This window comes from Citrobacter sp. Cpo030 (assembly GCF_030333005.1).
GTDB lineage: Bacteria > Pseudomonadota > Gammaproteobacteria > Enterobacterales > Enterobacteriaceae > Citrobacter > Citrobacter portucalensis.
Genome location: NZ_JAOWGT010000049.1, coordinates 1 through 56,841, shown reverse-complemented (window position 1 = coordinate 56,841; position 56,841 = coordinate 1). Strand labels below are relative to the sequence as shown.

Below are 56,841 nucleotides of genomic sequence, written 5' to 3'. Positions count from 1 at the left end.
TGGTGGACAGGCACGGTACCTGGTGTACCCAGTGGGATTACGTTGCCGACCGTTTTGGTTCAGCCGACCTGCTGCCGTTCACCATCTCCGATATGGATTTTGCCACCGCACCTTGCATTCTGGAGGCGCTGACTCAGCGCCTGTCACATGGCGTGCTGGGTTACAGCCGCTGGAAAAATGATGAATTTCTGGCGGCAATTAGTCATTGGTTTCTTACGCGTCATAATACCCAAATCGACCCTCAGTCGCTGGTTTATGGCCCCTCGGTCATCTATATGGTGTCGGAGCTGATCCGCCAGTGGTCTTCTGCGGGTGATGCGGTGGTAATTCATACACCGGCGTACGACGCGTTTTACAAAGCGATTGAAGGTAATCAGCGCCAGGTATGCGCTGTCGGACTTGAAAAGCGCGCTGACGGCTGGGTTTGCGACATGGTTGCGCTGGAAAAAGCGCTCTCCCGGCCTGAAAGTAAAATTCTTCTGCTTTGCAGTCCGCACAACCCAACCGGTAAGGTGTGGACGCGCGATGAACTGGAAACCATGGCGGAACTGTGTCAGCGCCACGGTGTAAAAGTCATCTCTGATGAGATCCATATGGATATGGTATGGGCAGACCAGCCGCACATCCCGTGGAGTAACGTCGCGCGCGACAGTTGGGCGCTGTTCACCTCCGGTTCAAAGAGCTTCAATATTCCGGCGTTAACCGGGGCTTACGGGATTATTGAGGATGAGCAGAGTCGCAACGATTACCTCAGTGCGTTAAAGGGTCGGGATGGTCTTTCCTCACCTGCAGTGCTCGCGCTTAGCGCACATATCGCAGCCTACCAACAGGGCGCTAGCTGGCTTGATGCGCTGCGGGATTACCTTGTCAGTAACCTGCATTACATCGCGCATGAGCTGAATAACGCATTCCCCGAACTGAACTGGCAGGTTCCGCAATCCACCTATCTGGCATGGATTGACTTGCGTCCACTCAACCTTGATGACCATGCACTGCAGGAAGCACTCATCTATCAGCAGAAAGTCGCCATCATGCCCGGATACACATACGGAGAAGAAGGACGAGGTTTTGTGCGCCTCAATGCCGGATGTCCACGTTCCAAACTTGAAAAAGGCGTTCAGGGGTTGATTAACGCCATCCGCACAATACGTTAAATAGTCTTGCGCAATGAAGAACTCATTGCGCAACTCCTTATATAAAAAAACAAATCTGTTTTCTATCGTTTTTTTAATACCAATTCCTCCCTGACTTTTCCTGCCAGTAAAAATCAACAGCAATAAAAATCAAAAAGACAAAATACAAAGCTGAGAAGATAGCCGAAATATAGCGCTGTTTTATATACATAAAAATCATGAATACAACACAAATAAACATTCACAAAAAGAATTTAACTTTTTTTTTACTCCTGTCCCTAACGACATCCATTTTTCTTTGGTATATCCCTTTTAGTAATCAGCGTTATAGCCTCTCTTTTTATCCGGTTATTGCAACCTTTGCTGGTGTATTGCACATTCAGACGGGGTGCTTTATGACGATGAATTACATGAGTTATCGGCGCAAAAAATATCTTTTACCCCTGGCCTGCGCGTTTTATTTCTCGGGGGTTTTCTTATTTCTTGCGCTCTATATTTATTTTTATAAAAACGGCCTTCCTGGTGTCATCTACAATGACATTGCTGTTTTATACTTTATGAGGAACATGTTAATTACGGGGCTGTTTTTTGCAACATACTATTTATATACGTTTAAGAATAAAAAAGAAAAGCATGGTAAAACAGTTATTTACGCCACTTATTTATGGTGCATGTTGCATCTGGTAATGGCTATCCTCTACTCCATCCGTATTACGCCAATATCGTTTCAGTTGGTTGATACAGAAACGTTTGAATGGCTTAGACCCTGGCGTGGTAGCTTTATTTATGTCCTCATTATCTTGTGGACCTGTATCGTTTTATTAGGGGCAAAATTAACCCAGCTAAAAACACAGTTTTGGGTAAGTATGTCACTGGTTGCCCTGAGCAATCTGTTAAGTGTCATCATTATGCTGAAGTACACGCATATAGACTCCGCTGGATGGTATCTCGCCAGAGGCCTGGAGTGCCTTAGCGCAATGGCCGTGATGATCGTGCTCATGTCTGATATTTTCAAGCGCTACAAAGCCTCACGTCAGGCCTATGAATTATCCTATGAAAATTCAGTCCGCGACCCGATGACCCGACTTTTCAACCGTGGCTATTTTCATAACGCACTCAGCAATGAGATTAAAATGACAGCAACCCATAAACCCCTGAGCATTGTCTTTTGCGACATTGATTTCTTTAAGTCGGTCAATGACACCTGGGGACATTTGCAGGGTGACAGAGTGATAATTAAACTGTCAGAAATTATGCAGCGACTGAGTCGGCGTAACGACATCGTGGCGCGTATTGGCGGAGAAGAGTTTGCTATTTTGCTACCTGAAACTAACGCTGATGCAGCATTTAACATCGCAGAGCGAATCAGAAAACACGTAGAACAACAAACTCAGACCACGACTAAAGGTGATTTTCCACGCATCATCACCATCAGCCTGGGTATCGTAACCTCAGTTGATAACCGTTCAGCCCCTGAACAACTTGCTGATTGCGCAGACCGCGCCCTGTATATGGCAAAAAACCGAGGCCGTAATTGCGTTGTGGCCTATTCTGGTGAAGAAGTTTAATAGCAAAGGAAAAGATCACCACCAGGGCGATCTTTTCCTCATGATCAGTTGGTAATTTTCATGTGCAGCTGGAATGCGTTGGTTTTTCCCTCATCCTTCGCCGCGCCTTTTTGATATATTCTGATGGTATACTTACCGCTGGCAGGCAGTGTATTTTTATAAGTGTCACCACTCATCATGCCATCAAAAATGAATTGTTCGCCCGGCGCAATAATACTCATGAAAGGATGAGGCCAGGCGCTTTTCAAAACTGCCTGCATGGTCTGCCCTTTTTTGGCGACAAACGTATAATCTTTTGTTTTATCGCCCGTAATTGTCCCCTTGATATCTGCGCCACTGGTACCTTTCTTAAACTGGATTACATGCGTTTCATCCGCTTTATACGCCGCATGCGTAGGCACAGTTGCCAGCAGCAAACTTCCACAGAACATTGTACTGACAATTAGCTTTACACTTTTCACTTTATTAATACCCTCAGTCGTTATTGTATTTTTATAACATACTTCGCTGCACATTCATAAACTGGAAAGTGTCCATTTTTCGCTATTAGCAATGTTACTCAATAAATATCTGAATAAAATAACACTGACAGGCAGTAATTATATAAAAACGAGGTAAATAATCTTAAAATAAAATCCCTTCATTACACACATGCTGCAGGAAATGCGTTATTGCTTACTTTACGCCCATCTTGCCACCGCAAGGCAAAAGCAGCGTGATACGGTCTCAAGGATCAGGCCGTCGGAACACCACTCTGTTGGAGCGCTAACAGCATGGTCAGCAATTTGGCGATACTTGCTTCCCCATAACCCCGAACTCTGCACTGCTTTTTTTAAAGTTTTTAGAGGAACATTTTTCTGTTGTATAATGGCCTGCACTTTACCTAAATACACGAGTGCGACCATGATTGATACTTCCCTCCCCCTGACCGACGTCCATCGCCACCTTGATGGTAACATCCGTGCACAAACGATCCTGGATCTGGGTCGTCAGTTCAACTTAACGCTTCCGGCACAAACGTTGGAAACGCTGATCCCTCATGTGCAAGTCACATCAACTGAGCCAGATTTAGTAAGCTTTTTATCCAAGCTCGACTGGGGCGTGAAGGTACTGGCCTCGCTGGATGCCTGTCGTCGCGTGGCATTTGAGAATATTGAAGATGCAGCACGTAACGGTCTGCACTATGTAGAATTACGTTTTTCTCCAGGCTATATGGCGATGGCGCATCAGCTCCCGGTTGCAGGTGTGGTTGAAGCCGTCATCGCCGGCGTACGCGAGGGCTGCAAGACCTTTGGCGTCGAAGCACGCTTAATTGGCATTATGAGCCGTACTTTTGGCGAAGCCGCCTGCTTGCAGGAACTGGATGCACTGTTAGCCCACCGTGACCATATTACGGCACTGGACCTGGCCGGTGACGAACTGGGGTTCCCGGGCAGTCTGTTCCTGTCCCATTTCAACCAGGCACGCGACGCCGGCTGGCGTATTACCGTACATGCGGGCGAAGCCGCGGGACCAGAAAGCATCTGGCAGGCCATTAAAGAGCTGGGCGCTGAGCGTATTGGTCACGGCGTTAAAGCCGTTGAAGATCGTGCGTTGATGGATTACCTCGCCGAGCACCGTATCGGCATCGAATCCTGCCTGACATCAAATATTCAGACCAGCACCGTTGCCTCACTAGCGAACCATCCGCTGAAAACGTTCCTTGAGCATGGCGTTATCGCCAGTTTGAACACGGACGACCCGGCTGTTCAGGGCGTGGATATCATTCACGAGTACACCATTGCCGCACCAGCGGCGGGCCTAACGCGCGAACAAATCCGCCAGGCGCAAATCAACGGTCTGGAAATGGCATTCCTGAGTAACGAAGAGAAACGTACACTGCGCGAAAAAGTCGCCGCAGCGTAACAGGTAAAGTGCCGGATGGCGCTAACGCTTATCCGGCCTGCGTTGGTTTTCATTGTAGGCCGGATAAAATGCCTGAGCATCTCCATCCGGCATTAGCCCAATCAAGCAAGGCACAGCGTCGAACGATGTTTCGCGGATTCGATACCCAGCTCAATCAGCTCCATAATTTGGATAGCCTGTCTCGCTGGTACTGGGTTTTCACCGTTACCGTTTAGCGCATCACGAATACCAGCATAGTACGCCGGATAGTTGCCCGGTACGGTAAGCCAGGTTTCTTCAACCTGCTCTTCGCCTTCTACTCGCGTCAATACGCCATCACGCATATCATAACCCCAGTCTTCCTGTGGCAGTCGCTCGCCATTTTTCAGACGCTCTTCCTGCGGGTCAAGACCATACTTCACATAGCTGCCACGCGATCCGTGCACAATATAACGGGCCGATTCTGCGGCAGCGAGCATGGTGCCATGCAGGATCACACGACGTTGCGGATACGTCAGGATGGCATGGAAGTAATCCGTCGCCTGCGCGCCCGGGCGCAGCTGGGCAAGGTCTACCGTCAGGCTGACGGGCAAACCAAACAGGTTAATCGCCTGATCCAAAAGATGCGGTGCTAAATCGTACCAGATGCCGCTTCCCGGACCGCCCTGTTCACGCCAACGATCACGAACCTGCGGGCGGAAACGATCGAAATGGGATTCGAAATACGCCACCTCTCCCAAAACACCATCCGCCAGCAGAGCTTTCAGCGTCAGAAAATCACTGTCCCAGCGACGGTTATGGAACACAGACAGCACGCGCCCGAGGCTGCGCGCCAGCGCATCCAGCTCACGAGCTTGTGACAGTGTCACGGTAAAAGGTTTATCAACAACCACGTGTTTGCCCGCTTCCAGCGCAGCTTTCGCTAACGGAAAGTGCGTGTCGTTAGGCGTGGGGATCACAATCAGGTCGATATTTGGATCGTTAAAAAGATGCTTAGGCTCAGCAACAACCGCCACCGTAGGCCAGTCTGCCTTCACTTTTGCTTCATCACTACTGGAAACCGCAGCCAGTTCCAGGCCCGGCGTGCCCACAATCAGGGGGGCATGGAAGGTTTTGCTGGCATAACCATAGCCAATTAACCCAACGCGGATGTTGTCACTCATATTATTGCCTCTCAATTCAGGACTGACCTATTTCACACCATACCTTGCAACGTCTCAATAGTTTAATAACCTTTGCGCTACAAAGGTTGTTTTTTAACTTAAGTCAAACATATGCCACTTATGCTTAACTTGCAGCGAAAAAGAGGTAGAAATCGTTCCCAATCATCTTGCTGTATTAATGAGAGATTAGTAACATTTGCAGCCTGTGTTTATGGATAAATCAAAGCAAATGTCATCAGTAATGAATCGTCTTATTGAATTAACAGGTTGGATTGTTCTCGCCGTCTCCGTGATCCTGCTGGGTGTTGCCAATCATATTGACAATTACCAGCCGCCAGAGCCCGTTGCCGCAGTGCAGAAAAAATAAGCATCCGCAGCCTTTTATTGCCCGGCAATTAACATTGGTAGTTGCAGGGCTTGCCGGGAAAAGATCGCTTTCTGTCAAAAAAAGGGAATTATGCCGCATCCCGCTCCGCTGCATATTGCCAGCGATCGCTAAGCGCGTTACCCTTGCCAAAGACGCGCATAGCGCCTGCTTTTCACAGGTATGAACACTCTTCTTAAATTTGCACGTAAATCCGCTTTTACCTGTGCACGTTGTTTATTTTTATATTTTCTACTCCGTTGGTATTATTTTATTAATATGGATCTGCATTTATGACTGTTCAGGATTACTTATTAAAATTCCGCAAAATCAGTTCACTCGAAAGTCTGGAAAAGCTGTTCGACCATCTAAACTACACGCTCACCGACGATAGCGACATCATCAATATGTACCGTGCCGCAGACCATCGCCGTGCGGAGCTTATATCCGGAGGCCGTCTGTTTGATGTTGGTCAGGTACCTAAATCAGTCTGGCATTACGTGCAATAAAGAAGAAAGTAGCGCTCAACGTTAAAAGCTTTATAATAATTGCCCCAAAATGAATGGCATGATTGATTGCGCGCGTAAACCTGGAGAAGAGATGACTACCACACCGGCACAACGTATCGGAGGCTGGCTACTTGGGCCACTGGCCTGGCTGTTAGTCGCGTTGTTGAGCGCTTCGCTGGCGTTATTACTTTATGTCACTGCGCTGGCTACACCGCAAACCTTCAAAACGCTGGGTGAGCAAAGTACGGCAAACTTGCTGTTATGGGGCGTCTCTTTTGTTACCGCGATCGCCATGTGGTATTACACACTGTGGCTGACGATTGCGTTTTTCAAACGCCGAGCCTGTGTGCCTAAGCATTACATTCTGTGGCTGCTGATCTCCGTGTTGCTGGCGATTAAAGCGTTTGCGTTTTCACCCGTTCCAGACGCTTTTGCCGTGCGCCAACTGCTGTTCCCATTACTGGCCGCAGCACTGTTGGTGCCCTACTTCAAACGATCGCAGCGCGTTAAATCGACGTTTGTGAACCCGTAATAACCCTACAGTTAACCTGTTGTCGCCTGTTGTAGATTGTCAGATAATAGGCGGCTTTTTTATTTCAGGCCGAAAAATGACTGATTACCTGCTGCTGTTTGTCGGAACTGTACTGGTCAATAACTTTGTACTGGTCAAGTTTCTGGGCCTCTGCCCGTTTATGGGTGTTTCCAAAAAACTGGAAACCGCAATGGGTATGGGCCTTGCCACGACGTTTGTCATGACGCTGGCCTCCATTTGCGCATGGCTGATTGATACCTGGATCCTAATCCCTCTCAATCTCATCTATCTGCGCACGCTGGCTTTTATTCTGGTTATCGCCGTCGTCGTGCAGTTTACCGAAATGGTTGTGCGTAAAACCAGCCCTGCGCTGTACCGCCTGCTGGGGATCTTCCTACCGCTGATCACCACTAACTGCGCAGTGTTAGGTGTGGCGCTACTGAACATCAACCTCGGCCATAACTTTTTACAGTCGGCACTATACGGTTTTTCCGCCGCCGTCGGCTTCTCGCTGGTGATGGTACTGTTCGCTGCGATCCGCGAACGCCTCGCCGTAGCGGACGTCCCAGCGCCGTTTCGCGGCAATGCGATTGCGCTGATTACTGCTGGTTTAATGTCATTGGCCTTTATGGGCTTTAGTGGTTTGGTGAAGTTGTAATGAATGCTATCTGGATTGCCGTTGCCGCAGTGAGTCTACTGGGTCTGGCGTTCGGCGCTATTTTGGGGTACGCCTCGCGACGTTTTGCCGTTGAAGATGATCCGGTCGTGGAGAAAATTGATGAAATTCTCCCGCAAAGCCAGTGTGGACAGTGCGGCTATCCGGGCTGTCATCCTTACGCTGAAGCGATAGGCTCTCAGGGTGAAAAAATTAACCGTTGCGCCCCCGGTGGCGAAGCGGTGATGTTAAAAATTGCCGCTCTGCTGAACGTCGACCCGCAACCTATTGATGGCGATGAACAAGACGTTACGCCGGTGCGAATGCTGGCGGTCATTGATGAAAATAACTGTATTGGGTGCACTAAGTGTATTCAGGCCTGCCCGGTCGATGCGATCGTGGGCGCGACCCGCTCCATGCACACGGTAATGAGCGATCTCTGCACCGGGTGCAACCTGTGCGTTGACCCGTGCCCGACGCAATGTATTGAATTACGCCCGGTAGCCGAGACACCCGATAGTTGGAAATGGGATTTAAACACCATCCCTGTGCGCATCATTCCCGTGGAACAACATGTTTAAGTTATTCTCTGCATTCAGAAAAAATAAAATCTGGGACTTTGATGGCGGCATTCATCCACCAGAAATGAAAACCCAGTCAAACGGAACGCCGTTGCGACAGGTTCCGCTGGCGCCGCGTTTCGTTATTCCGCTGAAACAACATATTGGTGCGGAGGGTGAACTGTGCGTAAACGTGGGTGACACCGTGCTGCGTGGTCAGGCCTTAACCCGCGGGCGTGGCAAAATGCTTCCAGTCCATGCGCCAACATCAGGCACCGTGGTTGCTATTGCGCCGCATTCCACCGCACATCCTTCGGCACTCGCTGAGCTGAGCGTCATCATAGACGCCGATGGCGAAGACCGCTGGATTGAGCGAGACGGCTGGACCGACTACCGCTCCCACAGCCGGGAAGAGCTGATTGCGCGTATTCATCAGTACGGCGTCGCCGGACTGGGTGGCGCGGGTTTTCCCACCGGCGTTAAACTGCAGGGCGGTGGAGATAAAATTGAAACCCTGATCATTAACGCCGCCGAATGCGAGCCGTACATTACGGCAGATGACCGCCTGATGCAGGACTGTGCCGCTCAGGTCGTCGAAGGTATCCGCATCCTGGCGCACATTCTTCAGCCACGCGAGATCCTCCTTGGTATCGAAGATAACAAACCGCAGGCAATATCTATGCTGCGCGCGGTGCTGGCTGATTCACACGACATTAGCCTACGCGTGATCCCCACCAAGTACCCGTCCGGCGGGGCCAAGCAGTTAACACAAATCCTGACCGGCAAGCAGGTTCCCCACGGCGGACGCTCCTCTGATATCGGCGTATTGATGCAAAACGTCGGAACCGCCTATGCAATTAAACGGGCAGTAATTGACGGAGAGCCGATCACCGAACGTGTCGTGACGCTTACCGGTGAAGCCGTCAGCCGTCCGGGCAACGTCTGGGCGCGTTTAGGCACGCCGGTTCGTCATCTGCTCAACGATGCGGGCTTCTGCCCTTCCGCCGACCAGATGGTGATTATGGGCGGGCCGCTGATGGGTTTTACGCTGCCGTGGCTGGATGTCCCGGTGGTGAAGATAACCAACTGTCTTCTGGCACCCTCTGCCAGTGAAATGGGTGAAACACCGGAAGAGAAAGGCTGCATTCGCTGTAGCGCATGCGCCGATGCCTGTCCGGCGGATCTCCTGCCGCAACAACTTTATTGGTTCAGTAAAGGGCAGCAGCACGACAAGGCAACGGCCCATAATATCGCCGACTGCATTGAGTGCGGTGCCTGCGCCTGGGTATGCCCAAGCAATATTCCGCTGGTGCAATATTTCCGTCAGGAAAAAGCCGAGATTTACGCCATTAGCCAGGAAGAAAAACGCGCCGCTGAAGCGAAAGCTCGGTTTGAAGCCCGCCAGGCGCGCCTTGAACGTGAAAAAGCAGCGCGTCTTGAACGCCATAAGAGCGCTGCTGCTCAGCCGGCGGCCAAAGATCATGATGCCATTGCTGCCGCGCTGGCTCGTGTAAAAGAAAAGCAGGCTCAGGCGCTACAGCCAGTGGTCATTCAGGCAGGCGTAAAACCTGACAATAGTGCCGTGATTGCCGCACGCGAGGCGCGTAAGGCGCAAGCTCGTGCCTCCCGTAAGGAAAATCCGCCGCAAAGTGATGGCAGCAGCACGGGTACAGACCCGCGTAAAGCCGCCGTGGAAGCGGCAATTGCCCGTGCCAAAGCCCGCAAACTTGAACAAGAACAGGTAACGGAAACGGCCGAACCGGCTGATCCGCGTAAAGCCGCCGTGGAAGCGGCAATTGCCCGCGCCAAAGCCCGCAAACTTGAACAAGAACAGGTAACGGAAACGGCCGAACCGGCTGATCCGCGTAAAGCCGCCGTCGAAGCGGCAATCGCCCGCGCCAAAGCCCGCAAACTTGAGCAAGAAGCGGTAACGGAAACGGCCGAACCGGTTGATCCGCGTAAAGCCGCCGTGGAAGCAGCAATCGCCCGCGCCAAGGCCCGCAAGCTCGAGCAGCAGGCGGTAGCTGAAACAGCCGAGCCGGTTGATCCACGTAAAGCCGCCGTCGCGGCCGCTATCGCACGCGCTCAGGCTAAGAAAGCCGCACAGCAGCAGGTTGTAAACGAGGAATAAATGGTATTCAGAATAGCAAGCTCCCCTTATACCCATAACCAGCGCCAGACATCGCGTATCATGATGCTGGTATTACTTGCTGCATTGCCGGGGATCGCCGCTCAGCTGTGGTTCTTTGGCTGGGGCACGTTGTTTCAGATAGTTCTCGCATCCATCAGCGCTATTGCTGCCGAAGCGGGTGTGCTTAAACTGCGTAAACAACCCATTGTGCCGATTTTAAAAGACAACTCTGCGTTACTCACCGGGTTGCTTTTGGCCGTCAGTATTCCGCCCCTCGCGCCATGGTGGATGGTGGTATTAGGCACGGTATTTGCGGTTATCATTGCGAAACAGCTGTATGGCGGGCTCGGGCAGAACCCGTTTAACCCTGCCATGATTGGTTATGTCGTGCTGCTCATCTCATTTCCGGTACAGATGACCAGTTGGCTGCCGCCGCATGAAATTGCGGCCACGGTGCCTGGTTTTTTTGACGCACTGAACGTTATCTTTAACGGACATACCGCCAGCGGTGGGGATATGAATTCGCTGCGTATGGGCATCGATGGTATCAGTCAGGCAACGCCTCTTGATACCTTTAAGACATCCCTGCATGCAGGACGTACCGTTGAGCAGGTGATGCAATACCCGATCTACAGCGGCATGCTGGCAGGCGCTGGCTGGCAGTGGGTGAACCTTGCCTGGCTGGTGGGCGGTATCGTGCTGTTATGGCAAAAAGCGATTCGCTGGCATATCCCGGTTAGCTTCCTGCTGTCACTCGCCGTTTGTGCCACTTTGGGCTGGATATTTTCGCCAGAATCGCTGGCCTCGCCTCAGTTGCACCTCCTTTCCGGCGCGACAATGTTAGGTGCGTTCTTTATTCTTACCGATCCCGTTACGGCATCAACAACCAACCGCGGTCGCCTGATTTTTGGCGCACTTGCTGGCCTGTTAGTATGGTTGATTCGCAGTTTTGGCGGTTATCCTGATGGCGTGGCTTTTGCCGTATTGCTGGCGAATATCACGGTTCCCCTGATTGATTATTACACTCGCCCTCGCGTGTACGGACATCGCTAAGGAGTCCCTATGCTGAAAACGATTCGTAAACACGGTATTACGCTGGCGCTGTTTGCCGCAGGCTCGACGGGGTTAACTGCAGCAATCAATCAATTAACCAAGTCAACCATTGATGAACAGGCCGCGATACAGCAAAAAACGCTGTTCGATCAGGTTCTGCCTGGGGATCGCTACAATAATAACTTGTCTGAAAGTTGCTATCTGGTCGATGCACCGGCGTTGGGCAAAGGTACGCATCGCGTATATATTGCCCGCCAGGACGATCGCCCCGTTGCAGCAATTCTTGAAGCTACGGCGCCAGATGGTTATTCCGGAGCGATTCAACTACTGGTGGGTGTCGATTTCACGGGTACCGTGTTGGGTACGCGGGTTACCGAACACCATGAAACGCCGGGGCTGGGCGACAAAATCGAACTGCGACTGTCCGACTGGATCACCCATTTTAGCGGTAAAACAATCGCGGCGGGTAATGACTCTCACTGGGCAGTGAAAAAAGATGGCGGCGACTTTGACCAGTTTACTGGCGCAACCATTACACCCCGTGCGGTAGTTAACGCGGTTAAACGTGCCGGCCTGTATGCGCAGACACTGCCTGCGCAACTCCCTCAACTTAGCGCCTGTGGAGAATAACCATGAGCGAAATTAAAGACGTTATTGTCCAGGGGTTATGGAAAAATAACTCCGCGCTTGTGCAGCTACTCGGGATGTGTCCGCTGTTGGCCGTCACTTCTACCGCCACTAACGCGCTGGGTCTGGGACTCGCGACTACGCTCGTCCTGACGCTGACCAACCTGACGATTTCAGCCCTTCGTCGCTGGACACCGCCTGAAATCCGTATCCCGATTTATGTCATGATTATCGCCTCCGTGGTGAGTGCGGTACAGATGTTGATCAATGCCTACGCCTTCGGCCTGTATCAGTCTCTGGGCATCTTCATCCCGCTGATTGTAACCAACTGCATTGTTGTTGGCCGTGCTGAAGCCTTCGCCGCCAAAAAGGGCCCTGCGTTATCCGCACTCGATGGTTTCTCCATCGGCATGGGCGCAACCGGTGCCATGTTTGTTCTGGGTTCGCTGCGTGAAATAATTGGTAACGGTACACTGTTTGATGGCGCAGACGGTTTGTTGGGTAGCTGGGCCAAAGTCTTGCGCGTTGAGATCTTCCATACTGATACGCCGTTTCTGCTGGCCATGCTGCCACCGGGCGCGTTTATTGGCCTGGGTCTGATGCTGGCGGTGAAGTATCTGATTGATGAGAAAATGAAGAAACGTCGTGCCGAGGCAGCTGTCGTGGACAGTCCCGCGGGTGAAACAGGGAATGCGTAATGAACAAAGCAAAACGTCTGGAAATACTGACGCGCCTGCGGGATAACAACCCGCATCCGACAACCGAGCTTAATTTTACATCGCCGTTTGAACTGTTGATTTCGGTCTTACTCTCCGCACAAGCGACCGATGTCAGCGTCAATAAAGCGACGGCTAAGCTATACCCCGTCGCCAATACGCCTGCTGCGATGCTGGGGCTCGGCGTTGAAGGTGTTAAGTCCTACATCAAGACAATCGGTTTGTTTAACAGCAAAGCGGAAAACGTAATTAAAACCTGCCGCATTCTGCTGGAACAACATAATGGTGAAGTGCCTGAAGACCGTGCGGCGTTAGAAGCTCTCCCCGGAGTTGGGCGAAAGACAGCTAATGTGGTGTTAAATACCGCCTTTGGCTGGCCCACTATCGCTGTAGATACCCACATTTTTCGCGTCTGTAATCGCACGCAATTCGCCCCGGGTAAAAACGTCGAGCAGGTTGAAGAGAAGCTGCTGAAAGTCGTACCCAGTGAATTTAAAGTCGATTGCCATCACTGGTTAATTCTTCACGGCCGCTACACCTGCATCGCCAGAAAGCCGCGCTGTGGTTCCTGTATTATTGAAGATCTCTGCGAATTCAAAGAGAAAGTCGATATCTAATGCTGCCGGGGCATCCTCCTAGCCCCTTACATACATAACGATTAGTTATGCACTCCCTAGCGTTTATTTTCCCGACAATGATGCCATTCAATTGCTCATATCTAATGCAATATTCTTGTTAATTAACACCTGAGCAGGTTAATCGTTTTTTTAGCAAAAGAAATTTCTATCTATACGTGATCCAGATCATCCAGCTAACACAATGTTAATAAATTTTTATTTTTTAGTTAAGGTGACAATTAGATGACCTAACTGCACAGTTTCTAAACAAAACATTACACTGCCTATTTTTCAGATAATGGCCTATATCACTGGATTCAACCTTAAATAGCAGAACATATCGCCACATTGCGGTTCTGGCGGTGATTAAACAGTGTAAAAATCTGCCATTTTAGAAATGAAGAAATTTAACGCTAGATAACATTTCACGGTCCCGACGATTTCACCAGTCATGATATATGTAACAGATTATTACAAACCACTTGTCTGAATGGTCAAGATAGTGAACATTACTTGCCGTTTCCCCTCCCACTATAACAATCGGACGGATGAACTTGACTCATCACGTACCTGAACACCCCCGTTGATATGGGATGTAAAAAAAGAGGTAAAAGTGTCTACTGCAAACAATAAACCAACAGAAAGCGTAAGTTTAAACGCCTTCAAACAACCAAAAGCGTTCTATCTCATTTTCTCTATTGAGCTGTGGGAACGTTTTGGTTATTACGGCCTGCAAGGGATTATGGCCGTCTACCTGGTTAAACAGCTGGGTATGTCAGAAGCGGATTCCATCACCCTTTTCTCGTCCTTTAGCGCCCTGGTGTACGGTCTGGTTGCCATTGGCGGCTGGTTAGGTGATAAAGTTCTGGGAACAAAACGTGTCATTATGCTGGGCGCCGTTGTGCTGGCCATCGGTTATGCGTTGGTAGCATGGTCCGGTCACGATGCGGGTATCGTTTATATGGGCATGGCGGCCATCGCGGTCGGTAACGGCCTGTTTAAAGCAAACCCATCCTCCCTGCTCTCTACCTGCTATGCCAAAGATGACCCGCGTCTTGATGGTGCATTTACCATGTACTACATGTCCGTCAACATCGGTTCATTCTTCTCTATGCTGGCAACGCCATGGTTGGCTGCGCGTTACGGCTGGAGCACCGCGTTCGCTCTGAGCGTCGTGGGTATGCTGATTACCGTTGTTAACTTCGCATTCTGTCAGCGCTGGGTTAAACAGTACGGTTCTAAACCTGACTTTGAACCGATCAACTTCCGTAACCTGCTGCTGACCATTGCTGGCGTTGTGGTACTGATCGCGATTGCAACCTGGTTGCTGCACAACCAGCAGATCGCACGTATGGTTCTGGGCGTCATTGCGCTGGGTATCGTGTTCATCTTCGGTAAAGAAGCCTTCACCATGCACGGTGCTGCGCGTCGTAAAATGATCGTCGCCTTCATCCTGATGCTGGAAGCGATTATCTTCTTCGTGCTGTACAGCCAGATGCCGACCTCACTGAACTTCTTTGCGATTCGTAACGTTGAGCACTCTATTCTTGGCATTGCTTTCGAACCTGAACAGTACCAGGCACTGAACCCGTTCTGGATCATCATTGGTAGCCCAATCCTCGCTGCTATCTATAACAAGATGGGCGATACCCTGCCGATGCCGACCAAGTTTGCGATTGGTATGGTGCTGTGTTCCGGTGCATTCCTGATCCTGCCGCTGGGCGCGAAATTCGCTACCGATGCAGGCATCGTTTCCGTTAACTGGCTGATTATCTGCTACGGTCTGCAAAGTATCGGTGAGCTGATGATCTCCGGTCTGGGTCTGGCAATGGTGGCACAGTTGGTTCCGCAACGCCTGATGGGCTTCATCATGGGTAGCTGGTTCCTGACCACTGCCGGTGCAAACATCATCGGTGGCTACGTCGCTAACATGATGGCTGTACCAGAGAACGTGACTGACCCGCTGATGTCCCTTGAAGTCTACGGTCGTGTGTTCCTGCAGATTGGTGTCGCAACGGCTGTTATCGCTGTTCTGATGCTGCTGACGGCTCCGAAACTGAACCGTATGACTCAGGACGATGACGTCAATGAGAAAGCCTCTAAGGCCGCGACAGCGTAATTCTCAGGGAAACTCATTTTCGGCCGCTAACTGTTGTTAGCGGCTTTTTTTTTGCCTGAGGTAGCACTACCATACGATATACCTCAGCCAAAAGGAGTTACCGATGAAACTGTTCTACAAACCGGGCGCATGTTCTCTCGCTTCCCACATCACACTTCGTGAGAGCGGTAAAGATTTCACGCTGGATGGTGTTGATCTGATGAAGAAACGTCTGGAAAATGGCGATGATTTTTTCGCGGTAAACCCAAAAGGGCAAGTTCCCGCACTGTTGCTGGATGACGGTACGCTACTTACCGAAGGTGTCGCCATCATGCAATACCTGGCGGACAGCGTGCCAGACCGCCAGCTCCTTGCCCCTACCAGCAGCCTCTCCCGTTACAAAACTATCGAATGGCTTAACTACATTGCGACAGAACTGCATAAAGGCTTTACGCCACTGTTCCGTCCCGATACGCCGGAAGACTTCAAGCCAACCGTTCGCGCGCTACTGGAGAAAAAAATGCAGTATGTGAACGACTCGCTGAAAGATAACCAATGGATCTGCGGCCCGCGCTTCAGCATCGCCGATGCATATCTGTTTACCGTACTGCGTTGGGCCTATGCGGTTAAGCTGAATATGGCAGGATTAAGTAATATTGACGCCTATATGGCGCGAATGGCTGAACGCCCGGCGGTTGCTGCTGCGCTGAAAGCAGAAGGCTTAAATTAATTGTTGTTGCCGGGTGGCACTTGCACATACCCGGCCTACAGCTAAAAATATGCCCGATAAGCGTGAGCGCCATCGGGCATCGATTACAGCTGAGTTGCGCTAAAGTAGTGTTCAGGCTTGGCGATACGGTCCTGCGCGGCCACGACCTGTAGCTCATACTCGTGCATCTCTTTGGTAGTGATCATCACTTCGTACACCGCCGCAGTCACATGCTCAAGCGCCTGCTGTAAAGACGCGCCCTGCAGCAGTTTCACCAGTAACAAGCCACTCGTCACATCACCCACACCAACCGGTTGACGTGCGCCAAAATCGACTAACGGGCGACTGATATGCCACGCTTGTTCAGCGGTGACCAGCAGCATCTCGAAACGGTCGGTGCTGATACCTGCGCGTGCCAGATGCTTCACCAGTACAATTTCAGGTCCCTGAGCGATCAGTTCACGCGCTGCTGCAACGGCCTCACCGACATTATTCACCGCATGCTCGCACAGAATTTCGAGCTCAACCAGATTTGGGGCAATAATGTCACTGGCAGGAAGCGCATGGCGTACATGAAATTCCGCCACTCCGGGTGCGACGATACACCCCTTTTCAGGGTGTCCCATCACAGGGTCGCAAAAGTATTTTGCCTGCGGGTTTGCCGCTTTTACTTTGCGAACAATACCCAGAATATGCTCGCCCTGTTCTGCTGAGCCAAGATAGCCGCTCAGTACTGCGTCACAGGTCTGGAGTTTATCAATATCAGCAATGCCCTGAACAATTTCAGTCAGGTGGCTCGGCGGCATAACGCAACCGGTCCATTTGCCATACTGCGTGTGGTTTGAAAACTGAACGGTATTCAGCGGCCAGACATTTGCGCCAAGACGACGCATCGGAAATTCTGCTGCACTATTGCCCGCATGACCAAAAACAACGTGGGACTGGATGGCGAGGATATTCTTCATTTTACTTACCACAACCCTGAAAAAATAAAGGGGCGTAGTTTCCCACGCCCCTGCTAACTCAATCTTACTTCCAGCAAATCAGACAATAGTTCTTCTTGCCACGGCGCAGTAAGGTATAGCGCCCGAACAGGATATCACTCTCCTGGAAGAAATATTCCGGATCGGACTGCTTCTCACCGTTGATGGTTACCGCGTTTGACGCAATGGTCTTACGTGCCTGACCGCGAGAAGGCTGCAGCTCAGAGTCCACCAGCGCCTGCATCAAATCGGCACCTTTGTCCATCTCGATCATCGGCACGCCATCCTGCGCCAGCTGTTCGAAATCTGCTTCACTCAAATCGCTGAGATTGCCGTTGAACAAGCTTTCGGTAATGCGTTTTGCCGCGACCAGACCTTCTTCACCGTGAACCAGACGCGTAACCTGTTCGGCCAGGACATACTGGGCACGCGGCGCTTTACCGCTGTTTTTATCTTCTTCTTCCAGCGCATTGATCTCTTCAATGTCCATGAAAGTGAAGAATTTCAGGAAGCGATAAACGTCCGCATCGGCGGTGTTGATCCAGAACTGGTAGAATTTATATGGACTGGTTTTCTTCGGATCCAGCCACACTGCGCCGCCTTCCGTCTTACCGAATTTGGTGCCGTCAGCTTTAGTAATCAGCGGAACGGTCAGACCAAACACCTGATTCTGGTGCAAACGACGGGTTAAATCGATACCCGAAGTAATGTTACCCCACTGATCAGAACCACCAATCTGCAGTGCCACGCCGTGCAGTTTGTTCAGGCAGGCAAAGTCATAACCCTGCAGCAGGTTGTAAGAAAACTCGGTAAAGGAGATCCCCTGATCGTCACGGTTCAGACGCTGCTTAACCGCTTCTTTGTTGATCATCTGGTTAACGGAGAAGTGTTTGCCGATATCGCGCAGGAAAGTCAGTACGTTCATACCGCCAAACCAGTCGTAGTTGTTCGCAGCAATCGCCGAGTTGTCGCCACAGTCGAAATCGAGGAACGGTGCAACCTGTTTGCGGATTTTATCCACCCACTCCTGCACGGTGTCTTCGGTATTCAGTTTACGCTCGGCGGCTTTAAAGCTCGGGTCACCAATCAGACCGGTTGCGCCACCTACCAGTGCAACAGGCTTATGGCCTGCCTGCTGGAAGCGTTTCAGGCATAACAATGGAACCAGATGCCCCAAATGCAAGCTGTCAGCGGTAGGATCGAAGCCGCAATAGAGCGCGATCGGGCCTTGCGCCAGTCGCTCTGCTAACGCTTCCTCGTCCGTCACCTGGGCCACCAGCCCCCGCTCTTGCAATTGTTTAATCAAGTTACTGCTTGCCATCAAAATCTCCATGTATAAAACGACTGCACCTTTGCCGGTACACGACTTTTCGCCTGATGCGAAAGAAACATAGAATAAAGCGCCGGATTGATCAGCACCAGCGCTTAAAACAAGAAATTTGCATCTTTAGGGGGCCAGGCGATCAATTTTCCACGCGTTATCTTCGCGTTGGTATAAAAAACGATCGTGCAGACGGTTTTCACCGCCCTGCCAGAACTCCATTTGTTCAATACTCACGCGAAAGCCGCCCCAGAAACTGGGCAGAGGAACTTCCCCTTGCTGAAACTTCTGCTTCAGTTCGAGGAATTTGCTTTCGAGAATACCGCGCGCGGAGATCCGACTGGATTGTTTTGAGACCCAGGCGCCAATCTGACTGTCGCGTGGGCGACTGTGGAAGTATTTCACCACTTCGAGTGTGGAAAGACGCTCTGCCTTGCCGATCACCATCACCTGCCGTTCCAGCGTATGCCAGGGAAATAAAAGGCTGATGCGTGGATTTTTCTCGATCTGATGCGCCTTACGGCTGCCAAGGTTGGTATAGAACACCAACCCTTTGTCATCATAATGTTTGAGTAACACGATGCGCTGATAAGGCTGGCCATTTTCATCGACAGTCGCAACGACCATTGCGGTGGGATCGGCCAGTTTGGCATCACAGGCTTGCCCCAGCCAGCGCTCAAACAGCGCAAGGGGTTCGGCGGGAAGATCGCGGCGGCGAAGACCGCCTTTCGTGTATTCACGGCGCAGATGCGCGATTTGCTGCAATTCGTCGTTATCAGACATGATGTTGGGCTACGGATTGTCAGTGGGTAACGATATTGTGCGCCGCCCAGGTGAAAATCTCAACGCTTCGGGTTCTGTAACTGACAGTTATTTAGCACAATTCTGTCTCGTTTATAGACCGTTGCCTCGTCGCCTTTAGACCAAAATACGTAGATACCATCGGTATAACGTGCACCTGATGCCGACACGCCCTGTTTGAGGTTCAATAGTTGATTATCATAAACAAAGCTTGCCGTCTGGCGGGTATTGTTCAGCTTCACGGTCAGCGGTTTTTCGTCGCAGCGGTATTCAAGCGTATCCGTTTGCATACGCTCGACAAATTGGTTGTACACACTACAACCGCTAAGCAGTACGGGCAGACACACTAACAACAGTTTTTTCATAGCCATATCCTGAAGACTTTCCTGGTCCTGGAGGGTAATGGCACCCTCCCTAATATCCTTAGTTTACCGGCATACCGCGCTGAATAATTTCAGTTAACTCTGAGTTCGCGGATTGGCAGGATAAATTGCCCCTAAAACACTCGGCTCTGACGCCCCAGTCACAGACGGTAAATTTCCCGGCAATCCGGCCAGTGTTCGCCACGCCAACCATGCAAAGGCTAACGCTTCCATATCATCACCGCTGATCCCGGCTTCATCGGTTGAGGTGACCTCTGTACCCGGTAATAATGCCGCCAGACGCATCATCAGCAGTGGATTACGACTGCCACCACCACATACCATGAGTCGATCACAGCCGCCGCTTAACAAGACCTGCTCTGAAATGGTTACTGCCGTCAGTTCGGCAAGCGTCGCCTGTACATCTCGTGGGCTAATTCCCGGAAACTGCGCCAGATGACGCTCTATCCAGCCGTAATTAAAATACTCACGGCCGGTGCTTTTCGGCGCAGGCGCGGAAAAATAAGGGTCGTTAAGCATATTCTGCAGCAACGGTAAGATCACCGTTCCTGAAATGGCCCACTGCGCATCTTTGTCGTAGGGCTGGCCACATTGCCTCCAGATCCAGGCATCCATCAGCATATTGCCCGGCCCGGTGTCGTATCCACGAACGGGTTGTTGCGGAATAAGCAGAGACAGATTGGCAATACCGCCGATGTTTAACACCATTCGCCGTTCCGTTGGATGTGCCAGCAGTGCCTGATGAAACGCGGGAACGAGCGGTGCACCCTGCCCGCCAAGGGCGATATCACGTCGACGAAAATCGCCGACTACGGTTATCCCGGTACGCGCGACAATCTGGTTGTTATCACCAATTTGCAGCGTGTGCGGCGCAGCACCGTTCGGTTCATGCCACACGGTTTGCCCGTGACAACCAATCGCAACGATATCCTGCGGTTTCAATTTTTCTTGCACCAACAGCGCATTCACCGCCTCAGCAAATAGATAACCGAGCTGTGCATCTAACTGACCAAACTGAGAAAGAGTAAGCTGCTGCCCCTGGCAGATATCCAGAATCGCTTGTTTAACATGAATGGGGATGGGCCAGGTCAGACTCGCCTGCTGCGCAACCATCGTTTCATCTATTGTCGCCAGCACAACATCGACGCCATCAAGGCTGGTTCCAGACATTACACCGATAAAACGGCCCGATTTCATAGGTCATCCTTTTAAGCAAATTAGCCTTGACACTCAACCATAAAGTGTCGACTAATGCCATGCTTCCTTAATGATTTTTGGTGGCTAATCATTACAATGATCGTTTAATTACATCAATTACATGAATGATTCGTTTATACTCGGTTGATCCAATTTCGGTTAAGATTTTCATATTGTTCCAGTAGAACATGTGACCTTAGGCTCACAAATGCCATATAATTTAACCATGAAGGGTGTTTTATTAGCGTTTCGTGGTGACAAAGGAGATTTGTAAATGATTAAACGTGTGCTGATTGTTTCATTAATGGGCGTATCTTTAGCGGGTTGCGTTAACAATGATAGCCTTTCAGGCGACGTATATACCGCATCCGAAGCGAAACAAGTTCAGAACGTTACCTACGGTACGATTGTTCATGTTCGTCCGGTGCAAATCCAGGGTGGCGATGACGCAAACGTGATTGGTGCTATTGGTGGTGCGGTACTCGGCGGGTTCCTTGGTAACACCGTCGGCGGCGGTACGGGTCGTTCATTAGCGACGGCTGCAGGTGCAGTTGCCGGTGGCGTAGCGGGTCAAGGCGTACAAGGTGCGATGAATAAAACCCAGGGTGTGGAACTGGAAATCCGTAAGGATGATGGTAATACCATCATGGTGGTTCAGAAACAGGGTGCGACCAAGTTTTCAGCCGGCCAGCGCGTTGTTATGGCTAACAACGGCAGCCAGGTTACCGTGTCTCCACGCTAATCGAATTCACGTGTGGTCAGGCTCTGGCCACACGTAACTTATCGTTTCAATCCTGTGACTGCAGTTCAATAATATTGTGTTCGAGTTTGGCAACCAGCTTAATCAGCAGATCAATTTCCTCAGCTGAAATCCCTTCCAGAATTTCTCCACGTGTTTTGTTGATCACCGCTTCCATATCAGCGATCAGCGGCTCAGCCTTCTCTGTCAGTTTAATTCTCTTAGCTCGACGATCGCTGGCGCAAGTCTGTCGTGAAATGAGTCCCTTTTCTTCCAACTGGTCAAGCGTACGTACCAGCGAAGGCTGCTCGATGCCAATCGCTTTAGCCAGCTGAATCTGCGATTGATCCGGCGGCAACTGATGAATGTTGTGCAGCGTAACCCAATGCGTCTGCGTCAACTCCAGAGGTTTCAGGCGATGGTCAATCAGAGCACGCCAAATGCGCACCAACCGTGCCAGATCAGAACCTAATGGCGATTCCAATTTCATCTCCTTATAATTAGCTTGCTAAGTTATTGTGCTGATTTTAGAATAGTGTGCAGCATTTGTATTCCCAAAACAAATGTATTGCCAAATTTGCTTACCGGCTGACATTTTTTCAGACATTATGCGTTACGGAGACTCATTGTCTCTTTTTTGCTAAACCTATAGCAATGCTCTCTTCCGCCAAGGATTTTGCCCGTGAAGTTTATGTTTAATGCAACAGGATTGCCCCTACAAGATTTAATGATCGGCGCATCTGTCTACTTCCCTCCTGTTTTCAAGGCGATTGTAGCAGGATTTATTCTCTGGCTGGTTGTTCATCGCCTGCTGCGCGACTGGATTTACTCCGGCGAAATCTGGCATCCCCTGCTAATGGATCTGTCACTCTTTACGCTTTGTGTGTGTCTGGCCTTTGTTATGCTGATAGCGTGGTGATTATGTCGCTTAAAACCGTTAAATACTTCTCCACTATTATAGTCGCTGCAATCGCAGTTTTCGCCGGATGGTGGATGTGGAATTACTATATGCAATCGCCCTGGACACGTGATGGTAAAGTGCGTGCTGAGCAGGTCAGCATCACGCCGCAGGTGTCAGGCAGCATTAGCGAACTCAATATAAAAGATAACCAGTTTGTGAATAAAGGCGATATCCTTTTTATTATCGACAAGACGCCATTTCACATTGCTGAACTGAATGCGCAAGCGCAACTGGCAAAAGCGCAGTCTGACCTGGCGAAAGCCAATAACGAAGCCAACCGCCGCCGTCATTTATCGCAAAATTACATCTCAGCCGAAGATCTCGATACCGCAAATCTCAACGTGAAAGCTATGCAGGCGAGCGTTGAAGCAGCAGAGGCCAGTCTGCGCCAGGCCCAGTGGCAACTGACGCAAACAGTGGTCAAAGCCCCCGTAGCGGGCTGGGTTACTAATCTTTCAACCCGTACCGGAGACTACGCTTCAACCGGTAAGCCCCTGTTTGCCCTTGTCGACAGTCACTCTTTTTATGTGATGGGGTATTTTGAAGAAACTAAGTTACGCCACATTCGCGAGGGTGCGCCCGCCCTTATCACGCTCTACAGCGGTGATATAAAGTTACAGGGTCACGTTTCCAGTATTGGCCGTGCCATCTACGATCAAAGTGTGGAAAGTGATTCCGGCCTGATTCCCGACATCAAACCCAACGTGCCGTGGGTGCGTCTGGCGCAGCGTGTCCCGGTACGCATCGAATTCGACGCCCTGCCGCGGGAGGTCACGCTGGTGTCAGGTACAACCTGCAGCGTATCCATCGGCCAGCGTAAATGAAACTGCCCCGCCTGACACCAGGCAATTTGCCGTGGTTTAAAGCCACGGCGGCACAGTGGCGTTATGCGCTGCGTAACACCATTGCGATGTGCCTCGCGTTAACTTTTGCTTATTATCTGAATCTGGATGAGCCCTACTGGGCGATGACCTCGGCGGCGGTGGTTAGTTTTCCCACCGTTGGCGGGGTTATCAGCAAAAGTCTGGGTCGCGTGGCGGGTAGCCTACTGGGAGCCACCGCCGCATTGATGATTGCCGGTCATACTCTCAATGAGCCGTGGCTGTTTTTGCTGAGCATGTCAGTGTGGATCGGTTTTTGTACCTGGGCATGTGCGCACTTCACCAATAACGTTGCCTACGCCTTTCAACTGGCGGGTTATACGGCGGCGATCATTGCGTTTCCCATGGTCAATACCGTGGAAATTACGCAGTTATGGGATATCGCGCAGGCACGCGTGTGTGAAGTCATCGTCGGTATCCTGTGTGGCGGCGTGATGATGATGATCCTGCCCAGCACCTCCGATGGCACCACGTTACTGACTGCATTGAAAAACATGCATTCACGTTTACTGGAACATGCCAGCCTACTCTGGCAACCAGAAACCACGGATGCCATTCGCACAGCCCATGAAGGTGTTATCGGGCAGATTCTGACCATGAACCTGCTGCGTATTCAGGCTTTCTGGAGTCATTATCGTTTTCGTCGCCAGAATGCTTTGCTCAATTCACTGTTGCACCAGCAGTTACGCATGACCAGCGTGATTTCCAGTCTGCGCAGGATGCTGCTGAACTGGCCTAATCCCCCGTCCAATACCCGGGAAATCATCGAACAGTTGCTCAGCGAACTAATCAAATCCAATGCGAATAGCTACACTGTCGCACGTATTATTGCCCCACTGCGGCCCGTCGATGCCCGCGACTATCGACACGTCGCCTTCTGGCAACGACTGCGTTATTTTTGTCGGCTCTACCTGCGCAGCAGCCATTATCTGCATTTACTGGAAAATGGTGTTACCGCCGAGCGTATTAATATCGCCCGCACGCCGGGGCTTGCCCGTCATACCGATAATGCGGAAGCTATCTGGAGCGGGTTGCGTACGTTCTGCACTTTGATGCTTATCGGCGCATGGAGCATTGGCGCACAATGGGAATCAGGCTCTGGCGCACTCACGCTCGCTGCGATCAGCAGTGTGCTGTATTCCGCCGTTGCCACACCGTTCAAGTCGCTTTCTTTGCTGATGCGTACGCTGGTTCTACTGTCTCTATTTAGCTTTGTGGTTAAGTTTGGCCTGATGGTGCAAATTTCCGACCTCTGGCAGTTTATTCTCTTTCTTTTCCCGCTACTCGCCACCATGCAACTGTTGAAGCTACAAATGCCTGCCCTGGCAGGTCTTTGGGGGCAGTTGATTGTATTTATGGGTTCGTTTATCGCGGTGACCAATCCGCCGGTATATGATTTTGCTGATTTCCTGAATGACAATATGGCGAAAATCACCGGCGTGGCGCTATCATGGCTGGCCTTCGCCATTCTGCGCCCCGGATCGGATGCACGGAAAAGTCGCCGCCATATTCGCGCCCTGCGCCGGGATTTTGTCGATCAGCTCAGCCGACATCCATCACTCAGTGAAAACGAATTTGAATCGCTTACCTATCATCACGTCAGCCAGCTCAGCAACAGTCAGGATGCGCTGGCGCGACGCTGGTTATTACGTTGGGGGGTCGTTTTACTGAACTGCTCGCACGTGGTGTGGCAACTGCGTACCTGGGAGGCGCGTTCCGATCCGCTGGCTCGCGTCAGGGACGTGTGTATCTCGCTGTTGCGCGATGTAATGAGCGAGCGTGGCGTCCAGCAACGACCACTGAATGCCACACTGAATGAGCTACAGCGCATCTGCGATACGCTTGCCCACCATCATCAACCCGCTGCGCAGGAACTGTCGGCACTGGTCTGGCGGCTACACTGCTCGCTTTCACAACTCGAACAGGCGCCGCCGCCGGGCACTCTCAGTCGTTGATTATTTGATAACACCACAGGCATAGCGTGCTCCGCCACCGCCAAGCGGTTTCGGTTGATCGGACATATTATCGCCGCCCACATGGATCATCAGCGCTTTACCTTTAACCTCATCGAGCGTTTTAAGCCGCGGCGCAACGACCGGCGTTGTAGCGTTACCGTCGTTATTCACCACCAATAGCGGCAGGTCGCCCATATGACCTGCGCCTTCCGGGCCTTCATGTTTGCCGGTTTGGTGCGGATCATAATGGCCGCCAGCCGATTCTGCGGCTGAGGCTTTCCCATCTTTAATTGCCGGTTGGCAGCTGCCGTTCATATGCACATGGAAGCCATGTTCACCTGGCGGCAACGCCTTCAGATCGGGCGTAAACTCCAGCCCCTTTGCGGTTTCAGCAATAGTGACCGTACCAATCGCCTGGCCGACGCCTTGCGATGTGACCAGATTCATTGTCACTTTTTCTTCACTGGCAGCCTGCGCACCTGCACAGGCGAGTAGAGTGATAATGGCCAAACTCAAACGCTTCATAAGACCTCCGTCCAAAAGGTGTCTGATTGTTAAGTGTAAACCAGTGACACAAATTTGAACGGAGATGCGCCAAAAACGCGATTAGGGTACGTCGTAACCCAGCGCCGCTTTACGAATGCGGAACCATTGCTGGCGAGACATGTTCAGCGACTCAGACTCAATGGCAGCACGTACACGCTCTATTTTTCCTGAGCCAATAATCGGCAGCGGCTGAGACGGCAGACGTAAAATCCAGGCGTATACCACCTGTTCAATAGACTGCGCATTCAACTCTTCTGCGATCACGGCAAGCTCATTACGTAAAGGCTGGAAAGCATCATCATTAAACAGGCGACCACCGCCGAGACAGGACCAGGCCATCGGGTGAATACGTAACTGTTGCAGTTGATCTAAAGTACCATCCAAGAGGAGCGGCTGATGTACTGGTGAAATTTCTACCTGGTTGGTCGCCAGAGTAAACGGCAGACGCGATTGCAGCAGCGAAAACTGTGCAGGGGTAAAGTTGGAGACGCCAAAGTGACGCACTTTGCCACTATGGTGCAATTTTTTAAAAGCGTCGGCGACATCGTCAGCATCCATAAGCGGATCGGGACGGTGGATCAGCAGCAGATCAATATGATCGGTCGCCAACAGCTTCAGCGACTCTTCTGCACTGGCAATAATATGTGCACTGTCGGTGATGTAGTGGCCCAGCGCATTTTCCGCGCGCGCCGTCGTCGCGATCCCGCATTTGGTCACAATCTGCATTTTTTCACGCAAATGCGGAGCCAGCTTCATTGCCTCACCAAACGCCGCTTCACACTGGTATCCACCGTAAATATCGGCGTGATCGACGGTGGTCACGCCAAGATCCAGATGCTCTTCAATAAAGCTGACTAGCTGGCGCGCGGACATATTCCAGTCCATCAGGCGCCAGTACCCCATCACAAAGCGAGAAAATTCCGGGCCTTGCGGCGCAATAGTAATACGCTGAACCATAGCAGCTTCCTTTTAAGTGAATGTGCCTCGAGTATACGCAATTACGCGTTTAAAAGAGTGAAGGTTGTTGCGGTTCTTCCGAAGGGTTGGCTTTGTTTGCTCGTAATTTACGCATCAGGCGCTGACGACAAAGCCGCAGCACTTCCTGCTTTTGGGTATCGCTCATCTTTTGCCAGTTAAAACGCTCATCCCGACTGCGAAAACAGCCACGGCAAAAGCCGCGTTCGTCAGACTGACATATTCCACGGCATGGGCTCTGGACGGGGAAAAACTCCAGCTGTTCGGCCACATCCCCTCCTTTAATAAGATTGATATACCTATTGAAGACGTTAACTGAATTTCTCGCAAGCACTATTGCATTAGACCGACTGGTCTATTACACTCGTTTTCATGAACAAAATCACTGAACACGATACACGCGAACATCTGCTGGCGACTGGCGAACTGCTGTGTATGCAGCGCGGCTTCACCGGCATGGGTTTAAGCGAACTACTGAAAACCGCTGAAGTACCCAAAGGTTCGTTTTATCATTACTTTCGCTCTAAAGAAGCGTTCGGTGTCGCGATGCTGGAACGCCACTATGCGGCCTATCATCGGCGACTGGCTACGCACTTTGATACGGGAGCGGGAAACTACCGCGACCGCATTCTGGCCTACTATCAGGAAACCCTGAACCAGTTTAGCCAGCACGGCATTATTAGCGGCTGTTTAACAGTAAAACTGTCTGCCGAAGTGTGCGATCTGTCAGAAGATATGCGCACTGCGATGGATAAAGGCGCGCGGCACATTATTGTGCTGTTAGCGCAGGCGCTGGAGAAAGGTCAGGCCAGCCATTGTCTGTCTTTTGTTGGCGAGCCTTTACAGCAGGCGCAGGTACTGTATGCGCTGTGGCTTGGCGCCAACCTGCAGGCCAAGATTTCTCGTAGCGCCACTCCGCTGGAAAATGCGCTGGCGCACGTTAAAAACATCATCACAACGCCTGCCGTTTAACAGGCGTTTTTATTTTCTTTATTACTAGACGACCGGTCTATTCAGGAGTGCCACATGTCATCTGAAAAACTGTTTTCCCCACTGAAAGTGGGTGCCATTACGGCAGCAAACCGCGTATTTATGGCGCCACTGACGCGTCTGCGCAGTATTGAGCCTGGCGACATCCCTACTCCGCTGATGGCCGAGTATTACCGTCAACGCGCCAGCGCGGGTCTTATCATCAGTGAAGCGACGCAGATTTCCGCACAGGCGAAAGGCTATGCCGGAGCACCCGGCTTACACAGCGAAGCGCAAATTGCCGCATGGAAGAAAATCACTGCTGCCGTACACGCTGAGCAAGGTCATATTGCTGTCCAGTTGTGGCACACCGGACGCATCTCTCACGCCAGTCTGCAGCCAAACGGCCAAGCTCCAGTTGCACCTTCCGCGATTAGCGCTGGAACCCGCACATCGCTGCGTGATGAAAACGGCCTGGCAACGCGTGCCGATACCTCAATGCCACGTGCGCTGGAAACAGAAGAGATTCCGGGTATCGTTAATGACTTCCGTCAGGCGATAGCCAATGCGCGCGTGGCAGGTTTCGATATGGTTGAACTGCACTCTGCCCACGGCTACCTGCTGCACCAGTTCCTGTCGCCAACGTCTAACCAGCGTACCGATCAATACGGTGGCAGCGTCGAAAATCGTGCGCGTCTGGTGCTGGAAGTGGTTGACGCCGGTATTAAAGAATGGGGTGCCGATCGCATTGGTATTCGCGTCTCCCCGATTGGCACTTTCCAGAACGTTGACAACGGTCCGAACGAAGAAGCCGATGCGCTGTATCTGATTGAACAATTGGGCAAGCGCGGAATCGCTTACCTGCACATGTCTGAGCCGGACTGGGCCGGTGGCGAGCCGTATTCCGATGCGTTCCGCGAAAAAGTTCGCGCACGCTTCCACGGTCCTATCATTGGTGCTGGTGCTTACACCCCAGAAAAAGCAGAAGCGCTGATCGAGAAAGGTCTGATCGACGCCGTTGCTTTTGGTCGCGCCTATATTGCTAACCCGGATCTGGTGGCGCGTCTGCAACGCAAAGCAGAACTGAATCCGCAACGTGCCGAGAGCTTCTACGGCGGCGGCGCGGAAGGTTACACCGACTATCCTACCCTCTAACGTCACAATCTCCGTTCTGCCATTGATAGCGGCGTAACAACGCCGCTATACTAAAACAACATTTTGAATGTATTAGCCATTTTTGAAGGGGAAAAAGATGCGTTTACTCCATACCATGCTGCGCGTGGGTGACCTGCAGCGTTCCATCGAGTTTTATACCAACGTGCTGGGCATGAAGCTGCTGCGTACCAGCGAAAACCCTGAATACAAGTACTCTCTGGCTTTTGTCGGCTACGGTCCTGAAACCAGTGAAGCAGTAATCGAACTGACCTATAACTGGGGTGTCGACAAGTATGATCTGGGTACTGCCTATGGCCATATCGCCCTGAGCGTAGACAACGCGGCTGAAGCCTGTGAACGTATTCGCCAGAATGGCGGTAACGTAACGCGTGAAGCAGGTCCAGTAAAAGGCGGCACCACAGTGATTGCGTTCGTTGAAGATCCGGACGGCTACAAAATTGAGCTGATCGAAGAGAAAGACGCCGGGCGCGGCCTGGGCGATTAATCTCCCCCTCGGGCGCAGATCGTCTGTGCCCATAGTTTTATACTCATCATTTTGCCATAATACGCGCTGCAATTTTCCCGTATTAAGAGACCCAGATGTCCGATAACGCTCAACTTTCCGGTCTGTGTGACCGTTTTCGTGGTTTTTATCCTGTCGTCATTGATGTCGAAACCGCAGGGTTCAATGCCAAAACCGATGCGCTGCTTGAGATTGCCGCCATCACACTGAAAATGGATGAACAAGGCTGGCTGATGCCGGACACGACGTTACATTTCCACGTAGAGCCGTTTGAAGGTGCCAATTTGCAACCGGAAGCGCTCGCCTTTAACGGTATTGACCCTAACAATCCGCTACGCGGTGCGGTCAGCGAATATGATGCTCTGCATGCCATCTTCAAAATGGTGCGTAAAGGCATTAAAGACAGCGGCTGCAATCGGGCGATCATGGTGGCGCATAACGCTACGTTCGACCACAGTTTCATGATGGCTGCAGCAGAACGCGCCTCACTCAAACGTAATCCATTCCACCCATTTGTAACCTTTGATACGGCGGCATTAAGCGGCCTGTCTCTGGGGCAGACTGTGTTATCAAAAGCGTGCCTGGCGGCGGGAATGGAGTTTGACGGGAATCAGGCGCACTCGGCGCTGTATGACACCGAACGTACGGCCGTGCTGTTTTGCGAAATCGTTAACCGCTGGAAACGTCTCGGCGGTTGGCCTCTTCCCGTGCCTGAAGAAGCGTAACGGCGATATAAAAAAAGCGACCATTTCAGGTCGCTTTTTTACTTCTGCTGGTATTACTCAGCGTCCGGCTCTTCGGTTTTGTATTTCGCTGCTGTTTCTTTAATCAGCTGCTGCAACTCACCGCGCTGGTACATTTCGATCAAAATGTCACAACCGCCAACCAGCTCACCATCAACCCACAGTTGCGGGAAGGTCGGCCAGTTTGCGTATTTCGGCAGTTCGGCGCGAATATCCGGGTTCTGCAGAATATCAACGTAAGCAAAGCGTTCACCACAGGCTGACAGCGCCTGCACAGCCTGTGCGGAGAAACCGCAGCTTGGCAGTTTAGGGGAACCTTTCATGTACAGGAGAATCGGGTTTTCAGCGATCTGGCGCTGGATTTTTTCGATAGTGGTGCTCATTATCTTGCTTCCTTAAACTTCTTTTACGGCAGTAGTCTGACATTGTAACGGGTCAGACAGGCAACGGAAAATAACATTTTCATTACGCGTTATTATTTTATCCCCTGACGCTAAAAGTTGCATTCACAATCTCACTTATCCCCTTCAAACATGTGGATTTGATTATCCGTTCACCAACTCAAACGTTAATTGCTGTTTTTTTTTGCGGTCGGTTACGAAACATAGTTTTAAACAAAAAAAGCTATTAACTTTCCCTCTTTCTATAGATTAGAATCATCAAGTTTTGAAAATCACACGCAGGCACGATAGACCTGCCTTACCAGAGGACTGCTCAGTGGCGCGGATAAACCGAATCTCGATCACGCTCTGTGCTTTGCTTTTTACTACACTGCCCTTTACGCCTATGGCTCATGCTTCCAAGCAGGCCAGGACGACACCTACCAATTCTCACACCATCAAAACGGTAGATAAAAAGAAAAGCGCAACAACTAGCCAAAAAACAACAAAGACCAGTAAGAAAACGGCGACAAAGACCACCAGCAAAACCAGCACCAAAACCGCTTCCTCTTCTAAAAAACGCACTGCCACTCCGGCAAAGTCGACTAAAACTGCAAATCGCCGTGGGAAAACTGCCGCAGCACAAACCGCAGCCGTTACCTGGACGGAAAAATGCACACCGCGCAAAGGTCATAAACCACGCTGCGTGAAGGTGAAAACCACTGCACCGACTACGCTTGCTGACGCACATAAAGTGAAAGTGCAGAAAGCGACTAAAACAGCTATGTCCACCTTGATGAACCAAATCGGTAAACCTTATCGTTGGGGCGGCTCCTCGCCAAGAACCGGGTTTGACTGCAGCGGTCTGGTTTATTACGCCTATAAAGATCTGGTGAAGTTCCGCATTCCGCGTACCGCGAATGAAATGTACCATCTGCGTGATGCCGCACCAATTGAACGTGGCGAACTGAAAAATGGCGATCTGGTATTCTTTCGAACCCAGGGTCGCGGCACAGCCGATCACGTCGGCGTCTACGTCGGCAACGGTAAGTTTATTCAGTCACCGCGCAGCGGGCAGGAAATTCAAATCACCTCTCTGAGCGAAGATTACTGGCAGCGCCACTATGTGGGCGCTCGTCGGGTAATGACGCCAAAAACAATTCGCTAAAAACTTACCCTACAGAACATACTGTAGGGTAAGTTCTTCTTTTGCATAACCTTTCAATTTGCTACCCTATCCTTACTCACAATGAGGCTATTGTGTGTACTCAATATAAATAATAAGGAGAGAAGCAATGTCGTTTGAATTACCTGCATTACCGTATGCCAAAGATGCTCTGGCACCGCACATTTCTGCCGAAACGCTGGAATATCACTATGGCAAACACCATCAAACCTACGTGACCAATCTGAACAATCTGATTAAAGGCACGGCGTTTGAAGGCAAATCACTGGAAGAGATCGTTCGTAGCTCTGAAGGCGGTGTATTCAATAACGCAGCACAAGTATGGAACCACACGTTCTACTGGAACTGCCTGGCACCAAACGCAGGTGGTGAACCGACCGGAAAACTGGCCGATGCAATCGCCGCTTCCTTTGGCAGCTTTGCAGATTTCAAAGCGCAATTCACCGATGCCGCTATCAAAAACTTCGGTTCTGGCTGGACCTGGCTGGTTAAAGGAACGGATGGCAAACTGGCTATCGTCTCCACCTCCAACGCAGGTACTCCGCTGACCACCGACGCGACGCCGCTGATGACCGTTGACGTATGGGAACACGCCTACTACATCGATTATCGCAATGCTCGTCCTGGCTACCTGGAACATTTCTGGGCACTGGTGAACTGGGAATTTGTTGCGAAGAACTTCGCAGCATAAAAAAGATAACGCAGAAGGACTTCCTTCTGCGTTTTTGCATTAATTCGCGGTAGTGAAAGCCTCTTCAGGCTGTCTTCTTGCGGAAATGAACACCAGCAGCAGCGCAAGACCCGCCACAATCGCCCCCATTACCGGCACAAAACTGTAGCCCAGGCCGCCAGATATTACCGCCCCACCGGCCGCAGCCCCCAGTGCGTTCCCCAGATTAAACGCGCCAATATTGACTGACGATGATAATCCAGGTGCTTCGCTGGCAACGCGCATCACACGCATCTGCAACGGTGGAACGACCGCAAACGTCGCCGCGCCCCAGACCACCATACTGACCGCCGCGCCCAACTCATTACGCGCAAGGAAAGGAATGGCCAGCATAATAACCATCAGCAGCAGTAAAAAGCCTTTTAGCGTACCGTTGATTGAACGGTCAGCCAGTTTGCCGCCAAAATAGTTACCGATCGAGAAGCCAACACCTATCAACACCAGCATCCCGGTAACAAATGCCGGTGTAGCATGAGTGATAGTATGCAGAACCGGCGAGATGTAGGTATACAGCGTGAACATCGCCCCAGCACCCAGTACGGTAGTCAGTAACGCCGACAGCACCTGCGGGCGCATAAGTACCGCCAGTTCGCTACGGACATCCGGGCGCTCTCCTGCTCCCCCCTTGGGTAATGAGAAGAACAGGCTGACCATCGCAATGACGCCCAGCCCTGCAGTGGCCATAAACGACATGCGCCAGCCGATGGTTTCACCAAGCCAGGTCGCCGCCGGAACGCCGCCAATATTGGCGATAGTTAACCCCATAAACATCGTTGCCACAGCGCTGGCCTGCTTATGTTTGGGTACCACACTGGCTGCAACCACAGAACCGAGACCAAAAAAGGCTCCATGGTTAAGACTGGTCAAAATGCGCGATAGCATCAGCGTGGTGTAATCCGGCGAGATAGCCGAAAGCACATTACCCAGCGTGAAAATCGCCATCAGGAATATCAAAGCATTACGTCGCGCACGATGAGACAGCAGCAATGTCATCAGCGGTGCACCTACCATCACACCTACTGCATAAGCGCTGATCAGCATGCCAGCCGCCGGAATCGAGACGTCCACACCTTTGGCAATGACGGGCAATAACCCCATTGGCGAAAACTCGGTGGTGCCAATACCAAACGCCCCGATTGCCAGCGACAGTAAAGGGTAATTGATTTTCATATTTCGACTCCGTATCGTCGAGCCGTGGCACGACATAAAATAAGAGTCAAAAGCATGACATTGATCGCAAAATTAATAAAGTTAACAAAACTGCAAAAGACTTTTGCTTATTCGCAAACAATAGAGGGGAAAAACGAGTCGAAGGGATGAGGGAGAGCTAACTCCCTCGGGGAAATCAATGCAGCGCTGCGGTCAGACCACCCGCGACGATCAATCCCAGAACAATAATGGTAGTCACTAACGAAAATTTCAGATCGGTGCTTATCAAGTTTTCTCCTTTTTATTCCCACACAAAAAGTGATATTGCGCATTTTTACACACTTGAAAGCAAAAATCTCTCACGATTTATATTGATAACTGCTTTTAACTCTTCCCCTTTTCGTTAAGATCAGACAAAATTCCACGCTTACTTGATTAGCGTACCGGCCATTGACCCCTTCCTGACGTTCCGTGCCGTTTTCCCGGCGTGCCGCAACCCTTACGTTGCGATAAGGGTGTGTAAAGGCAAACGTTTACCTGGAGTATTCTCAGGAGCTTAGGATATGGTCTGGAGTGAGATGTAATGGCAACAATTAAAGATGTAGCGAAGCGAGCAAACGTTTCCACTACAACCGTATCACACGTAATTAACAAGACGCGCTTTGTCGCGGAAGAAACACGTAATGCTGTCTGGGCAGCAATCAAAGAACTGCACTATTCTCCGAGTGCTGTTGCCCGCAGCCTGAAGGTAAATCACACCAAGTCTATCGGCTTGCTGGCGACCAGCAGCGAAGCGGCCTATTTCGCCGAAATTATCGAAGCCGTTGAGAAAAACTGTTTCCAGAAAGGCTATACCCTGATCCTGGGTAACGCATGGAACAGTCTCGAAAAGCAGCAGGCTTATCTGTCGATGATGGCGCAAAAGCGCGTTGATGGTCTGCTGGTGATGTGTTCTGAGTATCCGGAGTCTCTGCTTTCGATGCTCGAAGAGTATCGCCATATCCCGATGGTCGTCATGGACTGGGGCGAAGCAAAAGCCGACTTTACCGATACGGTCATTGATAACGCCTTCGAAGGCGGTTACATGGCGGGCCGGTATCTGGTAGAACGCGGTCATCGTGAGATTGGCGTGATCCCTGGCCCAATGGAACGTAACACCGGGGCCGGGCGTCTGGCTGGCTTTATGAAAGCGATGGAAGAAGCGCTGATTAAAGTGCCTGAAAACTGGATTGTCCAGGGCGATTTTGAGCCTGAATCCGGCTATCGCGCCATGCAGCAAATTCTGTCGCAGTCTCATCGTCCGACCGCGGTCTTCTGCGGTGGCGATATTATGGCAATGGGTGCGCTGTGCGCCGCTGACGAAATGGGACTGCGCGTACCGCAGGATGTCTCACTCATCGGCTACGACAACGTGCGCAACGCCCGCTTCTTCACGCCGGCCTTGACGACCATTCACCAGCCGAAGGATTCACTGGGTGAAACGGCCTTCAACATGCTGTTAGACCGTATCGTGAATAAACGTGAAGAGTCACAGTCTATCGAGGTGCATCCGCGCCTGGTTGAGCGTCGCTCCGTTGCCGACGGTCCGTTCCGCGATTACCGCCGTTAAGTCTGTTGTGCGGGAGTCTCATCTGGCTCCCGCAGCCATTCCTTGTTCAACGTTTCACTATCCCCTAAATAGTCCAGCAGCCAACTCAATGCCGGTGACGTATCGTTCTGCTGCCATGTCAGGCAGCATGCGGCATCAGGAAAAGGGTTCTCCAGTTGCAGCGCAACCCATTTGCCGCTATCGATCCACGGTTTGGCAAAATGCGTCGGTACCATGCCCACGCACAATCCCGCGGACAAACAGGTCGCTGAGGATTCCCAGTCCGGCACGACTACGCGCTTTTGGTTGTCCAGCAGCCAGGTAATACGCTTCGGCAATGTTCGAGAGGTATCTTCGCGCACCAGTGACGGCCAGTTGCGCAACGTGTCATCACTTAGCGGTCCAGGCATTGACGCCAGTGGATGATGGCTGGCTACCACGCAGCTCCAGCTCAGCATTCCCATATCGCGGAAGGTATAGCGCCCCCCGACCGGAATGGCCTGTGTGGCACCGATGGCCAGTTCCACGCGTCCATCAGACAGTGCGTCCCACACGCCGTTAAACACTTCCTGAAAAACTAACAATTCCACATCATCAAAGTGACGGTAGAAATCCACGATCATCTGTCGGGTACGATCCGGGCGGACAATGTTATCGACGGCGATCGCCAGCTGTCCGCGCCAGCCGTTAGCAATTTGCTGACATTGCTGGCGCGTGATCTGCATTTTTTTGATAACAGAGCGGCCTTCTTTTAAAAACCATGCCCCGGCAGGCGTTAATTCAACATCCCGATGGCGTCGCTCAAAAAGTGGCACCGCCAGCCACTCTTCCAGCTGGCGCACGGTGTAGCTTACCGCCGAAGGTACACGGTGCAGCTCCTGCGCGGCCGAACTAAAGCTACCGTTACGCGCAACCGCATCAACCACTTCAAGTGAATATTCCGACCACATATTCTGCCTGCAAAAAATTTGAAATCAGTAAGCAAATATTAGCGTTTCACAGCGAGAATTACACTCACTACACTCAGCGGCATTGTTCTACTGCTAAAAAAGAGAAATGATGATGCAACCTGGGAAAGGGTTTTTAGTCTGGCTGGCTGGTCTTAGCGTGCTTGGTTTTCTGGCAACGGATATGTATCTACCCGCCTTTGCTGCTATTCAGTCCGATCTGCAAACACCTGCATCTGCCGTCAGCGCCAGCCTGAGCTTGTTCTTAGCCGGTTTTGCCGTCGCACAACTGCTGTGGGGGCCGCTTTCGGACCACTATGGTCGCAAGCCTATTTTGCTGCTGGGTTTATCTATCTTCGCACTGGGCAGCCTGGGCATGCTGTGGGTTGAAAACGCCACTGGTCTACTGGTACTGCGATTTGTTCAGGCCGTTGGCGTCTGTGCGGCATCGGTTATCTGGCAAGCGCTGGTTACCGATTATTATCCTTCACAAAAAGTAAACCGCATCTTTGCCACCATTATGCCGCTGGTCGGGTTATCTCCTGCACTCGCCCCGCTATTAGGCAGTTGGATCCTGGTACATTTTTCCTGGCAGGCCATTTTTGCCACTCTGTTTGCCATTACTCTGATTCTGATGCTTCCGGCTCTGCGTCTAAAGCCAACGGCTAAAGCGCGCGATGACAGCCAGGATAAACTGACTTTCGCCACCTTGCTGCGCTCGAAAACTTACCGTGGAAACGTGCTGATTTATGCCGCCTGTTCCGCGAGTTTTTTCGCATGGCTGACGGGTTCCCCGTTCATCCTCAGCGAAATGGGTTATAGCCCAGCGGTAATTGGTCTGAGCTATGTTCCGCAAACTATCGCCTTCTTAATTGGTGGTTACGGCTGTCGTGCAGCGCTGCAAAAATGGCAGGGTCGTCAGCTGCTGCCCTGGTTACTCATTCTGTATGCCTTCAGCGTTGTGGGTACCTGGGCGACCGGCTTTATTCATCATGTTGCATTGGCTGAAATCCTGATCCCATTCTGCGTTATGGCGATTGCGAACGGCGCAATCTACCCTATCGTTGTCGCGCAGGCATTACGCCCTTTCCCACAGGCCACGGGACGCGCAGCCGCATTGCAGAATACGCTGCAACTGGGTTTATGCTTCCTGGCAAGCCTTGTCGTTTCCTGGTTGATTGCCACCCCGCTGCTCACCACCACCAGCGTTATGCTGACAACAGTATTGCTGGCTGCTGTGGGTTACAAAATGCAATCGCAGAAAACTGACGCCCCGCAAACAGATGATCGTGCGCAAGTTGCCCACGGAGAGTCGCACTAATAATGGTTGCGGGCATTTAGTTAGCCCGCTAACAATTATCGGTTGAATCGTCAAAAATTCAGGCATATACTGATTTTCAGTTGTTAAAAAAACGATAATTTTAATGCGTTAACGGGGACAAGAACGTTCCCGTTTTACCACGGATGGCCTTTTCGGCAAGGGTTTCTCCCTTCCTCTGTTCTACGTCGGATTATAGATTCGCGGATTAATTCCGTGAGATTTCTCACAAAGCCCAAAAAAGCGTCTACGCTGTTTTAAGGTTCTGATCACCGACCAGTGATGGAGAAGCTATGAGTTCATCATGTATAGAAGACGTCAGCGTACCGGATGATGACTGGTACCGCATTACCAATGAATTATTGAGTCGTGCAGGCATTGCCATTAATGGCCCTGCACCGGCTGATATTCGAGTAAAGAACCCCGATTTTTTCAAACGCGTATTACAGGAAGGATCGTTAGGGTTGGGTGAAAGTTATATGGATGGCTGGTGGGAATGCGACCGGCTGGACATGTTTTTTAGTAAAGTCTTGCGTGCCGGTCTTGAAAACCAACTCCCCCGCCACTTTAAAGATACGCTACGTATCGCCACGGCTCGCCTGTTCAATTTACAGACCAAAAAACGTGCGTGGATGGTCGGCAAAGAACATTACGATTTGGGCAACGATCTCTTTACCCGCATGCTTGACCCCTATATGCAGTATTCCTGCGCCTACTGGAAAGATGCCAACACTCTGGAATCTGCCCAACAGGCGAAGCTCAAAATGATTGCTGAAAAATTGCAACTGAAGCCAGGAATGCGGGTGCTTGATATTGGCTGTGGCTGGGGTGGTTTATCCCAGTTTATGGCATCGCAATATGGTGTGAGCGTGGTGGGTGTGACCATTTCGGCAGAACAGCAGAAAATGGCACAGGAACGTTGCGCTGGGCTGGATGTCACCATTTTGCTGCAGGATTATCGCGACCTGAACGACAAATTCGACCGCATTGTCTCCGTCGGCATGTTTGAACATGTTGGACCGAAGAACTACGCCACCTATTTTGAGGTGGTCGATCGTAATTTAAAACCGGATGGTCTCTTTTTACTGCACAGCATCGGCTCCAAAAAAACCGACAATAACGTTGATCCGTGGATCAATAAGTATATCTTCCCAAACGGGTGTTTGCCGTCAGTTCGCCAGATTGCCAACGCCAGCGAACCGCATTTTGTGATGGAAGACTGGCATAATTTTGGCGCGGATTACGACACGACGCTGATGGCATGGCACGAGCGTTTCATGAACTCCTGGCCTGAAATCGCCGATAACTATACCGAACGTTTCAAACGGATGTTCAGCTATTATCTGAACGCCTGCGCCGGGGCGTTTCGTGCTCGTGACATTCAGCTATGGCAGGTGGTATTTTCCCGCGGTGTTGAACACGGTCTGCGCGTTCCCCGCTAATCGTTTTCGCCCCCGTAGCAACGGGGGCTTTACTCTCAGGCTTAGGCTCCCGCTTCGCCCGTTATGTTGCTGATGGCGCTTTCACGCGCCGCCAGGACACGTTCAACGGTATCAACCACCGCCTGCGTTTGGGGATCGATTTCGATATTAACCCGCGCGCCCAGCTTTTTCTTGCCAAGCGTAGTACGCTCCAGCGTTTCCGGAATCAAATGCACACAAAAACGCGTCGGCGTCACTTCACCGACCGTCAGACTGATACCGTCAATACCAATAAATCCTTTGTACAGGATATATTTCATCAGCGACGGGTCCTGGACTTTAAACCACACCTGACGGTTATTCTCCGAGGTCAGAATTTTCGACACTTCGGCAGTGGTCATAATATGGCCCGACATTAAATGTCCGCCAATCTCATCACTGAATTTTGCCGCACGTTCAACGTTAACCAAATCTCCGACCTTCAGATCGCCCAGGTTGGTGATACGCAGCGTTTCTTTCATCAGGTCGAAGCTTATCTGGTTACCGTTAATTTCGGTGACCGTCAGGCAGCACCCATTGTGGGCAACCGATGCGCCGGTCTCCAGCGCATCCAGCATATATTCAGGCAACTCCACAACATGCGTACGAAAATTTGGTTTTTCATCAATGGACACCAATTTTGCGGTGCCCTGCACAATACCCGTAAACATACTTCCTACTCCTGAACTCAATTAAGACATCTCTGCACAGCACAATAGCAGGTGGAAATTCAGGTTGCCAGCAATGCGCCACCAGCGCCTGTTTTTTCACTGGAGAATTACGTATTCCTCGCTACAATAGACTGAAATTTCCCCTGCTTTTTCTCCTTGCTGCCATATAAGGCGGCTTTTTTAGTCTCTCAAATAACAACAATATAGTGGTGTACACGTGCAAAAGTATGTAAGTGAAGCGCGTCAGTTATTAGCTCTGGCAATTCCGGTGATTCTTGCGCAAATCGCTCAAACCGCAATGGGATTCGTTGATACCGTCATGGCGGGCGGATACAGCGCGACGGATATGGCGGCAGTCGCCATTGGTACGTCCATCTGGCTACCGGCCATTCTGTTTGGTCACGGACTACTGCTGGCGTTGACGCCGGTAATTGCGCAACTCAATGGTTCCGGACGCCGCGACCGTATCGCCCATCAAATACGTCAGGGCTTCTGGCTGGCGGGCAGCGTCTCCGTGCTGATTATGGTTGTGCTATGGAATGCGGGGTACATTATTCGCTCCATGCATAACATCGACCCGGCGCTGGCAGATAAGGCCGTTGGCTACCTGCGTGCCCTGCTGTGGGGCGCACCGGGTTATCTGTTCTTCCAGGTAGCCCGTAACCAGTGCGAAGGATTAGCAAAGACTAAACCGGCGATGGTGATGGGATTTCTCGGCCTGCTGGTGAACATTCCGGTTAACTATATTTTCATCTATGGGCATTTAGGCATGCCGGAACTGGGTGGCGTGGGTTGTGGTGTGGCAACAGCAGCGGTTTACTGGGTGATGTTTATCGCCATGCTCTCTTACATCAAACGTGCGCGTTCAATGCGCGATATCCGTAATGAGGGTGGTTTCCAGAAACCTGACACCGCAGTAATGAAGCGTCTGGTACAGCTGGGTTTACCTATCGCGCTGGCTTTATTTTTCGAAGTGACGTTGTTTGCGGTGGTCGCGCTACTAGTTTCTCCACTGGGGATTGTCGACGTAGCCGGACACCAAATCGCACTGAACTTCAGCTCGTTAATGTTCGTCCTGCCGATGTCTCTGGCTGCCGCCGTCACCATTCGTGTCGGCTATCGTCTGGGCCAGGGCTCCACGCTGGATGCGCAAACTGCAGCCAGAACGGGTCTGGGTGTTGGTGTCTGCATGGCTGTCGTAACGGCGATTTTCACCGTGACATTCCGCGAGCATATTGCCCTGCTCTATAACAATAACCCGGAAGTTGTCGCCCTGGCGGCTCAGCTCATGTTACTGGCCGCGGTGTATCAAATTTCGGACTCTATCCAGGTTATTGGCAGCGGGATCCTGCGTGGTTATAAAGATACGCGTTCCATTTTCTTTATTACCTTTACGGCATACTGGGTGCTGGGTCTGCCGAGCGGTTATATTCTGGCGCTTACCGATCTGGTAGTTGACCGAATGGGACCAGCGGGATTCTGGATGGGCTTTATTATCGGCCTGACCTCTGCGGCGATACTGATGATGCTGCGGATGCGGTTTCTACAACGCCAACCGTCAGCGGTTATTTTGCAACGCGCTGCGCGATAACCTCATAAAAGCCGCCGCCAGGCGGCTTTTTTTCGCCTCAAAACGGGCTGTCATTTTTGGCGTTCATCCACGCTTCACTAATGGGATGCCTGAAATGCAGTTCACTGGCATGCAGCATCAATCGCGGCGTTTGTTCAGTGCCAGGCAGCAAACGCCCGCCATACAAATCACATCCTAAAATGGGATGTCCTAACTGCTGACAGTGGATCCGTAGTTGATGGGTACGCCCGGTTTCAGGCGTCAGTTGCACTCGCGTCAAGGGGAGCAACGCCCCCTCTTCCTGACGATGATAAAAACGCTCGACAACCTGATAGCGCGAGCGTGCGGGTTTGCCGTTGAGAGCACAAATCGACATCAATGGAAACAGCGCCGGGTCTTTAGCAATCGCTGCATCGATAACCCCTTCGTCGTTTTCCAGATGCCCGCATAACAGCGCGCTGTACACCTTAGTGACCGTACGCTGGCTGAACTGCTGGCAAAGCGCGGCGTTGATAGCCTTGTTACGAGCGACCACCATCAGCCCAGAAGTGCCGAAATCAAGCCGATGTACCAGCGTGCAGCCAGGGTAAATCTGTACCAGCCGGTGATGTACCGAATCGAGATTCTGCGGATTTTTGCCCGACAGGCTAAGCAACCCGCTGGGTTTATTAATGAGCAACAGATGCTCGTCCTGATAGAGGGTCTCTATCTCGTCATGGCAAGGCGGGGCAATAAAGGTATCGAAGATCGTAGACATCAGGCGGCCAGAATGAGGTGTGGGAACGGATGATAACGAATTTTCACCACAGTGGCGAATCTGAGCATTGACCCAATGGCTGGCATGGTAGAGTGTGATTTATCCTGAGTGCGATGAGAGGGTTACTCTGTGCAACAAATCAATTTTTACATGGTGGATGCCTTTACCACCACGACGTTTGGCGGTAATGCCGCAGCAGTCTGTCCGCTCACGGACTGGTTGCCCGATGAAACATTATTAAAGATGGCGCAGCAGCATAACCAGTCAGAAACCGCTTTTTTTGTCGCCGATGAGGATGGTTTTGAGCTGCGTTGGTTTACCACTCAGGGTGAAATCAATCTTTGTGGGCATGCCACGCTTGCCGCCGCGCATGTCATCTTTGAACATCTGGATTACCCGGATACGAAAATCCAATTTGCTACCCGCTTTGTGGGACCGCTGACGGTCACGCGCTGCGGTGAATGGCTGACGCTTGATTTTCCAGCCTGGCCAAGCGAATCTGCCGTGCCGCCAGCTTTACTGCTGGAAACATTAGGCATCACCGAATACAAAGAGGTGCGTGTGGCAAGAGATTACATGGTGGTGCTGGAAAATCAACAGCAGGTTGAGGCTGTGCGCCCAAACATCCACGCCATGCTGCCGCTGGGGAAAATGGTATGCATCACCGCGCCGGGTGACGGGGAATACGATTTTGTCAGCCGTTTCTTTTGCCCGGGTGAAGCCGTCGCGGAAGACCCGGTCACAGGCTCGGCACATAGCATGCTGATCCCTTACTGGGCTGGAAAACTGAATAAAACACAGATGCTGGCACGCCAGGTCTCTGAACGCGGCGGGGATTTACGCTGTCAGTTAGCAGGAACGCGTGTTTATATCAGTGGGCAGGCGATAACTTATCTGACCGGTAAAGTGCTGTTGCGCTAGCGGCCTTACCCAAAATAACCAATCCATGGAGGATTTATGTCGAACAAACTCGTGCAGATACACTTTGATTTTCATGGTCCGTTTGGGGCTGAGATGTCGAATCAGCTCGTTGAACTGGCCGAATCAATCAACCAGGAGCCGGGGTTCATCTGGAAAATCTGGACCGAGAACGAAGCAAATCACGAAGCGGGTGGCATCTACCTGTTCCAGAACGAAGACACCGCTCAGGCCTATATCAAAAAGCATACCGCCCGCCTGAAGCACCTGGGTGTGGAAGAAGTAACGTTCAAAATCTTCGATATCAATGAACCGTTAAGTAAAATTAACCACGGTCATATCAGCTAAACTTTTGCCTTAGACGCCCCTCCCGGGGCGTTTCTTCATTTCCCCCGGCTTTCCCCTCATCAAAAGCGATCCCCCTCTTTCGTCACCTCGCGATTGCGCTATAGCGTGTGCCAAGTTTGCAATAGTTCACAAAATCATCACTCGCGAAAACTATCTCTAGCAGGAAGTGGCATAAAGGCGTATAAAATAATACAAACGGTATTATTTTATACAAAATGAATCACAAACTGCGACTGGAGATTCTCATATGACCGCGGACATTACACTGAACTCATCTGCTGGAAGCTTCCCGCCAGCAGGTCATTACTCGCACAGTACAACGGCTGGCGGATTCGTCTTCATTTCCGGGCAGTTGCCGGTCACTTTCGACGGCGAGAAAAAAGCGGATGCCTCTTTTGAAGATCAAACCCGGCTGGTACTCAAGAATATTGATGCTTGTCTGGCTGGTGCTGGGGCATCACGTCAGCATCTGGTGTCTGTTCGCGTCTATGTGACGGATATGAACCAGTGGCCGACGTTTAACAAAATCTATGGAGAGTGGATCGGCGATTTCCGTCCATCCCGTGCAGTAGCAGGTGTTGCGGAACTTCATTATGGTTTTGCGCTGGAAGTTGAAGCTATTGCGTTGGCCCCGCAAGCGTGACGTTTAACAACATACAGGTGAACAACAATGACTGAAATGACACTGCCTGATTATAACGATGTTGCCGCTGCGGCAGAGCGCATCGCAGATTATGCTAACAAAACGCCGGTGATGACCTCCCGAACGGTTAACGAAGAATTTGGCGCGGAAGTCTTCTTTAAGTGCGAAAACTTCCAGAGAATGGGCGCCTTCAAATTTCGCGGCGCTATGAATGCGCTACGCCAGTTCACCCCACAACAACGCGCTGCGGGCGTCGTGACGTTTTCTTCCGGCAACCATGCACAGGCCATTGCCCTGTCGGCAAAGTTGTTGGGCATTCCAGCAACAATTATCATGCCGCATGATGCCCCGGCGGCCAAAGTTGCGGCGACGAAAGGCTATGGCGGAAAAGTGGTAACTTACGATCGCTATACTGAAGATCGTGAAAAAATTGGTCGGGACCTGGCAGAGAAACAGGGGTTAACGCTGATCCCCCCTTATGACCATCCGCACGTGATCGCAGGCCAGGGCACCGCCACAAAAGAGCTGATTGAAGAAGTGGGTCAGTTAGACGCCCTTTTCGTGTGTCTGGGCGGTGGCGGCCTGCTCTCAGGATCCGCCCTGGCGGCCAGACATCTGTCTCCTGACTGCATCATCTATGGTGTCGAACCTGAGGCGGGTAACGATGGTCAACAGTCGTTCCGAAGTGGAAAAATAGTTCATATCGATACGCCCAAAACCATTGCTGACGGTGCTCAGACTCAACATCTCGGGAACTATACGTTTCAGATTATCAAGCAAAACGTGAACGATATTCTGACTGTTTCAGACGCTGAGTTAGTTGCCTCAATGAAATTTATCGCTGAACGCATGAAAATCGTCGTAGAGCCGACCGGGTGTCTGGGTTTTGCTGCCGCCAGAGCGCGTAAAGCTGAACTTCGCGGCAAGAAAATCGGCATTATCATCAGCGGCGGAAACGTGGATATCAGTCGCTACAGTGAATTTCTGGCCGGATGATAAACAGGGTATCTGCCATGCAGATACCCTACTTTTACTGTCTGTACACTCCCGTCTGGAAAAACGCTCCCAGGTCACTGTAAACTGCTCGCAATCATGGCAACAGACATCACCGCAGGAGACTGGCATGCCAAAAACCGACAATAACTCGCTTCTCAGCCAAATTGATACTATCGCCAGGGGATTGAGTGAGACCTTCTCTCCGTTTTGCGAAGTGGTGGTTCATGACCTCAAAAATCCTGAACATGCCATTTTGTCCATCCATAATAATCTGTCCGGACGTCAACCCGGCCAGCCAGCAACCGAGCTTGGCCTGGCGAGAATTGCATCACCTGACTTTCCCAGCATCATTGCGAACTACAGTAATCAGTTTGCCGATGGCCGCCCGGTGAAAAGTACCTCCATTGGCATCAAGGACGAAGACGGCAAATACGTAGCGGCACTTTGCCTGAATGTCGATATGACGCTGTTCCGTGGTATGCAGAGTGCTCTTGCGCGTTTTACTGAAACTGAAAATTCCCCCATTAAGGAACATATCGATCCCGGCAGTAATGAAGTCATCCGCCAGCGTATTGATGACTTTGCCGCTAAACGCGCGACGACGGCCCGAGCCCTTAAACCTCAAGACCGTAAGCTGCTGATTCAACAATTACGCCAGGACGGTTTGCTGAACGTACGCAAATCTATGGACACAGTAGCGCAGCATCTGGGCGTATCGAGGGCCACCGCCTATCTGTATGCCCGCCAGTCAGCTCAGGCGGGTGAATAAACGGGTTCAGATAGACCACACTTGCCGCGTATAGAATTTCTGTCCTTGATTACCGACACGAAGCGTTCCCGCTCCACTAAAGGCGGCTTCGTGCCCGATATAGTTACCTACCAGTAAACAACCAAATCCAGCCGCAGTGAAAAAATAAACCTTTATTTTCGTGCGTATTTATTGGCACTGAGTAAATAGATGATTTATTTTTGTACATACATAGTGAAATTTAGCTTTACTCAAATAACACACCAGCATTTTTAATGCATCACAGTAGAACAGACAACAAATAACCCACTGATTTAAAAGAGTTAAAAAGCCATTGAAGTTATTACACCAATAATACCCATGCAATATATATAAATAGCGTGATATCTAAATTATAATTCTTTAACATCCGGCTGATTGGTGAGGTAAGAATGCGGTTAATGGTCATGTTGGTAAGCTTTGTACTCTCCACCCAGCTATGGGCAGGTGAACTTTCCAGGCCCACCGGTAAAGTGCTTTTAACGCTGTCGGGTAATATTGAAAATACAAATGCAGACGGGAAAGCCGTTTTTGATACCGCCAGCCTTGAGAAGCTGGGCATGGTCAGTTTCCAGACCACCTCCCCTTGGTATAATGGGCGTACTACCTTTACGGGTATTCCGCTACAAAAGCTCATGGATTATGTCGGGGCTAACGGCTCTGTTGTTAAGGTCACTGCACTCAATGACTACACCACCGTTATCCCTCTTAGTGATTTCAAAAAATACAATGCTATCCTTGCGTTAAAAATCAACGGAAAATATATGCGCATCCGTGACAAAGGCCCGTTATTCATTGTGTACCCCTATGACAGCATGCCAGAACTGAATAATCAGATTTATTATTCAAGGTCTGCATGGCAGGTCAGTAGTATGGATATTGAGTAAGCGTTCAGGGGAACATCATGAACAGAATACTGGCTGGCATCATCTTTTTTCTTTTTATATCTACCGGGTATATCTCTTTCCTCGTGCATGAACGGCAACAAGAGTTACAGAAACTGACTCACTACACCGATTCCTGGTCTGCTGCTCAGCTGGTATCACAATATTACCGATTTGAATCGTTGCTTGGTCTTTACACTATCGATGATACGATGAATCTCGATGATGTACGCATGCGCCTCGACATTATGCTTAGCCAGAGTGATTTGATAAAAGAAGGAGACCTGGGGCGCTACATCGAAAGCAATATAGCGCACCGTGAACTGGCGGTAAAACTTGAAAATACCCTTAGTTTTCTGGATGTTAATCTAGAGAAAATGAACCGTTTAGCACTCCAGGCTTATCTGAAAAAAATGCATACTCTGGATGCGCCACTGGGTCGTCTTTCATCTGGTGCGTTAAACAAAGATGTTAACTCGATCAATAACGCCAACCAAAAAATTCAGACGCTGTACTATATTTATTCTGCTACCTCTGTGCTGCTGATAATACTGAGTGCGATTCTGGGCGTGCTCATTTTCTATCAAAACAGAAATATTCTGCGGGCGCACCTGCAGGTCAAGAGTCTTGCCGAAGAACTGCAGAAATCTAAAGAAAAACTGCAAATGCAGAATGCTAAACTGGAATATGACGTCTACCATGACTCTCTTACCGAGATGAATAACCGTCAGCTATTCTGGAGCGATTTAAATAAAACAATTGAGAGAGCAGAAAAAAATCACGATTCTGTGACTGTGATGTTATTTGATTTAGATCGATTCAAAGAAGTAAATGATACGTATGGTCATGATGCCGGTGATATGTTGCTACGCCAGATATCTGACCGACTGGTTTCGATGAGCCTTACCTCGGATACGCTGTATCGCCTGGGTGGAGATGAATTTGCGTTTCTCTCAAGCGGCCTGACAGAAAGCCACGCCGTTTCGCGCGCCCAGAAAATATGTGAATTTATCAGCCAGCCCTACACTATTTATAACACGATTATCAACATAACCACCTGTGTTGGCATTGTTATCTCAGACACTGAACGTCGTTCCGACTATCTTTATAAATTTGCCGATCTGGCCCTTTATGAAGCCAAAGGTGAAGGCTCTGGTAAGATAAAAGTCTTCCGACAACGAATGTTAGAAAAGCTACAAGAAAGCAGAACGCTTGAGCATGATATGGCATTGGCAATAGTGAACAAAGAATTCGTGGTTTATTATCAGCCCATTGTTGACTCCTTCAGCCAGGAAATTTATAGCTATGAAGCCCTAATTCGTTGGCTCCATCCTCTAAAGGGCCTCCTGTCGCCGGATAACTTTATTCCTGTTGCTGAAAAAACCGGAATGATTAATGAGATGGGGAAAGCTGTGCTTGAAATTGCCTGCCGGGAAGCGGCTTGTTGGGCGGTTCCGGCTAAAATTTCAGTGAATGTCTCTCCTGTCCAGCTAAGCAGCAAAGCCTTTGTCGGTATCGTACTGTCTATTCTGAAAGAAACTGGACTCCCAGCCGATCGTCTTGAACTGGAAGTAACAGAATCCTCTCTCTTCACTGAGAGTACGACGCCGATGAACACACTTAACAAACTCAGAGCCATGGGTGTAAAAATCTCCATCGATGATTTTGGCACCGGATATTCTTCCCTTTCGCGCCTGAGCAGGCTTGCCTTCGATAAAATTAAAATAGACAAGTCGTTTGTCCATTCAATATCCACACAGGAAGATGCACTTAATATCATCAAACTGATCACCGGCATGGCGAAATCCCTCAATATGAAGGCTGTTGCTGAAGGTGTTGAAACGCAGGAACAACTAAAAAGCCTTCAGGCGCTGGGCTGCGATTTCGCCCAAGGATATCTGTTTGGTAAACCTCAGCCTTGTATCGATGAGAAAATCAGAAACGGTTGAATCGCTCTCAGACTATTTGATCATCAACCGTAGCGCTAAATCATTCGGATAAGGATCAAAATAGTTCTGGGTAAGCAGATAGCTGTCTGGGTATTCAGCCAGATAGTGCTTGAGTAGCGTCAGAGGCGCCAATATTGGCAGCAGCCCACCGCTATAGTTGAGGATAACGTCACGTAACTCTCCGCGCTGGCGGGTGTTCAACCGTTCGCGGAAGTAGCCCTGGATATGCATCAGTACGTTGGTGTGATTTTTCCGTGAGGCGGGCTTTTTGAGGATCGTCATGAGCTTTTCACGATAGACAACGAAAAAAGCGTCCAAATCATCCCACTGGTGAAGCGAGGCAACGAATGGGCCGATTTCCCGGTAACCGGCCTGGTGATGAGCCAGAAGCTGGAGCTTATAGCGACTGTGAAAGTTGAGTAAGCCATGGCGAGTAAGACCATTGGCCCGCAGCCTATTAAGCTCATGCAATGCGAACACGCGTTCGACAAAGTTCTCCCTCAGCACCGGATCGTGCAAGCGGCCATCTTCTTCGACTGGCAACCACGGGTAGGTTTCCATTAATGCGCCAGTAAACAGACCAGTCCCTTCTTTTCGCCCACGATTTCCCTTCTCGTCATACAGTCTCACTCTTTCCATACCGCAACTCGGTGATTTAGCACAGACGATAAAACCCGAGAGGCCACCAAGTCCCTGAAGATATGAGTTGGCGAAATCGGACATTTTATCGGTTACATCCTCACCAGGCGCATGGCTAAAACAGATGCGGACATTCCCTTGGGCGGTTTGAACCAGACGCAACGCGGGACGTGGTACAGGCAAACCGATAGACATCTCAGGGCAGACAGGTTTGAAAGTCACCCACTGAGCCAGCTCGTCCATCACAAACCCCATCCGTTTATGCCCACCGTCGAATCGCACGGCTGAACCAGTTAAACATCCACTAATCCCGATGACAGGCTGAGTGTTCATAACGACCCCCTCGTTAATTGATGACCCTTTTCGGGAAAAAATGACGGTTTCACTATTAAATCATAGCGTACGTTATCTGCTGTGAGATGGAAGAAAGACCGGAGACTTCAGTTTAGACTGGTACTGTTTTCAGGGAGGAGATCAAGGATAGCTATCCCGCCAGTGAAGCAAGGACAATAAGAATGTAGCCTTAGTGCAACATCTTTATTCTAAATATCTGCAGCTAAAGTTGGTAAATCCCCTGAACGGTTCTATAGTCGGGACTGCTTCTCATTACAGGGTTCACTAATGCGATTTAACGGACTGACTAAAGGTTTCTTCATTTTCATACTTGCCCTCGTGACCTGGGCGTTCTTCGATGTATTGTCCCCCTACTTTTCCGCCATTTTGTGGGCCGCGATATTAACGACTATCTTTAACCCGGTAAAAAACAGACTGCGTAGCGCGCTTGGCGAACGCAACGGGCTGGCATCGTTGATTACCATCGCCATTATCTGTCTGATTGTCTTTATCCCGCTGATGGTAATCCTGTCATCGCTGGCCATTGAACTGAATGTGGTGTACACCAAACTGCAACAGAATGACACGCAGTTCCCGGAAGTTGTCACTTCTGTTCTTTCGTACCTTCCTGATTGGGCCAGAGGATTTCTGGCAGAACACAATCTGGATGATGTCGCGCAGATCCAGAAAAAACTGTCCGATGTCGTGCTGCAAGGCGGGCAGTACCTTGCTGGCAGTGCATTCCTGATTGGGAAAGGGACATTCGGCTTTGCTATCAGCTTTGGCATCATGCTGTATCTGCTGTTTTTCTTACTGAAGGATGGACCGTATTTGGTGCGCCAGATTCTGGACTCATTACCGCTTTCTGATTTTGCCAAACAGCACCTGTTTGCCAAATTCGTCGGCGTGACGCGGGCAACGGTCAAGGGCACAGCAGTTGTCGCATTGGTTCAGGGGATTCTTGGCGGCATTGCGTTTGCGATTGTAGATATCGACGGCAGCGTTCTGTGGGGTGCATTGATGGCGTTTCTCTCCCTCGTGCCCGCCGTCGGTTCAGCGATCGTCTGGGTACCAGCAGCAATATTCCTGTTCGCCACCCACCAGCTATGGCAAGGGCTGTTTATCGTTGGCTTCTTCGTGATTATCGTTGGGCTGGTGGACAATATCCTGCGCCCGCTGCTGGTAGGTAAAGACACCAAAATGCCGGACTACCTGATTTTGATTACCACTCTCGGCGGCATGGAGATCTACGGCATTAACGGCTTTGTGATTGGCCCCCTGATTGCTGCGCTTTTCATAACCTGCTGGAACCTGTTTTCCGGGCGTGATCATGAAGGCAACGTGGAAGGAATCGACGAAGCCTTTATGGAAGAAGGAAAAAATCCTCCAGATTTATGATTGCAGGACGATAACAGAAGGCGGTTTCAGGACCGCCTTTTTTATTTTCACGCAAAATCATACGTTTCCTATAATTTCAATCATGCTTATTCATTAATCGTCGCAGAAGGAACTAATCAGTGCGAATAGCCACAATTACCAACTGGGCCTATAGCGCGACGGTATGTCTGACCATCGCTTCAGGCGTTGTCATGCTGATGGCATCCAGCGCCGATAACACAGAACGCCAGGTGGTAGAACAGCGTTATCAGTTCGATCAACTTACCGAAGAAGTCGAACTCGATGCCTGGTCGCTGTCCGACCTGGCGCGCGACTATGTTATTGCAAAAGATCCTGAGGTGCTTAACGCCTACCGTCAGAAAGAAGCGTCGCTGAAAGCTGTTGAGCATCGTCTGTCGAAGCTCAAGGACCTTGGAGCAACGGATGAAGAGCTGGCGCTATTGCACGAAGGGTTACAGATTGTTGATGCCCTGCAGGACGAGCAAGCTGCGGCGCTTGCCAGCGTCGCGCGCGCAGAAGAGTCGCAGGCTATTGCCCTGCTCTATGGAAAAAGCTATGAACAGGAACTGGAACGCGCCCAGGACCGGATAGATCATTTCCGCCAACTGCTCGATAACCGCGTACGTAATACGATTGAAGATGCAACCCAGTCATCCCGCATGCTGCGGACGGCCTCTGAAGTGATGGTCGGTCTGACGGCGCTGCTGTTTTTATTCGTTCTCGGTTTCATTCTAAAGCGTCGCGTCCTGCGCCCCGTCGTGCGTTTGAGCGATGTCGTAAACCGTCTCGCATCGCAGGATTATGCCGTTGAGACGCCCAGTTTTAACCAGATAGATGAAATAGGCGACATGGCGCAGGCGATCCGGATATTTCGCGAGAACGGTCTGGCGCGTCAGAGACTGGAGAAAGAGCGAGATGCCGACTGGGCAATCCGCGATCTTCTGGCGCGCATGACGCAACGTCTGCAGGGTTGCGAGAGTTTTGCCGATGTCATCAATGTTGCAGAGCTGTTTGCACCGAATATTGCTCCAGGTATTGCCGGGCGGCTTTACATACTGGACCAGGAACCCTGGCAAATGCGCTGCGTTGCACAGTGGCTTTCTCCGCAGGGTAAAGCGGATGCGTTCCACCCGGACGAATGCTGGGCTGTGCGCCGCGGCCAGAGCCATCCTCCGGTACAAGGTGAACCCGATATTGCCTGCTACCATCTGCCAGAGTCATGTCAACACCACACCCTGTGTATTCCGCTGATTGCCCAGGGCGAAGCCATCGGTCTGCTCTCATTCCAGAACCTTAGCGATGATTCCGCCCCCTCCCGTGCATATCTGGAGCTGATGGCAGAAGCACTCGGCCTCGCATTAGCCAACCAGCGTCTGCGTGATGCTCTGTTGGAAAAAGCGCTCTACGACCCGCTAACCGGACTGCGCAACCGTCATCATCTTGAAGATACACTGCGTACCCAGATGAGCCAGGCAGTGCGTAATAAAGAACCGATCAGTTGCCTGATGATCGATATCGATCATTTTAAAAGTATTAATGACCGCTTTGGCCATGAGGCAGGCGATAGCGTAATCAAAAGTATCGCTGCGACTATTCAGCGCGTTGTCCACGACAGCGGTATGGCCTTCCGCTACGGCGGTGAAGAGTTTCTGGTACTACTGCCCAATACGGATGAACAGGCCGCTAACCGCTTTGCAACAGAAATCTACAACGGCGTACGCGAACTGTCGCTGCGCTTTGGCGTTTCCGATATTGGACACGTGGATGTCTCTATTGGCGTTGCCAGCTATCCGCAGCACGCCCAGAGCGACAACCTGTTACGCGCCGCAGATGTGGCACTGTACCGCGCGAAAGAGTTAGGTCGTTCGCGCATTGTGAGCTTTGGCATGCTGGAAGCGAGCTGATATGGGCCAGCACTTCGGGCATTGCTTTACCTCTACGCCAGGTGGTATGTTAACTGGATGAACACAAACAACGATATCACCGCTTTTAATCACAACCTGTGGTGGCTGCCTTCTTAAAGGCGGTCAGAATGTGTTTTCCTCATTTTAAATAACCGCCGAAAGGCGGTTATTTGCATTTAGAGACCCCTTTCGGTTTTATGACTAAGGAGTCTGACATGAACAATAAAACCATCATCCTCACAGGCGATCGTCCCACCGGCCCGCTGCATCTTGGCCATTATGTGGGGTCATTGCGCCAGCGCGCCACGCTGCAACACGATTATCAGCAGTTTATATTGGTGGCTGACCTACAAGGGTTAACCGATAACGGCAGCACACCGCAAAAGATCCGCAACAATATTCCCGAAGTACTTGCCGACTATCTTGCCGGAGGAATAGACCCGTCACTCACCACCATCTGTCTGCAATCTGCACTGCCTGCTCTCGCAGAGTTAACCGCACTTTATATGAACATCGTCACCGTGGCTCGCGTGGAGCGTAATCCTACGGTCAAAAACGAAATTGCGCAGAAAGGGTTCGCCCGTTCGTTACCGGTTGGCTTTCTGGTTTATCCCATCAGTCAGGCGGCAGATATTACGGCCTTCAAAGCCGAAGTCGTTCCCGTCGGCGACGATCAGTTGCCAATGATTGAGCAGACTAACGAAATCGTGCATAAGATGAATAGCCTGTTACCGGCCCCCGTCCTATCGCACTGCAAAGCGCTGCTGAGTGAAACCAGCCGCCTTCCAGGGATCGACGGAAACGCTAAAATGTCAAAATCGCTTGGTAACACATTGCTCCTGTCAGCCAGCGAAGAAACCATTCACCGCGCGGTCAGCGCAATGTACACCGACCCTAATCATCTGAAAGTGTCCGACCCAGGGCAAATAGACGGCAATATGGTATTCACTTACCTCGATGCTTTTCATCCGGATAAAGCAAAAGTGGCGGAAATGAAAGCGCATTACCAACGGGGTGGACTGGGTGACCGGACATGCAAAAACGAGCTGGAAGTGTGCTTGCAAGAACTCATCGCGCCAATGCGCGAGCGGCGGGCAACCTACATTCAGGATAAAGGCATGCTGATGGCGATGCTCAAAAAAGGAAGCGAGCAGGCGCACGAGATTACGCAGCAGACATTAAGAGAAGTGAAGCAAGGGCTGGGTTTGCCGGTGTTCTAATCTGGATTGATGTCTCTCCCGGCGGGAAATAACCACCGGGAGGGGTGACTCTTTATGGCGCTAATTCAACTCATATCACGTGACACCCGAGGTTGTGACTCAACGATTCCCTACTGAATGTAAATACCCTTTCCAGCCATTTACATGATTTACACATAGCACAATTACATAATCAAAATTAGCCAGTAATCTCTATCCTTCCTCGCCTTTCCCCACCCTTATAAAATCGATTATATAACCTTAGCGAGTTTTAAAATGATTAACCGTAAAGCCACTGCATTATCTCTGACTGCGATTAGCATTTTATTTTCATCCGCTGTCTTTGCAGATGATTCAGGCAGCGTTAGCGACCAAATGACGGTAAAACTGACCGTCGAAAAATCATGCAAGGTCAGCGTTGATGATATGGATTTTGGCTCACACGGTAGTAATGATGGGGCTGTTACAGCCTCTGCCAAAGCTTATGTAACCTGTACAAACGGCACAGGGTATATGCTCGGAACGGATAAAACTCACGATTTCGAAATGAGTTCTAACGACACCGCCGATGCAAAAAAAGTAGCCTATACCCTTTCTACCGACCATCCTGGCGGCACTTCTCTGGCTGATAATGGTATTTCAGCTATCGGTACCGGTGAACAGCAAGCATTGCCCATCTTCGGGAAAGTAACGGCAAATGCCCTGAAACAGGCCTCTGCTGGGGACTATACCGATACCGTTACATTAACAGTTACATATTGATTTAATATTAAAGGTGCAGCATATGAAGCGATTTATTTTATGGGTTGGTGTTAGCGTCTTGAGCCTGGCCTGCACAATAAACTCATACGCTGCCACCTTGCAGGTGTACCCGGTCACTCTGGGATTCTGTGGTAAAGAATCCGCCCAGGCTATCTATGTACGTAACACAGGTAGCGCCACTATCGGGGCACAGATCCGTGTCTATGCGTGGAAACAGCAAAATAATAAAGACAACTTGACCGAGACCCAGGACGTAATGGTTAGCCCTCCTATGACCACAATCCCGGTCTCCCGCCAGCAATTGATCCGGGTTATCTTAACAACGCCAGGTAGTGGTGATAACGAGCAGGCCTACCGTATTATCGTTGATGAACTCCCTGGTGAAAATAATATGGCTGATAAAGATGGGGTTCGTTTCTTGCTGCGTTATTCCATCCCGGTATTTGTTAATTGTAAAGATACCCAACCCATCAGTAGTCAACTAGATGTATCAATCGATCGTTCAGTTCATCCATTAATGTTAAAAATAAAAAACAATGGCACACAGCATGTTAAATTAAGCGATGTTTTTATTTTTTCTGGCAAGAGAAGTGTTGCCATGAGCAATGGATTACTCGGGTATGTATTACCGCATAGTGAAAAGGAATGGCCGTTACCGAATGGAATAACTACTGCGTCATCTTTATCACTTAATTTGAATGACAATGCTAAAACGCAGATCATTAACATTACACCTTAAATCCATTGTTGTTTTTTTATTGGTATGTCCCTCTGTCCAGTCAGCGGAAAATGAGACACTGTATCTGACTGCAACGATAAATGAATCGCCACGGGTTTAACAGACACCTCAGAGTCATTTAAGATGGCTTAAAGAGAGGTGCCCATGAGCGGTAAGCGTTATCCCGAAGAGTTTAAAACTGAAGCAGTCAAACAGGTTGTTGATCGCGGTTATTCTGTTGCCAGCGTTGCAACACGTCTCGATATCACCACCCACAGCCTTTATGCCTGGATAAAGAAGTACGGTCCGGATTCTTCCACTAATAAAGAACAGTCAGATGCTCAGGCCGAGATCCGCCGTCTCCAGAAAGAGCTGAAACGGGTTACCGACGAACGGGACATATTAAAAAAAGCCGCGGCGTACTTCGCAAAGCTGTCCGACTGAGGTACGCCTTTATCCGTGACAACTCCTGTTGCTGGCCTGTTCGCCTGCTCTGTCGGGTGCTGGATGTTCATCCCAGTGGTTTTTACGCCTGGCTTCAGCAGCCGCATTCACAACGCCATCAGGCAGACCTGAGACTGACAGGACAGATTAAACAGTTCTGGCTGGAGTCGGGATGCGTCTATGGTTATCGCAAAATCCATCTGGATCTGCGTGACAGCGGGCAACAGTGCGGAGTAAACAGAGTCTGGAGACTGATGAAACGTGTCGGAATAAAGGCTCAGGTCGGATACCGAAGCCCGCGGGCACGTAAAGGCGAGGCCAGTATCGTGTCACCCAACAGGCTCCAGCGACAGTTCAATCCGGATGCTCCTGATGAGCGTTGGGTAACGGACATAACCTACATCAGGACCCACGAAGGCTGGCTGTATCTTGCCGTTGTTGTTGATCTGTTCTCACGCAAAATTATCGGCTGGTCCATGCAATCCCGGATGACAAAGGACATTGTCCTGAACGCACTGCTGATGGCTGTATGGCGGCGTAATCCCGAAAAACAGGTGCTGGTTCATTCGGATCAGGGCAGTCAGTACACAAGCCATGAGTGGCAGTCGTTCCTGAAATCACACGGCCTGGAGGGTAGCATGAGCCGTCGCGGTAACTGCCATGATAATGCGGTTGCAGAAAGTTTTTTCCAGTTGTTGAAACGTGAACGGAT

General features: G+C 50.6%; 59 protein-coding genes and 2 pseudogenes (1 of these 61 only partly in view). 42 read left to right on the top strand and 19 right to left on the bottom strand.

All coding sequences use genetic code 11. The features are described 5' to 3' along the window. A protein-coding gene (locus OGY37_RS07125) for a MalY/PatB family protein (RefSeq protein WP_286547237.1) crosses the window boundary here: on the top strand, positions 1–1,154 show its 3' portion. It extends 19 nt beyond the left edge of the window; only the last 1,154 of its 1,173 coding nucleotides appear in the window; its start codon lies off the left edge, out of view; its stop codon occupies positions 1,152–1,154. A 197-nt stretch (positions 1,155–1,351) separates the two neighbouring features. Continuing rightward, the gene (locus OGY37_RS07120) at positions 1,352–2,701 is read left to right on the top strand and encodes a sensor domain-containing diguanylate cyclase (protein WP_286620425.1); all 1,350 of its coding nucleotides are present in this window, start codon (positions 1,352–1,354) and stop codon (positions 2,699–2,701) included. Positions 2,702–2,745: 44 nt separating this feature from the next. Here the strand turns inward: OGY37_RS07120 and OGY37_RS07115 are convergent, their stop codons facing one another. Beyond that, positions 2,746–3,162 carry a hypothetical protein gene (locus OGY37_RS07115; RefSeq protein ID WP_003832810.1) on the bottom strand — a complete coding sequence of 139 codons (417 nt, stop codon included), beginning with the start codon at positions 3,160–3,162 and terminating at the stop codon, positions 2,746–2,748. Positions 3,163–3,381: 219 nt separating this feature from the next. After that, the gene (locus tag OGY37_RS07110) at positions 3,382–3,606 is read right to left on the bottom strand and encodes a hypothetical protein (protein WP_149280903.1); all 225 of its coding nucleotides are present in this window, start codon (positions 3,604–3,606) and stop codon (positions 3,382–3,384) included. On the opposite strand from OGY37_RS07110, the gene add reads away from it, so the two are divergent. Beyond that, entirely contained in the window at positions 3,605–4,606 is a 1,002-nt protein-coding gene (add, locus tag OGY37_RS07105) for an adenosine deaminase (RefSeq protein WP_149280902.1), read from the top strand. The two genes, OGY37_RS07110 and add, sit on opposite strands and share 2 nt — an antisense overlap. A 101-nt stretch (positions 4,607–4,707) precedes the next feature. On the opposite strand, the gene OGY37_RS07100 is transcribed toward add, so the two are convergent. Then, complete coding sequence (locus tag OGY37_RS07100; RefSeq protein WP_071446495.1) at positions 4,708–5,748, bottom strand: oxidoreductase; 1,041 nt, start codon at positions 5,746–5,748, stop codon at positions 4,708–4,710. Positions 5,749–5,989: 241 nt separating this feature from the next. On the opposite strand from OGY37_RS07100, the gene blr reads away from it, so the two are divergent. From blr to gstA, 12 genes are all read left to right on the top strand, one after another. Then, complete coding sequence (blr, locus tag OGY37_RS07095; protein ID WP_003029134.1) at positions 5,990–6,115, top strand: division septum protein Blr; 126 nt, start codon at positions 5,990–5,992, stop codon at positions 6,113–6,115. Positions 6,116–6,405: 290 nt separating this feature from the next. Beyond that, the gene (gene ydgT / locus OGY37_RS07090; RefSeq protein ID WP_003832804.1) at positions 6,406–6,621 is read left to right on the top strand and encodes a transcription modulator YdgT; all 216 of its coding nucleotides are present in this window, start codon (positions 6,406–6,408) and stop codon (positions 6,619–6,621) included. A 91-nt stretch (positions 6,622–6,712) separates the two neighbouring features. After that, positions 6,713–7,153, top strand: a complete 441-nt coding sequence (locus tag OGY37_RS07085) for a DUF2569 domain-containing protein (RefSeq protein WP_003832803.1) — start codon at positions 6,713–6,715, stop codon at positions 7,151–7,153. 76 nt (positions 7,154–7,229) lie between these two features. Then, a complete protein-coding gene (rsxA, locus tag OGY37_RS07080; protein WP_003029144.1) occupies positions 7,230–7,811 on the top strand; it encodes an electron transport complex subunit RsxA in 582 nt (193 codons plus the stop codon). Beyond that, the gene (gene rsxB / locus OGY37_RS07075) at positions 7,811–8,389 is read left to right on the top strand and encodes an electron transport complex subunit RsxB (protein WP_003832800.1); all 579 of its coding nucleotides are present in this window, start codon (positions 7,811–7,813) and stop codon (positions 8,387–8,389) included. Before rsxA ends, rsxB begins: the two co-directional genes overlap by 1 nt. Beyond that, positions 8,382–10,499 carry an electron transport complex subunit RsxC gene (gene rsxC, locus OGY37_RS07070; RefSeq protein WP_286620423.1) on the top strand — a complete coding sequence of 706 codons (2,118 nt, stop codon included), beginning with the start codon at positions 8,382–8,384 and terminating at the stop codon, positions 10,497–10,499. Before rsxB ends, rsxC begins: the two co-directional genes overlap by 8 nt. Then, entirely contained in the window at positions 10,500–11,552 is a 1,053-nt protein-coding gene (rsxD, locus tag OGY37_RS07065; protein ID WP_003832796.1) for an electron transport complex subunit RsxD, read from the top strand. A 9-nt stretch (positions 11,553–11,561) separates the two neighbouring features. Further along, a complete protein-coding gene (gene rsxG / locus OGY37_RS07060; RefSeq protein WP_063941551.1) occupies positions 11,562–12,182 on the top strand; it encodes an electron transport complex subunit RsxG in 621 nt (206 codons plus the stop codon). A gap of 2 nt (positions 12,183–12,184) precedes the next feature. Continuing rightward, positions 12,185–12,877 carry an electron transport complex subunit E gene (locus tag OGY37_RS07055; RefSeq protein WP_008784678.1) on the top strand — a complete coding sequence of 231 codons (693 nt, stop codon included), beginning with the start codon at positions 12,185–12,187 and terminating at the stop codon, positions 12,875–12,877. Further along, a complete protein-coding gene (gene nth, locus OGY37_RS07050; RefSeq protein WP_126318206.1) occupies positions 12,877–13,512 on the top strand; it encodes an endonuclease III in 636 nt (211 codons plus the stop codon). The genes OGY37_RS07055 and nth overlap by 1 nt, the downstream gene beginning before the upstream one ends. A gap of 613 nt (positions 13,513–14,125) precedes the next feature. Beyond that, positions 14,126–15,631 (top strand): dipeptide/tripeptide permease DtpA, encoded by a 1,506-nt coding sequence (gene dtpA, locus OGY37_RS07045; RefSeq protein ID WP_020996425.1) that lies wholly within the window; start codon positions 14,126–14,128, stop codon positions 15,629–15,631. A gap of 103 nt (positions 15,632–15,734) precedes the next feature. Next, positions 15,735–16,340: a glutathione transferase GstA gene (gstA, locus tag OGY37_RS07040; protein WP_003832787.1), complete on the top strand. Its 606-nt coding sequence runs from the start codon at positions 15,735–15,737 to the stop codon at positions 16,338–16,340. An 83-nt stretch (positions 16,341–16,423) separates the two neighbouring features. Here the strand turns inward: gstA and pdxY are convergent, their stop codons facing one another. From pdxY to anmK, 5 genes are all read right to left on the bottom strand, one after another. Then, positions 16,424–17,284: a pyridoxal kinase PdxY gene (gene pdxY / locus OGY37_RS07035; RefSeq protein ID WP_003832785.1), complete on the bottom strand. Its 861-nt coding sequence runs from the start codon at positions 17,282–17,284 to the stop codon at positions 16,424–16,426. 64 nt (positions 17,285–17,348) lie between these two features. Beyond that, positions 17,349–18,623 carry a tyrosine--tRNA ligase gene (tyrS, locus tag OGY37_RS07030; RefSeq protein WP_003029168.1) on the bottom strand — a complete coding sequence of 425 codons (1,275 nt, stop codon included), beginning with the start codon at positions 18,621–18,623 and terminating at the stop codon, positions 17,349–17,351. Between the two features lie 126 nt (positions 18,624–18,749). Next, entirely contained in the window at positions 18,750–19,406 is a 657-nt protein-coding gene (gene pdxH / locus OGY37_RS07025; protein WP_003029169.1) for a pyridoxamine 5'-phosphate oxidase, read from the bottom strand. Between the two features lie 59 nt (positions 19,407–19,465). Beyond that, entirely contained in the window at positions 19,466–19,795 is a 330-nt protein-coding gene (gene mliC / locus OGY37_RS07020; RefSeq protein WP_003029170.1) for a C-type lysozyme inhibitor, read from the bottom strand. 87 nt (positions 19,796–19,882) lie between these two features. Further along, a complete protein-coding gene (gene anmK, locus OGY37_RS07015) occupies positions 19,883–21,004 on the bottom strand; it encodes an anhydro-N-acetylmuramic acid kinase (protein WP_003832781.1) in 1,122 nt (373 codons plus the stop codon). A gap of 274 nt (positions 21,005–21,278) precedes the next feature. Here anmK and slyB point away from each other — a divergent pair, with 274 nt between their 5' ends. Beyond that, complete coding sequence (slyB, locus tag OGY37_RS07010; protein WP_003029175.1) at positions 21,279–21,746, top strand: outer membrane lipoprotein SlyB; 468 nt, start codon at positions 21,279–21,281, stop codon at positions 21,744–21,746. A gap of 46 nt (positions 21,747–21,792) precedes the next feature. Here slyB and slyA read toward each other — a convergent pair whose 3' ends face one another. Further along, a complete protein-coding gene (gene slyA, locus OGY37_RS07005) occupies positions 21,793–22,233 on the bottom strand; it encodes a transcriptional regulator SlyA (protein WP_122973940.1) in 441 nt (146 codons plus the stop codon). A gap of 192 nt (positions 22,234–22,425) precedes the next feature. Here slyA and OGY37_RS07000 point away from each other — a divergent pair, with 192 nt between their 5' ends. The 3 genes and pseudogenes from OGY37_RS07000 to OGY37_RS06990 all read left to right on the top strand — a co-directional run bounded on the left by OGY37_RS07000 (position 22,426) and on the right by OGY37_RS06990 (position 25,565). Further along, the gene (locus tag OGY37_RS07000; RefSeq protein WP_003029180.1) at positions 22,426–22,662 is read left to right on the top strand and encodes a DUF1656 domain-containing protein; all 237 of its coding nucleotides are present in this window, start codon (positions 22,426–22,428) and stop codon (positions 22,660–22,662) included. Positions 22,663–22,664: 2 nt separating this feature from the next. Beyond that, entirely contained in the window at positions 22,665–23,528 is an 864-nt protein-coding gene (locus OGY37_RS06995) for an efflux RND transporter periplasmic adaptor subunit (RefSeq protein WP_226804188.1), read from the top strand. Further along, positions 23,525–25,565, top strand: a pseudogene (locus OGY37_RS06990) (FUSC family protein). The gene OGY37_RS06995 and the pseudogene OGY37_RS06990 overlap by 4 nt, the downstream one beginning before the upstream one ends. On the opposite strand, the gene sodC reads toward OGY37_RS06990, so the two are convergent. The 3 genes from sodC to OGY37_RS06975 all read right to left on the bottom strand — a co-directional run bounded on the left by sodC (position 25,541) and on the right by OGY37_RS06975 (position 27,332). Then, positions 25,541–26,065: a superoxide dismutase [Cu-Zn] SodC gene (sodC, locus tag OGY37_RS06985; protein WP_003832772.1), complete on the bottom strand. Its 525-nt coding sequence runs from the start codon at positions 26,063–26,065 to the stop codon at positions 25,541–25,543. The pseudogene OGY37_RS06990 and the gene sodC sit on opposite strands and share 25 nt — an antisense overlap. A gap of 81 nt (positions 26,066–26,146) precedes the next feature. Further along, positions 26,147–27,043, bottom strand: a complete 897-nt coding sequence (locus tag OGY37_RS06980) for an aldo/keto reductase (protein WP_079937808.1) — start codon at positions 27,041–27,043, stop codon at positions 26,147–26,149. 49 nt (positions 27,044–27,092) lie between these two features. Continuing rightward, the gene (locus tag OGY37_RS06975) at positions 27,093–27,332 is read right to left on the bottom strand and encodes a DUF1289 domain-containing protein (protein WP_003832768.1); all 240 of its coding nucleotides are present in this window, start codon (positions 27,330–27,332) and stop codon (positions 27,093–27,095) included. Between the two features lie 101 nt (positions 27,333–27,433). Between OGY37_RS06975 and OGY37_RS06970 the strand changes: the two genes are divergently transcribed. The 4 genes from OGY37_RS06970 (at position 27,434) to rnt (ending at position 30,433) form a co-directional block, all read left to right on the top strand. Beyond that, positions 27,434–28,033: a TetR/AcrR family transcriptional regulator gene (locus OGY37_RS06970; protein ID WP_003832766.1), complete on the top strand. Its 600-nt coding sequence runs from the start codon at positions 27,434–27,436 to the stop codon at positions 28,031–28,033. 54 nt (positions 28,034–28,087) lie between these two features. Further along, positions 28,088–29,185: an alkene reductase gene (locus OGY37_RS06965; RefSeq protein ID WP_063941544.1), complete on the top strand. Its 1,098-nt coding sequence runs from the start codon at positions 28,088–28,090 to the stop codon at positions 29,183–29,185. 97 nt (positions 29,186–29,282) lie between these two features. Beyond that, positions 29,283–29,690 (top strand): lactoylglutathione lyase, encoded by a 408-nt coding sequence (gene gloA, locus OGY37_RS06960; RefSeq protein ID WP_003832762.1) that lies wholly within the window; start codon positions 29,283–29,285, stop codon positions 29,688–29,690. Between the two features lie 95 nt (positions 29,691–29,785). Next, positions 29,786–30,433, top strand: a complete 648-nt coding sequence (rnt, locus tag OGY37_RS06955; protein WP_003029200.1) for a ribonuclease T — start codon at positions 29,786–29,788, stop codon at positions 30,431–30,433. Between the two features lie 53 nt (positions 30,434–30,486). Here rnt and grxD read toward each other — a convergent pair whose 3' ends face one another. Further along, positions 30,487–30,834 (bottom strand): monothiol glutaredoxin 4, encoded by a 348-nt coding sequence (gene grxD / locus OGY37_RS06950; protein WP_003832760.1) that lies wholly within the window; start codon positions 30,832–30,834, stop codon positions 30,487–30,489. A gap of 334 nt (positions 30,835–31,168) precedes the next feature. On the opposite strand from grxD, the gene OGY37_RS06945 reads away from it, so the two are divergent. Further along, positions 31,169–31,999: a C40 family peptidase gene (locus OGY37_RS06945; protein ID WP_003832759.1), complete on the top strand. Its 831-nt coding sequence runs from the start codon at positions 31,169–31,171 to the stop codon at positions 31,997–31,999. A gap of 127 nt (positions 32,000–32,126) precedes the next feature. Beyond that, positions 32,127–32,708 carry a superoxide dismutase [Fe] gene (sodB, locus tag OGY37_RS06940; protein ID WP_003029205.1) on the top strand — a complete coding sequence of 194 codons (582 nt, stop codon included), beginning with the start codon at positions 32,127–32,129 and terminating at the stop codon, positions 32,706–32,708. Between the two features lie 39 nt (positions 32,709–32,747). Here the strand turns inward: sodB and OGY37_RS06935 are convergent, their stop codons facing one another. Further along, positions 32,748–33,917, bottom strand: a complete 1,170-nt coding sequence (locus tag OGY37_RS06935; RefSeq protein WP_286620418.1) for an MFS transporter — start codon at positions 33,915–33,917, stop codon at positions 32,748–32,750. A 175-nt stretch (positions 33,918–34,092) separates the two neighbouring features. Continuing rightward, positions 34,093–34,182, bottom strand: coding sequence for a cytochrome bd-I accessory subunit CydH (gene cydH / locus OGY37_RS06930; protein ID WP_003029209.1), 90 nt, complete (start codon positions 34,180–34,182; stop codon positions 34,093–34,095). 297 nt (positions 34,183–34,479) lie between these two features. Here cydH and purR point away from each other — a divergent pair, with 297 nt between their 5' ends. Further along, entirely contained in the window at positions 34,480–35,505 is a 1,026-nt protein-coding gene (purR, locus tag OGY37_RS06925) for an HTH-type transcriptional repressor PurR (RefSeq protein ID WP_003832757.1), read from the top strand. Here the strand turns inward: purR and punR are convergent. After that, positions 35,502–36,434, bottom strand: a complete 933-nt coding sequence (gene punR / locus OGY37_RS06920) for a DNA-binding transcriptional activator PunR (protein WP_148362019.1) — start codon at positions 36,432–36,434, stop codon at positions 35,502–35,504. The two genes, purR and punR, sit on opposite strands and share 4 nt — an antisense overlap. Positions 36,435–36,546: 112 nt before the next feature. Here punR and punC point away from each other — a divergent pair, with 112 nt between their 5' ends. Then, positions 36,547–37,752: a purine nucleoside transporter PunC gene (gene punC / locus OGY37_RS06915; RefSeq protein WP_032943314.1), complete on the top strand. Its 1,206-nt coding sequence runs from the start codon at positions 36,547–36,549 to the stop codon at positions 37,750–37,752. A gap of 290 nt (positions 37,753–38,042) precedes the next feature. Then, positions 38,043–39,191: a cyclopropane fatty acyl phospholipid synthase gene (cfa, locus tag OGY37_RS06910; protein ID WP_003832753.1), complete on the top strand. Its 1,149-nt coding sequence runs from the start codon at positions 38,043–38,045 to the stop codon at positions 39,189–39,191. A gap of 41 nt (positions 39,192–39,232) precedes the next feature. Here cfa and OGY37_RS06905 read toward each other — a convergent pair whose 3' ends face one another. Further along, entirely contained in the window at positions 39,233–39,880 is a 648-nt protein-coding gene (locus tag OGY37_RS06905) for a riboflavin synthase (protein WP_003832752.1), read from the bottom strand. A gap of 217 nt (positions 39,881–40,097) precedes the next feature. Here OGY37_RS06905 and mdtK point away from each other — a divergent pair, with 217 nt between their 5' ends. Continuing rightward, entirely contained in the window at positions 40,098–41,471 is a 1,374-nt protein-coding gene (mdtK, locus tag OGY37_RS06900) for a multidrug efflux MATE transporter MdtK (protein WP_286552410.1), read from the top strand. Between the two features lie 37 nt (positions 41,472–41,508). Here mdtK and OGY37_RS06895 read toward each other — a convergent pair whose 3' ends face one another. Next, positions 41,509–42,207, bottom strand: a complete 699-nt coding sequence (locus OGY37_RS06895; protein WP_286620415.1) for an RluA family pseudouridine synthase — start codon at positions 42,205–42,207, stop codon at positions 41,509–41,511. A gap of 129 nt (positions 42,208–42,336) precedes the next feature. Here OGY37_RS06895 and OGY37_RS06890 point away from each other — a divergent pair, with 129 nt between their 5' ends. The 7 genes from OGY37_RS06890 (at position 42,337) to OGY37_RS06860 (ending at position 48,732) form a co-directional block, all read left to right on the top strand. Continuing rightward, on the top strand, positions 42,337–43,128 hold the full coding sequence (locus OGY37_RS06890) for a PhzF family phenazine biosynthesis protein (RefSeq protein WP_286620413.1): 792 nt from the start codon (positions 42,337–42,339) through the stop codon (positions 43,126–43,128). Positions 43,129–43,164: 36 nt separating this feature from the next. Then, positions 43,165–43,473 (top strand): monooxygenase, encoded by a 309-nt coding sequence (locus OGY37_RS06885; protein WP_003832746.1) that lies wholly within the window; start codon positions 43,165–43,167, stop codon positions 43,471–43,473. Positions 43,474–43,720: 247 nt separating this feature from the next. Then, positions 43,721–44,116: a RidA family protein gene (locus tag OGY37_RS06880; protein WP_003832744.1), complete on the top strand. Its 396-nt coding sequence runs from the start codon at positions 43,721–43,723 to the stop codon at positions 44,114–44,116. 27 nt (positions 44,117–44,143) lie between these two features. Continuing rightward, positions 44,144–45,112 carry a threo-3-hydroxy-L-aspartate ammonia-lyase gene (locus tag OGY37_RS06875; RefSeq protein WP_003832743.1) on the top strand — a complete coding sequence of 323 codons (969 nt, stop codon included), beginning with the start codon at positions 44,144–44,146 and terminating at the stop codon, positions 45,110–45,112. Between the two features lie 127 nt (positions 45,113–45,239). Further along, positions 45,240–45,881 (top strand): helix-turn-helix transcriptional regulator, encoded by a 642-nt coding sequence (locus OGY37_RS06870; protein WP_008784655.1) that lies wholly within the window; start codon positions 45,240–45,242, stop codon positions 45,879–45,881. A 410-nt stretch (positions 45,882–46,291) separates the two neighbouring features. Continuing rightward, positions 46,292–46,786 carry a putative pterin-binding protein gene (locus tag OGY37_RS06865; protein ID WP_003832739.1) on the top strand — a complete coding sequence of 165 codons (495 nt, stop codon included), beginning with the start codon at positions 46,292–46,294 and terminating at the stop codon, positions 46,784–46,786. Between the two features lie 17 nt (positions 46,787–46,803). Further along, positions 46,804–48,732, top strand: coding sequence for a putative bifunctional diguanylate cyclase/phosphodiesterase (locus OGY37_RS06860; RefSeq protein WP_126956289.1), 1,929 nt, complete (start codon positions 46,804–46,806; stop codon positions 48,730–48,732). A gap of 12 nt (positions 48,733–48,744) precedes the next feature. Here the strand turns inward: OGY37_RS06860 and OGY37_RS06855 are convergent, their stop codons facing one another. Then, entirely contained in the window at positions 48,745–49,704 is a 960-nt protein-coding gene (locus tag OGY37_RS06855; RefSeq protein WP_148362024.1) for a YbgA family protein, read from the bottom strand. Between the two features lie 288 nt (positions 49,705–49,992). Here OGY37_RS06855 and OGY37_RS06850 point away from each other — a divergent pair, with 288 nt between their 5' ends. The 6 genes and pseudogenes from OGY37_RS06850 to OGY37_RS06825 all read left to right on the top strand — a co-directional run. Continuing rightward, a complete protein-coding gene (locus OGY37_RS06850) occupies positions 49,993–51,102 on the top strand; it encodes an AI-2E family transporter (protein ID WP_126318234.1) in 1,110 nt (369 codons plus the stop codon). Positions 51,103–51,221: 119 nt separating this feature from the next. Next, on the top strand, positions 51,222–53,006 hold the full coding sequence (locus tag OGY37_RS06845) for a diguanylate cyclase (RefSeq protein ID WP_284969244.1): 1,785 nt from the start codon (positions 51,222–51,224) through the stop codon (positions 53,004–53,006). A gap of 215 nt (positions 53,007–53,221) precedes the next feature. Beyond that, positions 53,222–54,226, top strand: a complete 1,005-nt coding sequence (gene trpS / locus OGY37_RS06840; protein WP_286620410.1) for a tryptophan--tRNA ligase — start codon at positions 53,222–53,224, stop codon at positions 54,224–54,226. 255 nt (positions 54,227–54,481) lie between these two features. Further along, positions 54,482–54,967 carry a Csu type fimbrial protein gene (locus OGY37_RS06835; protein ID WP_003832728.1) on the top strand — a complete coding sequence of 162 codons (486 nt, stop codon included), beginning with the start codon at positions 54,482–54,484 and terminating at the stop codon, positions 54,965–54,967. A 22-nt stretch (positions 54,968–54,989) separates the two neighbouring features. Continuing rightward, positions 54,990–55,706 (top strand): fimbrial biogenesis chaperone, encoded by a 717-nt coding sequence (locus OGY37_RS06830; protein WP_003832727.1) that lies wholly within the window; start codon positions 54,990–54,992, stop codon positions 55,704–55,706. Positions 55,707–55,850: 144 nt separating this feature from the next. Then, positions 55,851–56,841, top strand: a pseudogene (locus OGY37_RS06825) (IS3 family transposase); the annotation flags it as partial.

Excerpts from the sequence above, each read along its gene's own strand:
- rsxG (WP_063941551.1), top strand. The coding sequence starts at position 11,562 with ATGCTGAAAACGATTCGTAAACACGGTATTACGCTGGCGCTGTTTGCC.
- gloA (WP_003832762.1), top strand. The coding sequence starts at position 29,283 with ATGCGTTTACTCCATACCATGCTGCGCGTGGGTGACCTGCAGCGTTCC.
- punC (WP_032943314.1), top strand. The coding sequence starts at position 36,547 with ATGCAACCTGGGAAAGGGTTTTTAGTCTGGCTGGCTGGTCTTAGCGTG.
- pdxH (WP_003029169.1), bottom strand. The coding sequence starts at position 19,406 with ATGTCTGATAACGACGAATTGCAGCAAATCGCGCATCTGCGCCGTGAA.
- rnt (WP_003029200.1), top strand. The coding sequence starts at position 29,786 with ATGTCCGATAACGCTCAACTTTCCGGTCTGTGTGACCGTTTTCGTGGT.
- gstA (WP_003832787.1), top strand. The coding sequence starts at position 15,735 with ATGAAACTGTTCTACAAACCGGGCGCATGTTCTCTCGCTTCCCACATC.
- purR (WP_003832757.1), top strand. The coding sequence starts at position 34,480 with ATGGCAACAATTAAAGATGTAGCGAAGCGAGCAAACGTTTCCACTACA.
- OGY37_RS06850 (WP_126318234.1), top strand. The coding sequence starts at position 49,993 with ATGCGATTTAACGGACTGACTAAAGGTTTCTTCATTTTCATACTTGCC.
- OGY37_RS07055 (WP_008784678.1), top strand. The coding sequence starts at position 12,185 with ATGAGCGAAATTAAAGACGTTATTGTCCAGGGGTTATGGAAAAATAAC.
- rsxC (WP_286620423.1), top strand. The coding sequence starts at position 8,382 with ATGTTTAAGTTATTCTCTGCATTCAGAAAAAATAAAATCTGGGACTTT.
- OGY37_RS06860 (WP_126956289.1), top strand. The coding sequence starts at position 46,804 with ATGAACAGAATACTGGCTGGCATCATCTTTTTTCTTTTTATATCTACC.
- blr (WP_003029134.1), top strand. The coding sequence starts at position 5,990 with ATGAATCGTCTTATTGAATTAACAGGTTGGATTGTTCTCGCCGTCTCC.
- OGY37_RS06880 (WP_003832744.1), top strand. The coding sequence starts at position 43,721 with ATGACCGCGGACATTACACTGAACTCATCTGCTGGAAGCTTCCCGCCA.
- OGY37_RS06905 (WP_003832752.1), bottom strand. The coding sequence starts at position 39,880 with ATGTTTACGGGTATTGTGCAGGGCACCGCAAAATTGGTGTCCATTGAT.
- rsxD (WP_003832796.1), top strand. The coding sequence starts at position 10,500 with ATGGTATTCAGAATAGCAAGCTCCCCTTATACCCATAACCAGCGCCAG.
- OGY37_RS06870 (WP_008784655.1), top strand. The coding sequence starts at position 45,240 with ATGCCAAAAACCGACAATAACTCGCTTCTCAGCCAAATTGATACTATC.
- ydgT (WP_003832804.1), top strand. The coding sequence starts at position 6,406 with ATGACTGTTCAGGATTACTTATTAAAATTCCGCAAAATCAGTTCACTC.
- OGY37_RS06965 (WP_063941544.1), top strand. The coding sequence starts at position 28,088 with ATGTCATCTGAAAAACTGTTTTCCCCACTGAAAGTGGGTGCCATTACG.
- OGY37_RS06875 (WP_003832743.1), top strand. The coding sequence starts at position 44,144 with ATGACTGAAATGACACTGCCTGATTATAACGATGTTGCCGCTGCGGCA.
- OGY37_RS06865 (WP_003832739.1), top strand. The coding sequence starts at position 46,292 with ATGCGGTTAATGGTCATGTTGGTAAGCTTTGTACTCTCCACCCAGCTA.
- rsxB (WP_003832800.1), top strand. The coding sequence starts at position 7,811 with ATGAATGCTATCTGGATTGCCGTTGCCGCAGTGAGTCTACTGGGTCTG.
- OGY37_RS06885 (WP_003832746.1), top strand. The coding sequence starts at position 43,165 with ATGTCGAACAAACTCGTGCAGATACACTTTGATTTTCATGGTCCGTTT.
- OGY37_RS07120 (WP_286620425.1), top strand. The coding sequence starts at position 1,352 with ATGAATACAACACAAATAAACATTCACAAAAAGAATTTAACTTTTTTT.
- cfa (WP_003832753.1), top strand. The coding sequence starts at position 38,043 with ATGAGTTCATCATGTATAGAAGACGTCAGCGTACCGGATGATGACTGG.
- tyrS (WP_003029168.1), bottom strand. The coding sequence starts at position 18,623 with ATGGCAAGCAGTAACTTGATTAAACAATTGCAAGAGCGGGGGCTGGTG.
- mliC (WP_003029170.1), bottom strand. The coding sequence starts at position 19,795 with ATGGCTATGAAAAAACTGTTGTTAGTGTGTCTGCCCGTACTGCTTAGC.
- sodC (WP_003832772.1), bottom strand. The coding sequence starts at position 26,065 with ATGAAGCGTTTGAGTTTGGCCATTATCACTCTACTCGCCTGTGCAGGT.
- OGY37_RS06935 (WP_286620418.1), bottom strand. The coding sequence starts at position 33,917 with ATGAAAATCAATTACCCTTTACTGTCGCTGGCAATCGGGGCGTTTGGT.
- OGY37_RS06855 (WP_148362024.1), bottom strand. The coding sequence starts at position 49,704 with ATGAACACTCAGCCTGTCATCGGGATTAGTGGATGTTTAACTGGTTCA.
- anmK (WP_003832781.1), bottom strand. The coding sequence starts at position 21,004 with ATGAAATCGGGCCGTTTTATCGGTGTAATGTCTGGAACCAGCCTTGAT.
- OGY37_RS07100 (WP_071446495.1), bottom strand. The coding sequence starts at position 5,748 with ATGAGTGACAACATCCGCGTTGGGTTAATTGGCTATGGTTATGCCAGC.
- OGY37_RS06970 (WP_003832766.1), top strand. The coding sequence starts at position 27,434 with ATGAACAAAATCACTGAACACGATACACGCGAACATCTGCTGGCGACT.
- sodB (WP_003029205.1), top strand. The coding sequence starts at position 32,127 with ATGTCGTTTGAATTACCTGCATTACCGTATGCCAAAGATGCTCTGGCA.
- OGY37_RS06835 (WP_003832728.1), top strand. The coding sequence starts at position 54,482 with ATGATTAACCGTAAAGCCACTGCATTATCTCTGACTGCGATTAGCATT.
- rsxA (WP_003029144.1), top strand. The coding sequence starts at position 7,230 with ATGACTGATTACCTGCTGCTGTTTGTCGGAACTGTACTGGTCAATAAC.
- nth (WP_126318206.1), top strand. The coding sequence starts at position 12,877 with ATGAACAAAGCAAAACGTCTGGAAATACTGACGCGCCTGCGGGATAAC.
- trpS (WP_286620410.1), top strand. The coding sequence starts at position 53,222 with ATGAACAATAAAACCATCATCCTCACAGGCGATCGTCCCACCGGCCCG.
- OGY37_RS06830 (WP_003832727.1), top strand. The coding sequence starts at position 54,990 with ATGAAGCGATTTATTTTATGGGTTGGTGTTAGCGTCTTGAGCCTGGCC.
- grxD (WP_003832760.1), bottom strand. The coding sequence starts at position 30,834 with ATGAGCACCACTATCGAAAAAATCCAGCGCCAGATCGCTGAAAACCCG.
- slyA (WP_122973940.1), bottom strand. The coding sequence starts at position 22,233 with ATGAAATTGGAATCGCCATTAGGTTCTGATCTGGCACGGTTGGTGCGC.
- OGY37_RS07110 (WP_149280903.1), bottom strand. The coding sequence starts at position 3,606 with ATGGTCGCACTCGTGTATTTAGGTAAAGTGCAGGCCATTATACAACAG.
- OGY37_RS06980 (WP_079937808.1), bottom strand. The coding sequence starts at position 27,043 with ATGGTTCAGCGTATTACTATTGCGCCGCAAGGCCCGGAATTTTCTCGC.
- OGY37_RS06995 (WP_226804188.1), top strand. The coding sequence starts at position 22,665 with ATGTCGCTTAAAACCGTTAAATACTTCTCCACTATTATAGTCGCTGCA.
- slyB (WP_003029175.1), top strand. The coding sequence starts at position 21,279 with ATGATTAAACGTGTGCTGATTGTTTCATTAATGGGCGTATCTTTAGCG.
- OGY37_RS06895 (WP_286620415.1), bottom strand. The coding sequence starts at position 42,207 with ATGTCTACGATCTTCGATACCTTTATTGCCCCGCCTTGCCATGACGAG.
- OGY37_RS07085 (WP_003832803.1), top strand. The coding sequence starts at position 6,713 with ATGACTACCACACCGGCACAACGTATCGGAGGCTGGCTACTTGGGCCA.
- punR (WP_148362019.1), bottom strand. The coding sequence starts at position 36,434 with ATGTGGTCGGAATATTCACTTGAAGTGGTTGATGCGGTTGCGCGTAAC.
- pdxY (WP_003832785.1), bottom strand. The coding sequence starts at position 17,284 with ATGAAGAATATCCTCGCCATCCAGTCCCACGTTGTTTTTGGTCATGCG.
- add (WP_149280902.1), top strand. The coding sequence starts at position 3,605 with ATGATTGATACTTCCCTCCCCCTGACCGACGTCCATCGCCACCTTGAT.